Below are 57671 nucleotides of genomic sequence, written 5' to 3' on the forward strand. Positions count from 1 at the left end.
AGTTTGTAATTGCCGGAGCACCTAGTCAGGATTTTGAATTTTATCAACAGTTTATTTCGAACCCAAACATCAAATTTGTTTCAAACAAAACTTATGATTTGTTACGTTCTTCGACAGCTGCTTTGGTAACTTCGGGAACAGCTACTTTAGAAACAGCACTTTTTAAAGTCCCTGAAGTCGTATGTTATAAAGGAAGTTGGGCATCGTACCAGATTGCAAAGCGCATTATTACCTTGAAATACATTTCACTGGTCAATTTAATTATGGATGAAGAAGTTGTAACCGAGTTAATTCAAAACGACTGCAACACCAAAAGAATCAAGGAAGAGCTCCAGAAATTATTAAACCAGGATTACCGTCAGGAGTTATTAAAAAAATACGACGCTCTTGAACAAAAACTTGGAGGAACCGGCGCCAGCAAGAATACTGCTAAGCTCATTATAGCCGATTTACAAAAACAATAAAATTATCGTTTTGAAAAAAATAGTCGTACTGATTTTACTTATTATCCTCATTGTATCATGCAAAACTGGTACGACTTCAGCTACCAAAGAGTCTAAACCTGAAACAAAAAGTATTATAAACAACCTGATTAAGATTGCTACAAACAATATTGGCGCACCCTATAAAGCATCTGGCACTACCAGAGCTGGTTTTGATTGTTCGGGATTGGTTTTCTCTACTTTTGAATCAGAAAATATAAAACTGCCGCGGAGTTCTTATGAGCAATCTAAAATCGGGAAAATAATTCCGTTTGACGATGCCAAAAAGGGCGATTTGATTTTCTTTAAAACCAATAAAAGTAAACAAATTAACCACGTAGGACTTATTACAGAAGTGAATCGCGAAGAAATAAAATTCGTTCACTCATCCACTTCAAAAGGAGTAATAATTTCTTCAACAAAAGAAGCTTATTATAAAAATTCGTATGTTCAGATTAAAAGAATACTTGAATAAATTTAATAAATAATATTTTTCTTACTTTATTTTAATACTTTTATATCATGAAAGTATTAAATTTCCCTCTAACTAAAATTACAATTTGCTTTATAATCGGCATTTTGACAACTTATTACCTACAGCTCAGTTTATTTTTTATAAATTCTGCTGTAATTACCTTATTATTTTTGTTTACAGTTTTCTACTTTTTATCACGAAATCAGAAAAAATTTATCCTGCTTTTTAGTCTGAATACTTATTTGCTTTCCTTTTTCGTTGGTTGCCTAACAGTGCTTTTCCACACAGAATCATTACACAAAACAAATTATACGCATTGTAAAAAAGCTTTTGAAAACCCACAACAAATAACACTATGTTTACGCGAAAAATTAAAAAGCAATGATTACAATGACAGGTACATCGCTCAAATTAGCCAAATTGAAGATCAACATTATTCAGGAAGAATTATAGTAAATATTCAAAAAGACAGTTTCCCCAATTTACTTTCAATCGGAAATATAATCCGTTTAAAAACTACTTTACAAAACAACAATTCTCCCAAAAACCCAAATCAGTTTGATTACAGTAAATATTTAAAAGACAAGCAGATTTATGCACAGGTTTATGTCACAAAATCTGAAATCCGTATTAGCAAAACAATAAAAAAGGATATTTGGTATTATTCTGCAAAATTACATTCAAGAATTGTAAGCAATCTTAACAAGCAACATTTTAACCCTACCGAAATGAATGTAGCTCTGGCTCTCATTTTAGGACAAAGGCAAGAAATAGCAGCAGATATTATTCAGGATTATCAATTTTCGGGTGCTACACATATACTTTCTGTTTCAGGACTGCATGTTGGATTTATAATGCTGATTATTAATTTTATTTTAAAACCTGTTGGTAACACCCGTAAAGGTTCTTTTATAAAACTGACCGCCATATTAGCATCGTTGTTTATTTTCGCTGTAATTTCGGGTCTATCTCCCTCTGTTTTGCGTTCGGTTGTAATGTTTTCATTTCTGGCAGTTGGAAATCATTTGCGCAGGGGTGATAACAGCTATCACACCTTATTGGTCTCACTGCTTTTAATATTACTGTTTGAGCCTTATTTTTTATTTGATGTCGGTTTTCAGCTAAGTTATCTTGCTCTGTTTTTTATTTTTTGGCTGCATCCTCTCCTGAAAGATACATGGAATCCTAAAAATAAAATAATGATGCATATCTGGAATGTTCTCAGTGTTTCGTTTGCAGCACAAATTGGAACCTTGCCACTTTGTTTATACTATTTTCACCAATTTCCAGGATTATTTTTTGTAACAAATATCCTTATCATTCCGGTTTTATTTATCGTGATGATTGTGGGGATAGTTGTAATGGTCCTGACCATTTTTAATATTGTCCCGTTATTTTTTATTCAAATTTTAGAAAAAAGCATTTATATCCTAAATAAAATTATTCACCTTGTTGCTTCCTTTGATTCTTTTGTAATCAGAGACATTAGCTTTAACAGCTACTATCTGTTTTCGTTTTATTTATGTATAATTCTTAGTATCATCTGGATAAAAAGACCTCATTTTTTTAAATTAACAGCAGTTCTATGTGCTGTCATCATACTGCAGTTATCATTTATTTTCACCAAGAAAGAAATACAAAACCATAAAGAAATCATTGTGTACAACGTGAAGAAAAAAACAATTATTTCGGAAAGAAGCGGAAAAGAGGTTACCCTTTTTTGTACTGACAGCTTTTTTAAAAAATCACCACAAAACACTATTTTAAATTCCTATCTGACGGGTAATTTTAGTCATTTAAAAAAGACTCTAAAAGTTAAAAACACTTTATATTTTAACAATAAAAAGATTTATATTATTGACAGTACAGGAGTTTATCCTAAAAAGATACAGCCAGATATCCTACTATTAATTCAGTCTCCTAAAATTAATCTGGATCGTGTTTTAAAAAATTTACATCCTAAAATAATCATTTCAGACGCATCCAATTCTTATTCAATTCAAAAACTTTGGAAAACAACCTGTCAAAAACAAAAAATCCCTTTTCACAGTATTAGTGAAAAAGGATTTTACAAATTAAACTAAGTAATTAATTATAACTTTTATTCAATATTAAATCAGAATCGTGTATCCAGCCATCTACTCCGCCCAAATTATAAGGCAATTTGCCTAATATGTTAAAAGCTCTTTCATCATTTCTTACAAATGCCTTTGCAAGGTAAACTTCTGGGTAATTTTGAACTCCAAAGGCTCTTTTTAATTTAATATTCTGATCTCTTTCTTCGGTTGATTCTTCTGTCTCAGAAAAGTCAAGTTTAAGTAAAACAACATTTTTACGGGACCATTTTTCAAAATCTTCAGTTTTAAAAACTTCATTTTGCAAATCTTCCGGTGCATCTGCTGATGTGAATAAAATAAGTATAGGTTTTTTTACTTCATTGCTTAGAATTATTGCATCGGTAATGTTGGTTTTCCAATCTAATCCCTGCGGTTTCATTGAAATGCTAATCAAAAAAAATAATGGAATAAGTAATTTTCGGCTCATATTAAATTGTTTTTCGGTTGTATTTAAAAAACTAAATTAATATAAATAAACATCAAAAGTCCATTTTTAAAAACAAATGTCATATGCAAAATGTATTAAAATGGGATTAATTATTTATGACTAAAATTTTAAATTAAATTAAATTTTTAGCGCTTTAAAATTCAAAAAATTCAACTGTTCTTAACCTTATTTATACAAAAAACCCTCCTTAGCAATTGCCAAAAAGGGTTGTACAAATAAAGTAAAAGCTTTTATTTAAGTTTATTCACTTGGGTGTAAAATAGCTTCTGATTCCGCAATCCATGCCTTGGCTCCTCCTGGTTTGTACCCAATTTTCCCAAGCGCCTGAAATGTTGTTTTATTTTTTCTGATTGAAGCACTTGCAAAACACACTTCTGGCAAATCTTCCACACCGAATGCATTTTTAAGTTTTACATTTTGCTCTTTATCAGTATCAGACGCATTCATATCAGATAAATCCAGTTTAACCAATATAACATTATCTCTTGACCAGACAGCAAAATCCGGTGTTTTAAAAACTTCATTTTGAAGATTATTTGGAGCACTTGAAGCAGTAAAAAAAATCAACATTGGTTTATTCTCTTCATTACTGGCAGCTATAGCGGAATCCATACTTGTTTTCCAGACTAAATTTTGTGCGTTTGAACTTATTGCTCCCAAAAAGATAATTAGTACAAGTAGTTTTTTAATCATAGTATAAAAGATTTGGTTAGTTAGCAAAACGAAATTAACATTATATTTTAATTCTACAAGATTTTTTACTACTAAAAATATATAATGTGTTTTTTTTATTCTAATATTTTATCAAAATACAATATTTAACAAAATAAACCTTAAAACTTTCCTCTTTACACAAAAAAAAATCCTCTCACTTTTGTCGTGAGAGGATTTTCATTATTTCTTAAAAATGATTTTTACATTTTTTGGGTTTTAATTATTCCGTTGGCTACTGCCAGCCATGCTGTTGGCCCACCGGCTACATAACCGGTATTTCCCAGACCTTTAAAGTTTACTTTTCCATCTTTACTTTCTGCAGTTGCAAAATGAACGGTTGGATACCCACGAATTGCAAAAGCTTGCTGTAATTCAGTATTTTGATTTTTAATTTCCGGAGTCTGAGCAGTTCGCTTAGGATAATCCAATTCAACCAAAATCACATTTTCCTTTGCCCATTTTTGAAATTCAGGCGTTTTTAGCACCTCATTTTGCAAACGAATACACCAACCACACCAGTCACTACCAGTAAAAAACATCATCAAAGGTTTTTTTTCCTTATTGCTTATCGCAATTGCCTCCCTGACATCTGTATGCCAATTCAGCTCCTGAGCTTCTACAGCAAATGAACCTATTATAAAAAATGCTAGTATAAATATTTTTTTCATTTGATTTTAATTTTCTTCAAATTTAAATAAAAAATAATACCGCTGGTTATCTCACACCATGCATTAATTTCTTAATGACAGGCGTCATCAAAATTGAAAATAAAGCAACCAAAATTGATATAATAGTCAGCATCCAAAAGAAATAACTTAAACCATGCTCATTGGCAATTTTATCAATGTTCTCTCCAAACATACCTGCACCTTTCATTCCGATTGCTACAGCCAGATACCAGACCCCAAACATAAAGGCAATCATACGGGCGGGAACTAATTTACTAACGTACGAAAGTCCAACCGGAGAAATACAAAGCTCTCCCATTGTATGAAAAAGATAAACCAGAATCAGCCAGATCATACTTACCGAAGCTGTTTTTGCACCCGGCTCGATACCATTTGCACCAAAAGCAACACAAGCCATTCCTAATGCAAGTAACCCCATTCCGATACCATATTTTAAATTTGCAGAAGGATTGTATTTACTTTCCCACCATTTAGAAAATAATGGAGCCAACGAAATGATAAACAATGAATTTAAAGTAGAAAACCATGTCGCAGGAACTTCAGTAAGAGGTGCCGTAACCTTATCAATTTTTAAAGCTTGCAATGTTGTATCTGATAACGTTAAATACCCTGCGGTATAGTAATCTTTAACCAGCATCCAGATTGCTATTGCCCAAATAATAACAAAACTAATACTCAAAATAATATTAGCTATAGCATATAATTTAAAAGTCTGTTTAAACAATAAAATTAAAACCCAAGTAATAATAACCAAAGGTAAAATCGTAATTAATGAATTCACGACTAAAAATATTACACTCCAGTTTCCAACCAAAACACGATCCGTATAATCGCTGGCAAAAATGGTCAAACTGTTTGGAGACTGCTCAAAAATGGCCCAAAAAAAGATTGTCAGAAAAGCGAAGAAAGTTACTGCTATTAATTTTTCCTTAGTAATTTTAGAATATTGAGTAAATCTGTACACCAACAAAACAATAAAAACAATCAATGCAGAAAGTATCGCAATTGAATTTCCGTTATCCCCAAGGAAAGAAAAAATATTTACTTTTCCTCCTGATATTTTTGCTGCAGGATCATTTACAAGCCATAATAACGCTACAATTGAAGAAAATGCTATTGCCGCCAATTGCAATGGTGAAAAAGGATTCCTTTTGTCTGTATCTAAAGCCTCAGCTTTTGCTTTACTTTCTTTGTTAGGTTTTAAACCAATATCTCCAAATATATTTTGAGACAGCCAAAACTGCAACATTCCGAAGAACATAAAAATTCCTGCCAAACCGAAACCATAACTCCAGCCTACCTTTTCTCCTAAATAACCACAAAGCAGAATTCCGAAAAAAGCACCGGCATTCACACCCATGTAAAACAAAGTGTAAGCTCCGTCTTTCTTTTCAGGACGGTCTTTGTACATTTCTGAAACAATAGAAGTCATATTTGGTTTAAAAAAACCATTCCCAAAAACCAATAATACTAAACCAAGGTAGATAGAAAATTCTGTTTCAACTGCCATAGAAGCATGTCCCAAGGTCATTAAAACTGCGCCGACTACAACAGCCCAGCGAAAACCAATTACTTTATCGGCAAAATAACCTCCAAGCATGGTAGACAGATAAACCAACCCTACATAAGAACCGAAAAGCGCAGAAGCATTTTCACGAGTCCATCCCCAGCCGCCATCTACAAAAGAAGTGGTTAAAAATAATATCAATAGTGAACGCATTCCGTAAAATGAAAAACGCTCCCACATCTCTGTAAAAAATAAAACGAATAAACCGGCAGGATGTCCTAAAACGGTACTCTTAAAAAATTGATCTGTATTGTTCTGACTCATCTATATTAATTGTTTAATTCTTTATCAACTCCGTGCATTAATTTTTTAATTACTGGTGAAAGGGCGAACAAGACAATTCCAAAACCAATACCTGTATAAAAAAGATATTCAAAAAGCACTAAGTAACTTTGTTTTGCTAAATTTAAGTCAGGAGCCGTACCATTAGAAGTATCAACGGATGCTATATTTGCCAAAATTGATGCTATAAATTCAGAACTTGCCGTAGCTAAAAACCAAACTCCCATCATAAAACCTACAATTTTTGAAGGCGATAATTTTGTTACGGCAGAAAGCCCTACAGGAGACAAACACAATTCACCACATGTATGTAAAAAGTAAGTAAGTATTAACCAAATCATGGCTACTTTTCCAAGCCCTGACAAACTAATCCCTAAAACCAACGAACCAAAACCCAATCCTACAAGCAATAAAGCCATAGAAAATTTCACGGCTGTATTTGGATTATATTTTCCAAGTTTCACCCATAACCAGGCAAAAACAGGAGCTAATAATATAATAAATAAAGCATTAAAACTTAGAAACTGTCCTGCAGAAATAGTATGCCCAAAAAAGTCTCTGTCTAAAATCCTGTCAGCAAATAAATTTAATGATGTGTAAGCCTGTTCGAATAATGCCCAGAAAATCACTGTAAAAACAATCAAAATGGTCAAAGCAATCAATTGTTCTCTGGCTTTTTTATCTAATTGCGTAATACTATAATAAATGATATAAACAAACGAAGCTGCTCCAGCAATCATTAATGAATAAGAAACCACTTCATGACGCTGAACCATTTGCCAAAAAACCAAAGCCGACAAAACGCTCACAGCATAAATAATCCATTCGATTTTTAAACCAAAAGATTTTTTTTCTAATAATTCCGGTACTTTTGATTCCCCTTTTCCTTTCAATAATTTTCTTCCTGAAATAAAAGTCAATAAACCAAAAAACATCCCTACACCTGCAGCACCAAATCCGTAACTCCATCCATATTTTTCTCCAAGCCATACGCAAATTAAAGTCGCCAAAAAAGAGCCTAGGTTTATACCCATATAAAACAGAGTGAATCCGGAATCTCTTCTTTTATCTCCAACCTCATACAATTCACCTACCAAAGATGAAATATTGGCCTTAAGAAAACCAACACCCACAATTATTAAAGAAAGTGAAAAATAAAATATCTGTAAAGCGACATCATCCCGTGTAATTTCTCCAGTAACTGACTGTGTAGCAGCATTTCCTTCATAAGCCATTCCTAAATGACCTAATACCAACATTATTCCGCCAAATACGATTGCTTTTCTAAAACCTAAATACCGGTCAGCTATAAAACCTCCAATTACTGGAACTGCATACACTAATGCAGCATAACTTCCTATTAACAGATTTCCGTTTACGTCAGTGAAAAGATGGTAACGCGTTAAATAAAAAATTAATAATGCTTTCATTCCGTAAAATGAAAACCGTTCCCACATTTCCGTGAAAAACAATATAAAAAGTGCTTTTGGATGTCCAAAAAATTCTTCCTTGTTTGCCGAGATATTTGTCATAAAGCGCTTATTATTATAAATTTTCTTTAATAAAGTTAGTCATTTTATTATACAATTGAATTCTGGTTTTCCCCCCATAAATACCATGATTCTTATCCGGATATATCTGAGAATCGAATTGTTTATTTGCCTGAATCAAAGCTTCCATCATTTGCATCGAATTTTGCACATGAACGTTATCATCACCTGAACCGTGAATCAAAAGAAATTTCCCTTTTAATTTGCTTACGTGATTAATCGGGGAATTATTATCATAGCCACTCGAATTTTCCTGTGGAGTCTGCATGTATCTTTCGGTATAAACACTATCATAAAAACGCCAGTTGGTTACCGGAGCAACGGCGATTGCCATTTTAAACACATCGGCTCCCTGAAAAATACAGTTTGAAGCCATAAATCCGCCATAGCTCCATCCGAAAATTCCAATTCTTGAAGCATCAACATAAGGATAAGCACCGATAACTTTAGCTGCATCAATCTGATCTTCTACCTCAAACTTCCCTAATTCTTTTTGTGTTACCTTTTTAAAATCAGCTCCTTTAAAGCCTGTTCCTCTTCCGTCAACACAAGCCACAATGTAACCTTGCTGTGTAAGCGATAAAAACCAATAATCATCAGTATTATTCCAGTCGTTATTTACCTGTTGAGATCCAGGACCAGAATATTGGTACATAAAAACAGGGTATTTTTTAGAAGGATCAAAATCTTTTGGCTTCAAAATCCAGGCATTTAACTCATTTCCTTTAGCCGTTTTTAAAACAAAGAACTCTTTTTTTGGCAGATTATAAGCTTCCAATTTAGTAGCTAGAGCTTTATTATCTTCGATTACCTGAATTTCCTTTCCGGTTTTCGCTTCATTTAAAGTATAAGTAGTAGGCTGTAAATTACTAGAGAAAGTAGTAATAAAATATTGAAAATTTGGACTGAAAGTCGCTGCATTTGTTCCCGTTTTGACAGCCAAAGCTGTTTTATTTTTTCCGTCTAATGAAATACGGTAAACTGCTCTGTTGATAGAACCATTTTCTGTAGACTGGTAGAAAATAGTTTTTGTTTTTTCGTCGAAACCGTAGTATGAAGTTACTTCCCAGTTCCCTTTTGTAACCTGATTTTTAAGTTTTCCGGTTTTATCATACACATAAATATGATTGAATCCGTCTTTTTCGCTGGTCCAGATAAAACCATTATCTTTTAAGAAAGTCAAATTATCCGTAACATCTACATACGCCTTGTCTTTTTCATTTAAGACAACCTTTGCTGTAGCTGTACTTCCATCAACAAATAACAAATCCAGATTGTCCTGGTGACGGTTTAAAACCTGAGCAGATAAGGTATTGTTATCATTTGTCCATTGCAGTCTTGCAATATAAAAATCATTGTAATTTGCTAAATCAACTTTTTTAGTACTATTTCCGGCTACATCAAAGATGTGCAAAGATACCTCAGAGTTTTTTTCTCCCGCTTTAGGATATTTAAAAGTTTCAATTGTTGGATATAAATCTTTATGAAACATAGACATTGAGAACTCCGGAACCTGACTCTCATCAAAACGGATATAAGCTATTTTTTTACTGTCTTTACTCCAGTCAAACGCCCGGACAAAGGCAAATTCTTCTTCATAAACCCAATCCGTAATACCGTTTATAACTGCATTTTTCTTTCCATCTGTAGTAACTGCAACCGATTTTTTTGATGCTATATCATACACATAAAGATTATTTTCTTTAGCATAAGCAATTTTAGTTCCGTCTGGAGAAAAAGTCGGCTCCTGAATCTGAAAGTCGAAAAGTTTCGTTAAAGATTTAGAAGCAATATCATATAAAAAATAATCTGCTGTAAACGAGTGACGAAATATCTGACTGGAATTACAGGCAATTAAAATCTTTTTTTCAGAAGCATCAAATGTGTAGCTGTCTATTCCGTCTGCAAGAGCTGCATGATTTTTAGTATCTATTAGGTTTGATACTTTTTTTAGAGTAGCAAAATCATACAAATCAATCTGCATACTTCTGCTGGACTGATCTACATTTAAAACCGTATATTGATTGGTGTTTTTTAAAGATTGCAATTCATCCATTCCTTTTGTCCGAAAAGCACCGCTATAAATATTTTCAACGGTAATTTTTTGCTGTCCAAAAGCAGTCGCAACCAGTAACAAAAATATCAGAGTAATTCTACCTGTATTCATTAGCATTATTTTGTTTAAAAAAGAGTCCAATTTTAATGAAAAAAATAAACATAATACACATTTTAACTGTTAAATGTTAAAAAAAATACATTTACATCCTTTTCAAATTTTAAATAGATTACAAACAAAACTCTTAAATTGGTATCTTTGCCGCAACATTATTATTTAATATACTGAGAATGAACAACGCTGTTGCCGGATTTTCTAAATTATCCAAAAAAGAAAAAATCAACTGGATTGCCAAAGAATTTTTTTCAAACCCAGAAGAAGCACAAAATATAATAAGAAATTACTGGAATTCAGACGAAAAGCTTCAGCAACTACATGATGAATTTATAGAAAATACCATTACCAATTTTTATATTCCGCTTGGTGTAGCTCCCAATTTTTTAATCAACGGAAACTACAAAACCATTCCAATGGCAATTGAAGAAAGCTCTGTAGTCGCAGCAGCATCAAAATCAGCCAAATACTGGGCAACCCGCGGCGGATTTAAAGCTACAGTTATTGATACCGAAAAAATTGGACAGGTTCATTTTACTTTCAAAGGGGAAGCCGAAAAACTGATAGCCTTTTTCAATGACATAAAACCAAAATTTTTCTCAGAAACGCAAAGCATTACCAAAAACATGCAACAACGTGGCGGAGGAATACTTGATATACAATTAAAAGACAAGCGAAATTTACTCGAAAATTATTTTCAGCTTCATGCAAACTTTGAAACAAAAGACAGTATGGGAGCCAATTTTATCAACTCCTGCCTGGAGCAGTTTGCTTTTACTTTAAAAGAAGAAGCCCAAAAATCTGGTTTCGAAATTCAGGTAATCATGAGCATTTTGTCAAATTATGTGCCCAACTGTATTGTAAGAGCCGAAGTTTCCTGCCCGGTAGAAGATTTAACAGAAAAACATATTTCGAATCCTGAGGATTTTGCACAGCGTTTTGTACAAGCCGTGCAAATTGCCGAAGCAGAGCCTTTCAGAGCTGTAACACACAATAAAGGTATTATGAATGGTGTCGATGCCGTAATTCTGGCAACAGGAAACGATTTCAGGGCAGTCGAAGCCGGTGTACATGCTTACGCTTCACGAAACGGGCAATATTCAAGTTTATCGCATGCCAAAATTGAAAACGGAATTTTTACTTTTTGGTTAGAAATCCCATTGGCATTAGGAACCGTTGGCGGACTAACTTCATTACATCCCTTAGTAAAATTATGTCTCGAAATGCTCGAAAAACCATCTGCAGAAGAACTGATGCAAATAGTAGCCGTCGCTGGTCTGGCACAAAATTTTGCTGCTTTGAGATCGCTAACTACAACCGGAATTCAGGAAGGCCACATGAAAATGCACCTGAACAACATCATGAACCAGTTTGAAGCCAACGAAGAGGAGCGTCATTTAATTAAAACACATTTTAAAAAAACCGCTGTATCCCATAGTGCTGTAGTGGAGTTTATTGAAAATTTAAGAAAATAATTAGAAGCTATTCCCGCTATTCGTTGCAATCTTTTGCGCCGAACCCCGGCACAAAAGGATTTACACTACTATCGGGGCTAAAAACACAGCATGAAAACAACCTTTTACAGTAACGGAAAACTTCTAATTACAGGAGAATATTTAGTTCTCGACGGAGCTAAAGCCTTGGCATTACCTACCAAATTTGGGCAAAACCTAATTGTCGAAAATGGTTCAAATCAGGAAATCGAATGGAAAAGCTACAACATCGATGAAAAAATCTGGTTTGAAGATACTATTTCTTTTAATGAAATAATTAATAATGTAAAGGCCGAAACAGAAACAGTAAAAACAACCCTGCTTAATATTCTGCATGAAGCCTATCTCTTAAATCCAGCTTTCATTGAAAATGCTGATGGTTACAAAGTCACCACAGAACTTACCTTTCCTAAAAACTGGGGATTAGGCACTTCTTCGACTTTATTAAACAACATAGCCCAGTGGACACAAATTGATGCTTTTACTTTGCTTAAAAACAGTTTTGGAGGCAGTGGTTACGATATTGCCTGTGCGCAGAATGATTCACCTGTTATCTATCGTTTAGAAAATAATCTCCCAATCGTTGAGCCAATAAGCTTTCATCCAGATTTTACCGAAAGCATTTATTTTGTTTATCTAAATAAAAAGCAAAGTAGCAAAACCGCAGTAAATGCCTACTATAAAAACAAGAACATTCATTTAGCCAAAAATATAATTGCCAACAACAAAATTACCGATGCAGTTATCAAGGCAAAAACATTAAAAGAGTTTGCTCATGCTTTAGAAAATCACGAAATACACTTGAGTGACATACTGGAATTGCAGACTATTAAAGAAAAGGCTTTTCCTGATTTTGATGGAGCAATCAAAAGTCTTGGTGCCTGGGGCGGAGATTTCGTAATGATTGTTTCTAAAGAAAATCCGACAGCGTATTTTAGCTCGAGAGGATACGAAACTATTCTTTCTTACGATGAAATGATTTTATAAAAGTAAAGATTCTCCTTAATTTGCCTTTTTATCTTTTGTATGTTTCGTCTGAAGTCTGCGAACCTTTTGATTTTCCTGCTCATTAGATTCGATAAGCGTGTTGTGCAAACGTTCTGCCATCTTTTCTATGCTGTTTGTAATAGAATCGTAAACCAATTCCATTCTGCGGTGTTTTTCTTCCTTTACTGCTTTCAAAACATCTTCCACAAAAACCTTATCGTATTTTTCAGCGACAGAATCACGTGTGTTGGTCAGTCTGATAACATAATCATTACTGAGTATGGTAACTTTAAAATGCTGCTCTTCGTTGCTTAAGTAGTATTTCCCTCCTAATTCATCAACATTTATATCAGTACTGCTAACTTTTAAAAGTTCTGTAATTATTCCATAAATATGATTTTCAATTTTGGAATACACTTTAGCTTTTTTTCTAAAAAACTTAAACATATAAATTAAAATACCTGATTATTAAAGCATTTATCCCGCATCTTCTTTTTTAGTTTTATTGGGAATTTACAACCCCAAATTTATTTTGTTAAAACAAAAATTCTGACAAATTAAATGCAATATTTTGAATATCCCAAATTTTTTAAATCATATTTCTATTATTCCTATATGATATTAGAAAAACCGTTCGTTGCTATCGAAATAAAATCTTACAAACTCATTTTTAAACAAAGAAAACCCCAAAACCTTTAATGGTTTTGGGGTTTATATTTTTAGTTTATTACTTAAAACTAGTAATTAAAATCTAATCTATTATCTTCAATTTTAGCATTGTTTTTCAAAGCTGGTAAAATTCTGCTCGCATCAGATGCGCTTTGAGCTTTTACTTTTGACACATATTCAGCATGATTTTGCAATGCTGGTGCTTTTACAGTACTAATGTTTTTTACAACATAAACTCCGGTATTCCCTTCAATAGGTGCAGATACTTTATTCGCAGCCAATGCAAATGCATTACCTACAACTTTAGGCTCCTGCCCAACTCCACCAGGTAAAACCGGGTTATCTAAAGTAACATTGGTTGCCTGCTGTACTTTTACACCTGCAGTTTTAGCAATAGCATCGATATTAGAGCCAGTCATTTTAGCTTTTAACAGCTCTGCTTTTTTCTTGTTTTTAAGAATTGGCTCTACATAAGGTCTTGCTAAAGTAACAGAGACTAAACCTGATTGGTTTTCGCTTTTGTACTGAGCAATTACGTGTCCAATATTAGCGATTTCAAAACGTTTTACATCTCCTTCTTTGGTTTCTTTATCAAATGCCCATCTTACAATAGTACGTTGGTTTCCTAACGGGCCAAAAGACTCATCCATAGCTTTAGCCGATACGGGAGCTTCAACTTTTAATCCTAATTGTTTAGCAGTAGCATTGAAATCTTTATCAGCAGCATCCATTTCAAATTTAGTTGCCAATGTAAACACTTTATCAGATGTAGCTTCAGAAGGCTGAATTTTCTGTGCAATTGTAGCTAAACGAATTCCGTCTTGTTTGTCTGTAATTTTAATAATGTGAAATCCAAAAGGAGTTTCAACTAAACCAACTTTTCCAATTCCGTTATTGAATACAAAATCATTGAATGGTTTTACCATCTGGTTTGGACCGAAATATCCTAAATCACCACCCTGCTGTGCAGAAGAATCATCAGAACTTGTAAAAGCCAGCATCATAAAACTGTCCGGATTAGCCTGAACTTGTTTTAAAATATCCTCAGCTTTAGCTTTCGCTTCTTCTTTAGTTCTTTTTTCTTTTTGGTTTGGAGTCTGAGATCCTTCATATCCGATTAAGATGTGGCTTGCTTTTGCATTAACACCTGCTTTAAACCCTAATGATTTAGAAATTGCATAGTATTTTCCAAAAACATATGGCCCATAAATTTGACCCGGAGCTAAACTGAATATTTTATCAGCATCAACAGCAGGCAGAGAATTTTTAGGGATATAAGTTGAATCGTAAGGAATGTCAGAGTTTGAATTTACAAATTCAGCAATGTTTGTCGCATTTCTGAAACCTGGTAATGTATCATTTTTACCAGTTTTAGCATTGTACTCTACTCTTCCGTTTAATAAAGAAGTGATTTTAGCTTTAATTTCAGCTTCATCTTGTTTTGAAGGCTTGTCTTCTACTAAAACATACTGGATTTCTCGAGTCGCATCTGCTTTAAATTTTTTCTCATTCTTCTTCATGTAGTCAACGATTTCTGAATCAGAAATTTTTACTTCACTGTCTTTGATAGAAGAATATAAAGCTGCAACATATGCAAAGTTCACTTTGTTGGCTTCCATTTCATATTTTAGCTTTCCTTCACTTGCAGTAGTATACAAACCTGATTTTACAAGTGTGCTGTAAATTTGAAACTTAGCATTTAAAGTTGCGTCTTTTTCTTTTTCAGTAATAAACTGAGCTGCTTCAGGATTTGCTTTGAAGTATTCTTTGAACTTATTAACATCAAACATCCCTGCTGCATTTAAGAACATCGGGTTTTTACCAATATTAGGATCTGCTTTTAAAACTTCCAAAAGGTGTTTTTCTCCAACTCTAAGTCCAAGTTTATCAAACTGAGCTGATAATAATGCAATTGAAACCTCCTGATCCCATACTCTGTTTGCAGCTTCAGTGGAAGTAATTCCTTGCCCACTTTTTTCAACATTACTAACTTTAACCCTAAAGTCTTCAAATGAAATATCTTTTCCATCGATGCTTCCTACATCTTTTGAACTTTGACTAAAAGTACCGCTATTGAAAAGATCTTGTATTATAAATGCTAATAAAGCAAGTGCAATAACTCCTATCAATAATGCGGAACGCTGTCTAATTTTTGCTAAAACTGCCATTTTTATTATAGTTAATTTTATATTCAGTTTGCGAAAATACAATTATCTAGTTAATAACAATACAACTAGTGTTTTATTTTGCACATTTTTTTAAAATTAATAAAAAATTATTCTTTCAAAGTCATTTTTACCAATTCGATTTTCTTGTTGGAACATTCTTCTATTACAAATTGATAATTCCCAATGCTGATTTTTTCTCCTCTTTGCGGAATATCTTTTGTAAAATCCATAATAAAACCACCCAGGGTACCATAAGAATCATTTTCGGGAATTCCCAGATTATAATTCTCATTCAGATATTCAACCTCCAATCTTGCCGAAAACAGGTATTCTCTTTCTTTTAATCGTTTTTCAATTAGTTCTTCGTCCAGGTCATGCTCGTCCTCGATTTCCCCGAAAAGCTCCTCTACAATATCTTCAATTGTAATAATCCCGGAAGTTCCTCCGTATTCATCCAGAACAACAGCAACATTTTTTCTTTTTTTTATAAGCTGGCTCAGAGCGTCTTTTATCAAAATGGTTTCAGGCACAAATTCTACAGCCATTAAAACTGATTTTATTGTATTTGGTTTTTTAAACAAATCAAAGGAATGCACATAGCCCACAATATCGTCAAGAGAATTTTGACTCACTATAATTTTAGAATAGCCTGTTTCAATAAACAAAGCTTTAAGATCAGCAACACTATCAAACAAATCTATATCAACAATCTCTGTTCTTGGCGTCATGACATCCCTTGCTTTCACTCCCGAGAACTCTAACGCATTCTGGAAAATCTGAATTTCAGAATCAACTTCTTCTTTATCTTCAACAGAATTCATTTGCTCTGCAATGTAATTTCCTAATTCTATTTTACTAAAATACAATTGCGCCCGGTCTCCTTCTGTTTTAAAAAATTTCTTTAGGATAAAATCGGAAATCCAGATAAAAAAGATCGAAATATAATAAAATAACCTATAAAAAATATAAGCCGGAATTGCGAAAAACCTGATTAGGGAGTTGGCATAAATCTGAAAAAAAACTTTTGGAAAAAACTCCGCAGTTATTAAAACAATAAAGGTGGAAATTAAAGTCTGAAGTAATAAGTTGTTATAAACAGAAAATTGAAATCCGGAATCTGTAATATATTTAAAAATCAGATTTCCAGTAAAAAAACCATACACAACTAATGCTATAGTATTGCCTACAAGCATTGCTGCAATAAATCTTGATGGTTTTTCGGTAAGTCTGGATAATATACGGGAAATAAAATTATCCTGTTTCTTTTCTATCTCAAGGTAAATTTTATTAGAGGAAACAAAGGCTATTTCCATTCCTGAAAAAAAGGCTGACAGTATTAAACACGTTATTATAATACCTATTTCCATTTTTTACTGTTTCTTGTTGCGGTCTTCAAATTTTTTAGCAAATTTTCTTCTGAAGAAAAACATAAAAACCCCCATGCCAGCAATCAAAAAACTAAGCCAGGGAGTGTCATTCCCGGCATTTATTTTTGTTATTGCATCGTATATAAAAAGAACTGCAACAATAAGATAAGCGTACTGTGTATATTTTAAATAACCCATAATTTTATTTTATTCTTCACCGGCTTCAATTTCGCCGCTTACTCTTTGTGAATTTATCACTTTAAAATCTTTACTAAAATCTATTCCCTGACCATTTGAGACCCCTTTGGCATCCGTAAGCTTAAACTTTCTTTCGGTATAAAACCATTCATTTTTCTGATCAAAGTACAATTGTTCTGTTTCAAGCATCTGCCCCTCTTCTGAAGTGATTTTTACTTTTCCCTGAAGATCAATAATTCCGGTTTCCTTATACGAAACAGCATAATTTGCGACTATAAAAGTACGTTTTTGCTTTTTGTCGTACAAAGTTACATCAATCCCTTTTGGAAATTCCGTAAAAGGAAAATCAACACCAGAATAATCCAGCATCTTACGGCTTTTTAAAACACCCGTTATTCGCCCGGAATCTGTATATTTTATATTGACTGTATCTGCATCGGTTCCCGGTACAAATTCTGAAAAATTAATTTTCTGTACTTCTTTAAAATTACTTTCGCACCCAAAAAACAGTGTCACAGTAAAAACTGTGACAACGGTTATAAGATTATATTTTTTTGGTAAATTCATTTGCCAAATGTAGTAAATTGCAAAAGCTTAAAAAAGCATTAATTTAAACATTAATTGTATTTATTTTTTACAAACCATTTGTCATTGAAAGAAAAACTAAGACTTAAGTTTAAATAATTTTCCTGAACTAAATTAGCAGAAACAGTTCCTTTTTTACCATATTCAATTCCGAAATTCACATTAGAAAATGACCCTGTAATTGGAAAACCTGCTCCCAAAGATATTCCGACATCTTTTATAGACTCATTATTCACCACCAGTCCAATTTTTTCGTATTTAAAACCAGCTCTGTAAGTAATTCTGCTAAAATAACTTGAGAAAGAGGTATAATTTGGAAGATAATATCCTCCTACAGCATATTTTGCGTATTTTTCATAATGAACATTCTCGCTTGTGTTATAATAATTTTCAAATTTACCATTACCCTGAAAAGCAAGACTCGTACCCACCAACCATTTTCTGGCCTGTCCAATACCTGCACCAATAGTTACTTTGTTAGGCATTTTCAAAACAATACTTGCAGGATCAGTAACCAATGGAGTATCATCACCATCCACTTCAATTGTTCTTTCACTATCCGATGTCAGGTTGCTTCCAAATGTATAAGCCAGACTCGTAAACAATTCCAGTTTTTTATTAATTTTAGTTTGATACATAGTACCTACATTAAAATTAAAACCAGACAATATTGAAGTGTTTGTTTCTCTTGTTCCGCTAGAAACTCCAGTTATAGCTTCTATACTTGTAGTTTCTATTTTTCCGAAATTATACTGCATATCAAAACCAACATTCCACTTTGGCATTATTTTATATGCTAATGCTAAAAAAGCTTTATTTAAACCTCCTTCTCCCTCATACTGAGTGCTCGGAAGTTCAGTACCCGAATTATCATTTCTGATTTTATAACCGACAGAAGAGACCGGAATCAAACCAAATCCCCCACCAAACTTACCCATTGGTATACCAACAAGCAAATAATCAAAAGTAGATCTTGTAGAATTAGCTTTTTCATTTTGGCTCTTTACAGTAGAAGTTCCATAAGTCCCTCCTACAGTAAAGGTTGTTTGTATCAGAGCAGCATAACTTGCGGGATTTTCTACATTTATATGTATACTATCCTGTTCTACCGAAACACCAGCCATTGACCTGTTTTCTAAAGTACCTCTAAATCTAACATCACCTATTCCGTAAAAAGAATAAGGAGAAGCTGTACCCTGCTGAGCAAATGAAACAAACGAAACAAGCAGACAGGTGCTTAGTATAATTTTTTTAATCATTGTCGATTTTATATTGAAATATTTGATTCAAACTTTCCAGTAGGAAATTTGAATTGGCAAATATGGTATTTTTTAATCGTTTAGCCAAAAAATCTGTATCACCTCCCGTTAAAATTATTATAAAATTTGAAAAATTTCTACGATATTCATCGATAAAACCGTCAATCTCATAGACGAAACCGTTAACAATTCCTGAATGTATAGACTGTGCAGTACTATTGCCAATGTAAGATTCGGGAACCTCTAACTCTAAAAGAGGCAGCTTAGCAGTAAAATTATGTAACGTTTCGTACCGCAATTGCAAACCTGGAGAGATAGCTCCACCCAAATAATGATCTGATTCGTCGATAAAATCGTATGTTACACAAGTTCCGGCATCAATTACCAGCCTGTTTTGTTTGGGAAACTGCAAAACCGCCCCGGCAGCCAAAACCATCCTGTCAATCCCTAAAGTTTTTGGGGTAGCATACTTATTAACAAAAGGAAAAGCATTTTCGTGAGTTAAAAAATGAATATTAAGCTGTTTTTCAAAAGTCAAAAAAGACTGCTTTTCGACATTTCCGACTGAAGCAACAACCAAATCAGAACAATTTTGAAATTTTTCTAAAATATTTTTAATTTTTTTTTCAAGCTGATTTTTCTCAAAAACAAATTTCCCCAAAACACTATCCCCCTCAAAAACAGCAGCTTTAATCCGGGTATTTCCAACATCAATAGTTAAAACCATATTTATTTTTTTACCAATGCGAAGATACGAATTGATTTTTTTAAAAAAATGTTTTGCACAAACCAAAAATGATTATATATTTGCACCCGCAAACACGTTCACACAACACTATGAAAATAGAGAATGTAACGACAAGCAAGGTACCTTAGCTCAGATGGTAGAGCAATGGACTGAAAATCCATGTGTCCCTGGTTCGATCCCTGGAGGTACCACAAAACCCGAATAGCAATATTCGGGTTTTTTGTTTTTATTTTTTTTAGAAAATCTTTATTTTAAAATTCTAAAAGCACACGATTTCGAATCAATCACTACGCACGATTCGAAATAATAGAAAATTCAGGTACTTATAACAACAGAAAACTGAAATCACATTTTAGGGATATTTGGAAATATATTACCGGAAGAATTCTTTAATTCAAAAACAATTTACCATTAAGTAAAAAAGGTCTTTAAATCAAAAAAGCCGTCCACAAAAGTGGAAAGCTTTTCATTGGTCTAACTACTAAACCAGCTACGAGTTACAAAGTCGTAGCAAAACAACACAACTAATCTTAGATACCGTATTTGGGCAAAAAAGCCTTTCCGTTAAGAAAGGCTTCTCCCAATATTGCGGTCTGGACGGGACTCGAACCCGCGACCCCATGCGTGACAGGCATGTATTCTAACCAACTGAACTACCAAACCTCTGCGTTATTGCGGTTGCAAAGATAGTACAGAATTTCGTTTCTGCAAGTGTTTTTATAAAAAAAGTGAAATATTTTTTTAGCTTTTTAGCCAAAGTTTTGTTTTTCAACCAAATATGTAGTCAATATTTTTTCAAAATTATCGCCAACATTGACCGGAACGTACTTAATCTGGTTCTTGGCACAGGTTAAAGCCAGATTTTTAAAGTAGGCTTCTGCCCTTTTTTCATATTCCAGCTTTACATTATCAGCAAAAATCGATACTTCTTCACCCGATTCTAAGTCGATAAACTTTCTTGGCGTGTTATCGAAGTCAAATTTCAGCTCGGTTTCATGATCGACTACGTGAAATAAAACTACTTTATGCTTGTTGTGTTTTAAGTGCTGCAGCGCGTTAAAAAGCTTTTCATCATCTTCAGACTGAAACATATCGGTAAACAGAATAATCATCGAACGACGGTGCATTTTCTCTGCGATCTGATGCAAATACGTAATCGTGTCCGTGCTTTTTTTTACCTTTGGCTGTTCTAATAACTGCTCCAGTTTATTCAAAAGCATTCTGTGATGACGATCGCTTCCTTTTTCAGGGGCGTAATATTCGTAACTATTGGAGAAAACACTTAAACCAACGGCATCACGCTGTTTCTTTAAAATATTCATTAAAACTGCCGAAGCCAAAACCGCAAAACCAATCTTCTTTTCATAAAAAGGCTGATTCGATTTCAGTTCAGGATAATGCATCGATGATGAGTTATCGACAATCAAATGACAGCGTAAATTGGTTTCTTCCTCATAACGTTTCGTATACAAACGATCGGTTTTGGCAAATAATTTCCAGTCGATATGTTTGGTGCTTTCGCCTGCGTTATACACTTTATGCTCGGCAAATTCTGCCGAAAACCCATGAAAAGGACTCTTGTGCATTCCGGATATAAAACCTTCCACAACCTGATTCGCCAGCATTTCGAGATGCTGAAAACTGGAGACTTTCTCTATTTCCGATTCAATTTTCATTCGGTTTCTTTTTTAATATTTTGTGCTTTAAAAAGCAAATCTGTCGCCATAAACAATTTACGTTTCAGGATTGGACTAAAATTAGGATTTTCCTTCAGGAATCGCTGTACTTCATCAAAAGCATATTTCGATGAATACCTTCCAACTGTATTATCCAGCCAATCTTTTGGAAAAAAGATATCACCCGTACGCTGGATTTCTTCCGTCAAATCTAATGAAAATCTAATATATTTTTGAGCACTTTCCTGACGAAGCGGATGATTTACATTGGCCAAACCAACCGAAACCCAGGATTCTTTCTCGCGGTTTGCATCGTCTTTTAAAGATTCCATAAACGCATTTCGAACCGATTCAACTTTTGATAATGAAGGCAATAAAAACTCAAAACGCTTTTGTTTATCCGGATTTGTAAAAGATGTTCTGGTTTTCTCCAAAATCTCATCGGCTTTTGCATGCTTGAAAATCGCCAGGTTCATCGCCATATTGGTGTAATCGTCTTCGTTTAATTTCAAATTCGGAATCGAGATTTCTCTGTTCCATACTTTATACAAACTGGCTTTTGCCGAATTTGAATAGGCAATCGAACTAAACAATCCGAATAATGTCTTTTTAATATTGGCTGATAAATTAGCCTGCAAGCGCTCTTTCAAAACACCTTCAAGCTGTTTTTGAACTTTTTTTTGTTGTTTTTCCGTCAATAATCTCCAGTAAATTGTATTAAGACTATTCGAGACAATTCTTAAAACCAGTTCATTTTCTTCTGTTTGAATTCCTTTTAAAAAAGAATCAAAAGCTTTGTCTGGCGAAACATTTCCAATCAATGTATTTTCATAAAGATTGCTGTAACACGAAGCTCTTGCAACCTCATCTTTCAACGTAGCAATATAATTTAAATTATTCCCGTCAAGCGGAAAAACCCCGTATCCAAAACCATTATAATTGTAAACCACGGCAAGCGGTTTTTCAAGTCCGACAGCCTCTTTTACAAGGGTATTTTTATCATTAATATTAACAGATAAAATCTTTACCTCTTTTGTATAAACTAAACCAATCTGAAAAACCTGAGGCCAGATATTCTCCGATTTATCTTCGGCTTGTTGTTGAATTTCAAAGCTTTTGATTCGGTTTTTAGAATCGTATTCGACTTTATCCGTAAAAATTGCTCTTCCAGATTTGTTCACCCAAACTTCGCTCCATTTTTTCATATCAAGCGGTGTTTCGGCATCGAGAAGTTCTACCAGATTATTCCAGTCAGCATTGTCGTTGGCGTATTTTTGAATGTATTTTTGGATTCCTTTTTGAAAAGCTTCTTTTCCCATCGAAGCTTCTAACTGACGCATCATAATGGGCGCTTTGTTGTAAATAATGGCTCCATAAAGCGAACCCGCATTCTTTAAATTCGCCAAATGCTGTTTGATAGGATGTGTACCTAAAGATCGATCTTCCGCGTAAGCGCCAGGATAATGCGCTGTAAAAAACTGCAGATTATGATTGACTTTCGGAAAAATCGGGTTCATGATTTTGTCTGCCATAAAGTTGGCCAAAACCTCTTTCATCCAGACATCGTCAAACCATTTCATTGTAACCAAATCACCAAACCACATGTGTGAGGTTTCATGTGCGATGAGTTTTGCCCGGTTTAATTTCTCGCTGTCAGTTGCGCTGTTATCCAGAAACAAAGTCGATTCACGGTACTGAATTGCACCTACATGTTCCATTCCACCATATTGAAAAACCGGGATTGACGCAAAATCCAATTTCTGAAAAGGAAATTTATAATTGGTATATTTTTCTAAAAAATCTAAAGATTGCTGATGTAGATTGAAAATAGTATCGGTGCTGCTTTCTAGTTTGCCTTTGTCATTTTCGCGGTATAAAAAAGTCATTTCTAAACCAGGTTTCTTCGTGATACTATTGAATTTTCCCGCTACAAACGAAAACAAATACGTACTCATTTTGTCCGATTCCCCGAAAGTGTACGAAGTAAAATCACCCTTTTCAACTTTCTCTTTTACATCGGCTCCAGCCAAAACCTTCCACTCTTTTGGAACAGAAAGGCTCAGTTTGTAAGTCGCTTTGATGTCCGGCTGATCGAAACACGGAAATAAAGTACTGGCGCGGTCCGGAACTAATAAAGTGTACAGAAAATCATCGTTTCTATTTAAAGATAAATTTCCGGCGATGAATGAAATTACAATCGTATTTTTTCCTGAAATCAAACTTTCAACAGGAACAGCAATATGTCCTTTTTCATGAACAATAGCGATACTTTTTCCGTTTGCTGAAACTGATTTTATATTTGAAGTTTTCTCTTTAAAATCTAAATATAAGGGCTGACTCAAATCAGACAAATTTAAATTTAAAGTCAATTGAGAATTGATGTTTTCACTTTTCTGATTTGGGATTTCGAATAAAAGCTCATAATTCACATCAGAAATTTGATGTTTTCGAAAAATGGCCAGCTGCTCGGAAACGCCATTTTCTAAAAGAATACTTTCTTTTTGTTTTGATTGGGAAAAACCAATTGTAATGATGGTAAAAAAACTAAGAAAGCAGTAGAAGATTTTCATTTTTAAAGGAATATATAAGATTCGTAAAAATAAAAAAAAGGATTGGTTTTAGAAGGTCTCTATGTAAAAGTTTGTCATTAGCGATGGGTTGAAACAATCTATGCGCTAAATTTTTCACGCAGATTTTAAAAAGATTTAAGCAGATGAACGCAGATTACTATAACTGATATCTAAATTAAATCTGCTTTAATCTGCAAAATCTGCGTGAAACAAAAATTATTTTAATCCGAACAAATTTAATTCATAGCAATAAAAAAGGCCTGACTTTCGTCAGACCGTTTTTATATCAATCGTAATCTAAGATTACAACAAAGCGTCTAAGCTGTCTGCGTAAGTTTGTTTCGGAGCCACTCCTACTTGTTTACCTACTACTTCACCGTTATGAAAAACCAAAACAGTTGGTATGTTACGCACACCGTATTTTGCAGCGAATTCCTGATTTGCATCAACATCAACTTTTCCAACAACAACTTTACCTTCGTATTCGTTGCTTAATTCGTCAATGATTGGACCAACCATTCTACAAGGGCCACACCATGCTGCCCAAAAATCTACCATTACCGGTTTATCTGATTTCAAAACTACTTCATCAAAAGTAGCATCTGTGATTGCTAATGCCATAATAATTTATTTTAAGATTATCCCTTCTGTTTTTTGTTCAGGGAAACAATTTTTTAATAAGTTTTAAACTTGAGTACAAATTTAGAAATTTTAAATCAATCAAACGTTATATGAAAATTAGTTTTGATTATAAATGTATTGTCAATAATTATATTAATAATAAAGATATTGTTAATCGAAATTAAAACCTGTTAAACACTGAAAATCAAAACATTAAAACAGAGTTGATTTTTTGTTATCTTTAAGAAGATAAAATACAATCCTATGAAAGCAATTTTACACCGAATTAAAAGTTTTCTGCAATCAGCCGGTTTTAAAAAATACGCCAGACGTTTTAGTTATTTTATTTTAGGATGTATTGGATTCCTTCTTATTGCCTGTGGTGCCTTATCGGTTTATTTTAATCAGAATAAGACTGAAATCGTTGCCAAAATCAACACTAAAATCAATGAAAACATCAACGGAAAATTTCATGTTGGTGATTTTCAGTACAAATTTTTAATAGGTTTTCCTAATTTTACACTTGCCCTGAAAGATGTCGAACTAAAAGACAATCAATGGCAAATCCACAAACATACTTTATTAAAAACCAACGAAATAGAAGTACGTCTTAACGTCTGGAGTCTGCTTCAAAAGGAAATCAACATTCGCAAAATACTGATCAACGACGCACAGATTTATGTGTACAAAGCCGAAAACGGTTATTCGAACGCTAATATTTTTAAGCCTAAAAAGAAAAAAACGCCCGAAAGCGAATCGGAAACCGAAACCATCATCAATCAGGTGGAGCTCAACAAAGTCCATTTTACTTTAGACAATCGTGTGGGGCAAAAATTATTTGACTTTGATGTAACCCTTTTAAAATCAAAAGTGCGTTATGACGGCGACAACTGGCAGACCGATGTTTTTCTGGATACGCAGATCAACAGTCTGGCATTTAATACGGTTCATGGCAGTTTTGCTAAAGAAAAAAGGCTAAAAGGAACTTTAGCTGTTTCTTATGTTTCTGAAAAGGAAAAAATAGATGTTAAAACCGAAAATCTAAAAATCGGTGAAGATTCTTTTGACATTGTCGCTTTTTTTAATGTAGGGAAAGGAAATTCACTTTTCGGAATCAATATCGGTACTACGATTTTATGGCAGAACGCTTCCAACCTGTTATCCGGAAACATCAGTTCGAAGCTGAACCGTTTTGATTTAAAGAAGCCAATTGATGTAAATTGCGACATCAAAGGTGATCTTAATGTCGAGGGTGATCCGAAAATTGTAGTTCAGGCAATCATAAAAGATAACGAACTCCACATTCCTGACGGATCAATTACCGATTGTAGTTTTAAAGGCATCTTTACCAATAATTTCAAGCCAAAAGCAGGTTTTGACGATGCCAATTCGGCTGTTATCCTGACCAAATTTTCAGGAAATTACCTCAATGTACCGCTCAAAATTCCGCAGTTAAGCATCAATAATCTCGAAAAACCGCTTGCAACCGGAATCCTGAGTTCAGATTTTGATGTAAACCGTCTCAACGAAATGAGCAACGATAAGTGGATTCAGTTTTCAGAAGGTCACGCTACGGCCCATCTGAAATTTCAGTTTGACATTGTAGATCTCTACATCAACAAACCGCGTTTTACAGGTAATGCGAGTCTTATCAACACCTCCTTTCATTATATTCCTAAAAACATTCAGGCCGAAAAAGTAAATATACAGCTCGACTTTACCCAAGAGGCTTTGCTCATTAAAAAAATTGCCTACAAACACAAGAAAAACACCATTTTTATAGAAGGCAAAATTGATAATTTCCTAAACCTCTATTACGATGCACCCGAAAAAATGGTCGTCAACTGGAAAATCTATTGCCCTAATATCGATGTCAAACAATTTCTGGGTATTATGGCTTCTTCCAAAAAACAGAAAGTCGCCAAAACCACTAAAAAGCCAACCGTTTCCAACCAATTGCGAAGCGTAATCGAAAAATGCTCGGTTGTAATCGACATCAAAGCCGACAAAATAAATTATAACAAACTGACCGCCATCAATACCACGGCCACGCTCCAGATGCTGAACTCGAAACTTGTAATCAAAAACGGCTCACTGCAGACTTCCGGCGGAAGCGTCGCTTTTAATACCGAAATTTCGCCAAGCGGAAAAAATTTCGCTTTCCGTTCCAGCGCGCAGGTAACACGGGTTGATATTGCGAGTTTTTTAAAATCGTTCAACAACTTCGGGGTTCAGTCCTTCAGTCCCGATAACATCCGCGGAAAACTCACCAGTTCAGCCCGTGTAACCGGTTTTATCAACAGTAATGGCGAGCTCATTACCAATTCGACCCACGGAGATCTCACTTTCAATGTCAGTCAGGGCACTTTGATCAACTTCGAACCGATCATGAAAGTTGGCAAATTTGCCTTTCCGTTTCGCAATGTCGAAAACATCACTTTTAGCGATTTATCGGGTAATTTTAAATTGCGTGGAGAACAGATCGATATCCACAAACTCACCATCAGTTCCAGTGTTCTAAACATGGATGCCAAAGGTATTTATTCCTTCGGCCGGGGTACCAACATCGCAATGACCATTCCCCTCCGAAACTCCAAAAACGATGCTCAGCTCGCCACCCAGGCCGAACGCGACGCCGTTCGCGAAAAAGGAATCGTACTGCATTTAGTCGCCGTTGATGTCGATGGGAAGATGAAAATTAAGCGTGGGAAGAAGGATAAATAAAATGGATATGGATTTTGGATAGCTAAAATAGAACAAAATAAGCAACGGGATTATAAAAATAATCTAAGGGTTGAAAAATTAGGCTATAAAGTTTTTCGATTTTGGGAACATGAAATAAAAAAAAGAAACTCAAAAATTCATTCATTTAATTCTCTCTTATCTAATTGATCTTTAAACAAATAAAAAAGCAGCTATTTTTTGTTCTAATTTATAACAATAAACATTTTTAATTATGAAACTTTTTTATTTATTTTTGTAACCATTGTATAATGTTAAATAACTTGGTTATGGGCGACTATATTTCATTGTCTGAAGCATCAGAATTGTTAGGAAAGAGTAAAGAGACTTTAAGACGTTGGGACAATGAAGGAAAATTGAGTGCTGTACGTGAACCTATGAGCAATTACAGGATGTACAAAAGATCTGAAATTAATAATTTATTTTCAAGTTTTATAGATGACGATATACAAGAAACCATTTCTAATCATGTAATTCCAGAAAATAATTATACCGTTCTTGAACTTTTCGCTGGAGCTGGCGGATTAGCCATTGGAATGGAGAAAGCTGGATTAAAATGTGTTGCTTTAAACGAAATAGATAAGTGGGCATGCGAAACTTTAAGGGCTAATAGACCAAATTGGAATGTTCTTGAAGGAGACATAAAACAGTTCAATTTTTCAGAATACCATAATAAAGCAGATGTTGTTACGGGGGGCTTCCCTTGTCAAGCATTTAGTTATGCTGGAAAAAAACTTGGCTTAGCGGATGCTAGAGGGACATTATTTTATGAATTTGCAAGAGTAGTAAAAGAAGTAAACCCTCCAATTTGTATTGGAGAAAATGTTCGAGGATTATTAAACCATGACAATGGTAAAACCCTTCAAGGTATGATCTCAATTTTAGATGAAATCGGATATAATGTTGTTCCTATTCAAGTCTTAAAAGCAATCAATTTTAATGTACCTCAGAAAAGAGAAAGGCTAATTTTAGTTGGTATTAGAAAAGATATTAATGTAAAATACGAATATCCAAAGCCTTACAAAAAAATTTACAATTTAAAAGATGCTTTAAAGAAAGGTGATTTGTTTGATTGTGATGTTCCAAATTCAGGAGGGTCAAAGTATCCTAAAAGCAAAGTTGAAGTTTTAAAATTAGTTCCGCAAAAAGGATACTGGAGAGATTTACCAATTGAAATTCAAAAAGAATTTATGGGCGGTAGCTTTTATCTTGGTGGTGGAAAAACAGGAATTGCAAGAAGAATTGGTTGGGATGAACCTTGTCTAACATTGACTTGTAGCCCTGCTCAAAAACAAACAGAAAGATGTCACCCTGAAGAAACAAGGCCATTTACAGTTCGCGAATACGCAAGGATCCAGACTTTTCCAGATGATTGGGAATTTTCAGGTTCTGTTGCTCAACAATATAAACAAATAGGAAATGCAGTTCCTGTTAACTTAGGAAAGGAAGTTGGATATTCTATTATTAAGTTTTTAAACCAATATTATGATTCTCTAAATTCGAAAAGTTGAGAAATTTCTATTTCTTTAGCTAATTCTTCGACACCTTTATTTATTAAATCTTGAGTATCAATGTTCTCTATTAATATTTGAAGATTTTTTACTAATCCATCATAGAAATCTGGAAAACCTGTAACTCTGTGCCAAAATTCTTTACCTATTATTACTGGATGGGTTTTGTCAATTACTTTGTAATGCATACTCAAGTCGGATTGTTCACCATAAAGAACACCGACAATAAAATCAGTATTATTAATGTTTTTAAATGCTTTATTTGTACGCGCAAGATTAATAGTATTAGTAAATTTATTAATTAAAGGTTTTACATCTTCAGAATTAATAGTATTGGGTCCAGATTTTAACTGACACCATTTTTTACGATTATCAATTTTATCAATAAATTCAATATCCATTCCTTTAATTAAAGAGCCTTCAGCAATTTTTAAGTCTACAAACATATTTTGTATTCTTGTTCCAAAAGAGGTGTTTATTGAAGTTCCTAGAACTCTTGGGTAATATAATGCTTTTGCAACCCCAAGCGGAGTATAATCATTTTCTAAAACTTTAGATAAATACTTTACAACGATTGGATTTATATTATAGTTTTTAAGTTTAGAATGTGTATTAATTGAAGCAGTGATATGGTTTTCAAAGATATATATATTGAAATACTCTACAACTTCCTGAATTTTTTCTTCTTCTGTTATTTGCTCCATTTATTCAAAATTTTATATTGCTAAAATAAGGTTTTTAATCTATTGGAAATCATAATTCTTTAAACTTAAATCAAAAACCTATTCTATAACAATAATTTCAACTTTGATCAAAAACCAAGCAAAATTTTTCATAATCTTTCCTTAACTCACTTGTCATTTCATCTAAAAAAAGATAGATTTGAGAAACAATCATTAAATATAAACCGTTATGAAAATTCAAATCAACACCGACAAAAACATTGAAGGACACGCAAGATTAGAAAACTATTTTTCTGAAGAATTAGAAAAAGGTTTAGCACGTTTTGAAGATAAAATTACCCGCATAGAAGTGCATTTTGGAGATGAAAATGGAGAGAAATTCAGCTTAAACGATAAAAAATGCGTTCTTGAAGTCCGCATTGCCAATTTACAGCCGCTTACTGTTACAGAACACGCTGATACACTTGAAAAAGCTTTTAGCGGTGCTTTGGCAAAAGCCAAAAAATCACTGACTACCACTTTCGAAAAAATGAAAGCGCATTAATTTTTTTTGAAGGTTCAAAGCAACAAAGGGACAAAGGCTCTAAGGTTTTCTTAGCATCTTTGTCCCTTCCTCTTACGATTTCGGCAATGGCGCTCCTACTGCAATATCGCAGCGATGTCCCGGCTGACCGTGTACCGGGTTTGTTCCTTCTTTGGCCGCTACGGGTTTTGCATTTGCGGTTTCGGTACTTAACAAAGCAGGAACCGCATTGTTTGCCGGAGGTGTTACCGAAAAAGATTTTTCGACTGTTCCGCTTTGTGGAGCAGCAGCGGTAGTGGTGGTGGTAGCTGGTTTTGTAACTGGAGAATTTAAAGGCGCTCCAACCGGAATATCACATCTATGACCCGGCTGACCATGCGACGGATTCATGCCTTTACCTACTTTTACCGGAGCGGCAGTTACCGTTTTTGTCGTAACCATATTCGGCTGATTTGCATTGACCTGAACCGTTTGCGGTGCCTGAGCTGCTACCTGCCCTTGTTGTGTTGGTGCCGAATTTAAAGGTGCACCAACGGCTATATCACAACGGTGTCCCGGCTGTCCATGAGCGGGATTCAGTCCTTTTGTTTCTCCTAAAACTGTATTCGGGTTTGTGGCCGAAGCCTGTACCACCGGAGCGGCTGTTTTAGAAGTGTCTTTTGCAAGTCCTAATCTTACCAATTCGGAGGTTGCGGTGTTCTCCTGAGGTTCTAATTCTTTTTTACAGGAAATTAAAACTAAGGAGGCAATAATGATCGAACTTATGTAGATTTTTGAATTCATGATTGAGGTATTTAAAAGCTTTCAAATATAAATTTTTTCCACCATATAAGTGATATAAGATAATTTAAGTTTTGAGTTACTTTGTTAATAGTATTAGAAAGGGATATAAGAGAATTCGAAAAACTTTACGTCTTTACGAAAATAACAATAAGCTTATATTTTTTTTGCTCGCAGATTTTGCAGATTTTGCAGATTTTTTCATAGCTTTCAAAATTTTATCTGCTAAATCTGCGAGAAACTTTCTTTTGTTAAAAATGATATATGATAATTTAAGTATTTTTCTTAGGTATACTTTGTCTTTATTAATCTCGCAAAGTCGCTAAGACGCAAAGTTTTTATTTTAATTTTCTTTGCGGTTCTGCATCTTTACGAGAAACAACAATAAGCTTATATCCATTTTTCGCTCGCAGATTTTGCAGATTTTGCAGATTTTTTCATAGCTGTCAAAATTTTATCTGCTGAATCTGCTAAATCTGCGGGAAACTTTCTTTAGTTAAAAATCATTCTATTATCTTTAAACTTCAAATATCTTATACATGAAAAAGACAATCCTTGTACTTTTATTCGCAACTGTTTTTGCAAATGCCCAAAATGCCGAAAAAGACAAAATCAACCAAACACTTGATGCCTGGCACAAAGCCGCCGCCGATGTAAAATTTGATGCTTATTTTAATGCCATGGCTGAAGATGCAATTTACATCGGAACAGATGCTACCGAAAATTGGGTCAAACCTGATTTTAAAAGTTGGGCAAAACCTTATTTCGATAAAGGCACAACCTGGAATTTTACCGCTTTAGAACGTCATATCTTTTTTGACAAGTCCGGAAAAATAGCCTGGTTTGACGAATTGCTGAATACTCAGATGAAAATTTGCCGCGGTTCAGGCGTTTTGGTAAAAGTGGGAAAAGAATGGAAAATTCAGCACTACGTTTTATCCATGACCATTCCGAATGACGAGGTGGATGCAATTGTGAAAATAAAAGCACCCATTGAAGATATTCTGATTGCCAAACTTCAAAAAAAATAAGCAATATCTTTCATTCTTCTTGTAATTCGGGCTTTCACAGTGTGTTGCTTCTCAAAATATCAATTTCATTATAAAATATTTGGCAATAATAGCGTAACTTTAGAAGTCTAAAATAGAATACTCTCAAAAAAAGCTGCTTAATTTTATAAAATTTGCTAAAATAAAAACACAGCCTCTATTTTGCCACCCCTTAAAATTAAAATATTTATTTTTTTTTAACTTTGCCCCCAAAAAAAATAGGGCTCAATAAAGTATTTGAAAAATGAAAATAGAAAAACGCTGGATCATTTCCTTTATTATTATAAGTATTGTTTGTATCATAGGTGCATTTTGGCCAACAGTTACAGAAAATAATTATGTATTATCTACATTTGGCACCACTGATCACATTGTAACGGCAGACGTTGCCTGGATGCTTACTTCATCCTGTCTGGTTTTAATCATGACACCGGGATTGTCTTTCTTCTATGGCGGAATGGTAGGCAAGAAAAATGTTATTTCGACTATGTTGCAGAGTTTTATCTGCCTTGGGGTTGTGACACTTTTATGGGTTGTAGTAGCTTTTAGCCTTGCGTTTGGGGAACCGGTTGGTTTTGGCTCAGGAGATCATTTTTACAGTTTCTTTGGTGATCCTACCACTTTTGCTTTTATGGATTATGTAGGCGTTTTGCCTCATAAACAATTGGCCAGTACGATTCCGTTTATGCTTTTTGCTTTGTTTCAGATGAAATTTGCTATTATCTGTCCTGCTATCATTACAGGATCATTTGCTGAGCGCGTTCGTTTTATCTCTTATTTAATTTTCATTAGTTTATTTACGATTTTTATATATGCTCCTTTGTGTCACGCGGTTTGGTATCCGACGGGTGTTCTGGGAAGCTACTTTGGTGTAAAAGATTTTGCCGGAGGAACTGTAGTACACATGAGTTCCGGATTTGCCGCTTTGGCCGGAGTTATCGTTTTAGGAAAAAGAAAAAACAGTCAGCATATTCCAACCAATATTCCGTTTGTATTATTAGGAACCGGAATGTTATGGTTTGGCTGGTTCGGATTCAATGCCGGATCTGCACTTGCTGCCAACGGAACTGCCGCTATGGCTTTTGCCACCACCACAACTTCATCGGCTGCAGCCATGTTAACGTGGATTTTCTTTGATCGTGTAAACGGAAGAAAAGTTTCTGCTCTTGGGGCATGTATCGGGGCTGTTGTAGGTTTAGTAGCTATTACTCCTGCCGCAGGCTTTGTATCGGTTCCCGAAAGTATGTTTTTCGGCTTCATAACAGCATTGGTTTCAAACACAGCCGTAAACTGCAGTTTTTCAAAAAGATTCGATGATACGCTGGATGTTTTTGCCTGTCATGGTGTAGGCGGAATCATGGGAATGATCCTTACCGCTATTTTTGCCCACGGTGAAAATGCAAGTTTACTGCACGGCGGCTGGAGCGTTTTTGGTCATCACATGATGGCATTAATTCTCGTATCCATTTTTACCTTCTTCGGAGCTTACTTCTTATTCAAAGTGACGAATTTCATTATTCCGCTACGAGTTTCAGAAGAATCAGAACACATCGGACTGGATTTGTCCCAGCATGATGAAACGCTGGATCCAAAATCAGGCCCAATTACTGAACCACATTACTAACCAAAAATAAGCCGCAGCTTTCTCAGCGTAAAACCTGAAAATACTGCGGCTAAAATTTAAACTTCAATTACACCTCGCCCATTCGTTTATATTGCTTAATTTTGCGGAAAATTTTTGTAAAAAGTGGGAAGTAAAAATAAACTAAAAAGATTCAGGGAAAACGAAACATTTCAAAACGTTTTTCAACCAACCAGAGAAGAAGTTACAGGCGATTTAATGCCTTTGAAAGGAAAATGGAATACTGATTTCTTTAAAAATGACAATCCGTTGATTTTAGAATTAGGATGCGGAAAAGGAGAATATTCTGTGGGACTGGCAGAAAAATACCCGGACAAAAATTTTATAGGAATTGACATTAAAGGTGCCCGTTTCTGGAGAGGTGCCAAAACAGCTGTTGAAAACGGTCTTCATAACGTTGCGTTTGTACGGACTCAGATTGAATTGATCAATCATATTTTTGCTGAAGGCGAAGTAGACGAAATCTGGATTACTTTTCCGGATCCGCAAATCAAATACAAAAGAACCAAACACAGAATGACGAACTCTGAGTTTTTGAAATTGTATAAAAAAATTCTCAAAAAAGATGGTGTTGTAAACCTAAAAACCGACAGCGAATTTATGCACGGTTATACTTTGGGATTATTACATGGTGAAGGGCACGAAGTTTTATATGCAAACCATAATGTGTATAAAAATGAAGGAAGTCCGGAAGTGGTTACTTCTATCCAGACTTTTTACGAAAAACAATATTTAGAAATTAATAAGGCAATTACGTATATTCGTTTTAAAATTAAAGACTAATTTAGTTTTAAAAACGAATTTCTAATCTTATCTCCTTAAACCGAATGACCTTAATCACTCCTTTATTTTCGGGTTTTCTTGCTGCAGCTATTGGGACAATTCCTCCGGGATTACTTAATATGACGGCAGCTAAAATTAATTCGAAAGAAGGAAGAAAAAATGCGCTTTCATTTGTAGCAGGCGCTGTTCTGGTTATTTTTTTTCAGGTTGCAGTTGCTGTTTTTTTTGCACATGTAATTGACAAAAGACCAGATGTTGTAATTGTTCTTCGCGAAATAGGATGTGTTACTTTTTCTATTCTGACAATTTATTTTTGGTTTATTGCTAAAGAACCAAAAGGCAGAAAAAAAGCAAAAATAAAAAGGAGTAGTAAAAAAAGCCGTTTTTTTCTGGGAATGCTCCTCTCCGGGCTGAATTTATTCCCCATACCTTATTACGTTTTGGTAAGCATTACCCTGGCCTCCTATCATATTTTCGCATTCGAAAACAATATTATTTTCACTTTTGTTTCGGGTTCGGTTTTAGGATCGTTTGCGATACTCTATTGCTATATTGCTTTCTTTGGAAAAATAGAACAAAAAACCGATTACTTGATGCGGAATATGAATAAAATCATTGGAAGCATTACAGGACTGGTAGCCCTTGTGACGCTTTTTAATATTCTGAATTATTATTTCGGGTAAAAATAAACCACAGATTAAAAGAGGAAACGGACTGCTTTTGCAATAGGGCAAAAAAGGTGGTTCAATCGTGAAAGCAATTCTAATTTATCTTTTAATCTGTGGCAACAACCAAATTATGGCTGAAGAAAATTTTTTCGAAAGAGTGTATGCAATCGCCAGACAGATTCCGTACGGAAGAGTAACTTCTTATGGCGCAATTGCAAAAGCATTGGGTACAGCGCGTTCTGCACGAATGGTAGGCTGGGCAATGAATGCCTGTCACAATATGGATGATGTGCCTGCACACAGAGTTGTAAACCGAAAAGGCCTTTTGACAGGAAAACACCATTTTGACGGAACCAATTTAATGCAACAGCTTCTGGAAAACGAAGGTATCCAAGTGATCAACAATCAGATTGTTGATTTTGATAAGCATTTCTGGCAACCTGAAATCACACTCTGATTTACTCCATCACCACGCTTTTAGTTTCTTCGGGCTGTGGTTTATCTTTTTGATACACATCAGGATAGAAATAAATTTCACCGGTTTCTTCATTTACCCAGCTTGTAAAATAACCTATGTATATCGGAATTTTATTTTTTAGGATACAGGTCGTTTCTTTTTCACCGTTCATTGCGTTATCAATCATTTCATCGTTCCAGTCCGGATCGTCTTTCAAGATTACATGAGCCAGTTTTTTGGCCTCTTTTATATTGATACAACCGTGACTAAATGTACGCTGTTCAAACTGAAACAAACTTTTGGCTGGTGTGTCATGCATGTAAATATCAAACGGATTTGGGAACAAAAATTTCACGAGTCCTAAAGAGTTTTTAGGTCCCGGTTTTTGTCTTACCTTTCCTCCGTTCCATTCCATATTATTATCTTCCAGATAGTTTTTATCTCTGGCCATATTGAGTTTTAATTCGTTATCAATTATACTCTGAGGCACGTTCCAGTATGGACTAAATACCACTTTATCCATGTTGCTGCTAAAAATTTCGGTTTCTGACCATGTAGTTCCTACGAAAACATCGGATACGAACTCATTGACTCCATTTCTTACATATAATAATCTGTAAGCCGGAATGTTGACCATAATATAATCTCTTGCGTCTATTAAATTTTCAGGAATCAGACGACAGCGTTCCATATTTAATTGTATCGTTTTGATTCTTTCCGATACAGGTTCGTTCATTTGTTTGATATGTTCAAATGAAAGTTTGTAATTTAAAGTAAGACCATATCTTTTTTTATAATTTAAAACTCCGGCCATTAGCTCTTCATCGTACAAATCGCTTTTAGAATCTCTTTTCAAATCACCGTCTACAAACAAACGCTCACGAATTTGTTTGACTACAGCTCCACTGTCAAAAGGTTTTAGTTCTTTATAGGTTGCACTGTCGATATCAATTTTTTTCCACAATTTTTTTCTTTCAATTTTTTGGTATTTTTCCAGAGCCGCTTCAAGACGGTCATACTGTCTGGATAAAAGATAGACTTCACGTGATGATTTCGATTTCACTCCACTTGAATCTGAATTATTCTGAACTTTTGGATTTTCTTTGGAATACAAATTATTATTTGACTTTATATCTTTATTCTTAAAGCCAAATGAAGTGAATACAAAACCTGTTGCTATAATTAGGATGAATTTATTTAATTGTCTCATGATGTTATTTTTTTAAATGTTTAAAATTGCTTTATTTAAAAAAACAGCGAAACTTAAGTTAGAATTACCTTCAAAATGAGTTTTTCACTATATTTTTAAATATTGAAAATCAAAAATTTAGGGTATTTCAAATTTACAATGCCCCACAAGGAATTGCTTTATAGAATATTATGAACATCTATTAAAATTCACACCAGAGAATTATCTGACATTACAAAAGACTGAATTCCAGTATACCTAAAACTAAATAAGACAAATTACAAAGCTGGTTTTGTCTTTATCTGTCTGGTAGCTTAAGTAGCCACCATGCGCCTCAATAATGTTTTTAGAGAGTGTTAAACCAATACCGGCGCCATCTTTTCGGGTGGTAAAAAACGGAAGAAATACTTTGTCCTGAATGGCTGCATCGATTCCTTTTCCGTTATCAGAAATCGAGATAAAAAAGCGATTATTGTCTGTATAGCTGGATATAAACAATTTCTTTTCGTTTTTTTCTTTTAATGCATAAACACTATTCGTAATCAAATTGATGATGACCTGCTCCATTTGATTTCTGTCAATTAAAATCGAGCGTGAACTGTGAGTATCGTTTATTAATTCTATATTTTCCTCTTTTAAAACCGGACTCATGATTCGGATACAGTCTTCGAAAAGCGCATTTATTGGAGTCATTTGTTTGGTTGGCGTTGGCAGCATAGCCAGTTTACGGTAATTCTCTACAAAATCCTGCAAATGATCACTTCTGTTAATGATTGTTGAAATACTGCCTTTTATATCTTCAAAATCATCTTCTTCCAGTTTTTCCTGATCGACTATTTGAAGTAAATTCTGCGAAAGCGCCCGAATTGGTGTTAAAGAATTCATCAACTCGTGCGAAATAATTTTCATCAGATTGATCCAGGCTTCTTTCTCCTTTTTCTCAATAACACGCTGAATGCTATCCAGTAAAATGATAAAATATTCTTTATTATAGGTTTGTGTTCTGGAAGTCTGAAGTATAAAAGTCTGCAAATCCTGCTCTTCGATTTTAATCGAAATGGCCGATTTTAATTCGCTGAAATCTGTTTTTTCGATTTCGTAACAAAGTGATGGAATGTAATTTTTAAGATATTTCCAATGGCTTACTTTCGGAACTTTAAAAAGTTTGGAAAAAGAATCATTCATTAAAAAGATATTCCAGTCGTCATTTTCTTTTTCAAGGATTAAAGCGGGGCTGTCAATATTATTTAAAAGTGACCGATAAATCAGTTCTTTTGAAGTTTGTTCCTGCTGGCGTTCTTTTAAAGTTTCATACAATAAATACAGACTTTGAAAATTATCTTTTTTGTTCTCTTCGGGGAAATTGGTTGTAAAATCACTTTGTAATATGGAAAATATAGTCCTGTCGTAAAACTGCAATTGTTTTTTTACATAAAAATACATTTCGGCCAGCATTATAAAACCAAAAGAACCAACTAAAATGGCGTTGTAATAAAACATTTTATAAATCAGAAAAGCGCAGAAAAAAAAGAGGATCATTACGAATAACACCCTTACAAATAATGCATTATAGAACTTCCAGTTTTTCATTTAGTATTTTTTTGAATTTTCCCCAGATTATTTTTTGTCACTCCTGATAGCTATCGGGAAGAAATGATTATAAAGATTTTAACTTGTCTCAAAATTTTAGTCTCTCGCAGATTTGGCAGATTTAGCAGATAAAAAATCTTGACTCTTGATTCTTGATTCTTAATTTTTCAAATCGTATTTCTCAATTCTTCTGTACAAGGCCGCTCTGGACAAACCTAATTCTTCGGCTGTTTTGCTAATGTTGCCGTGGTGTTTCAAAAGTGTTTTTTCTATGGCGTTTTTTTCCAGTTCAGACAGCTGATTTTCATCGTCTTCGTGAATTTCTTCAAAATCAAGAATATCCAGATCAGTTATAGAAATGGTGTTATTATCTGCTAAAATCAAAGCGCGTTCAATCTTATTTTCCATTTCACGAACATTTCCTTTCCAGGGATAGCGTTCTAAATAAGGCGCCACATTTTCTTCAAAACGCCAGTTGTCCTGATTGTACTTCTCTGCAAGCTGATCCAGAACAAAATTGGCCATCGGAACAATATCATCTTTTCGCTCACGCAAAGGCGGCAAATTGATTTCCATCGTATTGATTCGATATAGCAAATCTTCCCTGAAAGTTTTGTTTTTTACTTCAGCCTTAATATCGTTGTTTGTAGCCGAAATGATTCGGACATTCAAAGGTCTGGCTTTGCTTTCTCCTAAACGCGTCACCGTTTTTGTCTGTAAAACATGTAATAATTTAGATTGCAGATGAAGCGGAATATTACCGATTTCGTCCAGAAAAATAGTACCGTTTTGCGCTGCTTCAAATCTTCCGGGCGTATCCGTTTTGGCATCCGTAAAAGCCCCTTTTGCATATCCGAAAAGTTCGCTTTCGAATAAATTATCACTCAGAGAACCCAAATCAACGTGAATAAAAGGCTCTTTTCTTCGTGTAGAATTCTGATGTATGAATTCTGCAAAAACAAATTTTCCGGTTCCGTTTTCGCCCAAAATCAAAACATTGACATCTGTTCTGGCTACTTTTTCGGCAATAGAATAAGCTTGTTTTATTTTTTGGGAAGTTCCTGTAAAATATCTTTTTTCGGCTTTTTCAGCAACAGGTTTTTTGTTGTTTTTTCGGCTTTCGGCGACAGCCTTATCAATTATTTCCAGTAGTTTTTCGTTATTCCATGGTTTTAAAACATAATCAAAAGCCCCCATTTTGATGCCTTCAACAGCGGTGTCGATTTTCCCGAAAGCGGTCATTAAAATTACAATTGTATTGGGAGAAAGCGTTTTTATTTCTTTCAGCCAGTGAATTCCTTCGCGTCCGTCTTCAAAACCAATTCGGTAATTCATATCCAGCAAAACGACATTGATTTCATTTTCATTCAAAACCGAAATGATTTTTTTCGGGCTGTTCGTCGTGAAAATGGTTTCAAAATGTTTTTTAAGAATCATTTTGGCCGAAAAAAGAATTTCTTCCTGGTCGTCAACAATCAATATTTGGGCTTGCTTTTTTCTCATGCTTTATTTTTTTGTCCGGTTCTGAACGGTCAACTGTTCATTATCGGACACTTAATTTTTGGATTGTTTTCAGCGTCTCTTTAAAATCAATGGTTTACAAAAAATAAATTTTATGGCACAGTATTTACCTTTTGATTATCAGTAAATTATTAAAAAAATGGACAAGGTAATTCCTCGTAAAAATAGAAAATTTAGATATTTCACAATAGCAATCGGCGTTTTTTTAGCTTTGGCTGCTCTGGTATTTTTTTCTTTTAATTCAAAAAGAACTTTAAATGTAAAAGCCGAAGAAATTTCGATTCAAAAAGTTGAAAAAGCCTTTTTCGAAGATTTTGTGGTTTTTCAGGCCAAAGCTGAACCATTGAATGTAATGCTTGTAAATGTTACAGAAGGTGGCTCTGTAAAAGAGATTTTTGTAGAAAACGGCGCCATGGTAACCAAAGGACAATCGCTGGCCCGTTTGTACAACCCCAACACAGAACTGAATTACCTGACTCAGGAAACCGCTATTATCGAACAAATCAATAATCTGAACACCGGAAAACTGAGTATCAGAAATCAGGAATTGAATTTGAATAAAGATTTGGTTTTAATCGAACATGATTATAATGATGCTAAAAGGCTGTACGATATGAACTCTAAATTGTATGATAAAGATGTGATTTCGAAAAATGACTGGAATACTTTTAAAGAGAATTTACGCTTTCAGGAAGAACGCAAAAAAACGATTCAGCAAAGTATTCAAAAAGAAAAGCAGTCCAATCAGGTTCAGATTTCACAAATTAACCATTCGATTCAGACCATGGAAAAAAGTCTGGAGATCCTTCGAAACAACAAAAAGAATTTCCTGATTACGGCTCCTGAATCCGGAAGGCTGACTTCTTTTGAACCGGTTTTAGGAAAAACATTTCAGGCGGGAGAAAGTATCGGGAAAATTGATTCTAAAAAAGGATACAAACTGGCTGCCGATGTAGATGAATTTTATTTGGAAAAAATTCGAGAAGGCTTAAAAGGTCAGGTAGAGTTTAAAGGAAAAGTTCTTGAAATAATGGTTACCAAAGTAATTCCGGAAGTACAAAACGGTCATTTTACCGTAGAACTGGCTTTTACTTCTAAAGAAACTATCGCATTGCAGGACGGATTAAGTTTTGGCGTAAAACTGATTTTATCTGAAAAAAGTAAAACTTTGGTAGTACCAAAAGGAAGTTTTAATCAGGAAACGGCAGGAAAATGGATCTTTGTAGTAAAAGGAAATAAAGCCGAAAGAAGAAACATAAAATTAGGAAGAGAGAATCCTTCGTATTATGAAGTTCTTGAAGGATTAAAAGAAGGCGAATCTGTAATTACATCATCTTATTCAGATTATAAGGATATTGAGGAGCTTTCTATTCAGTCGCAGTAGACAGTTTTCAGTCGCAGTGTCAGTTTACAGCAGTCAATTCACAATTTACAATTCACAATTATAAAAGTTCAATCATCAATCAAAAAACGAGTCAATCACATTTTAACACCTTTACAAAATGATAAAAATTCAAAATTTAACCAAAGTTTTCAGAACAGAAGAAGTAGAAACATCGGCCTTGAGCGGTATTTCTTTAGAAATTAAAAAAGGTGATTTTTTAACTATCATGGGACCTTCAGGTTGTGGAAAATCTACTTTACTAAATATCATCGGACTTCTGGACAGCGCTACTGACGGAAGCTATACCTTATTAGATCAGGAAATGATTGGCCTGAAAGAAAAAGGAAGAGCTCAGGTTCGAAAAGAAAACATCGGATTCATTTTTCAGAATTTCAATCTGATAGACGAACTTTCGGTGTATGATAATATCGAACTCCCTTTGCTTTACAACAATGTAAAAACATCCGAAAGAAAACAAAAAATTGAAGCTATTGCTGAAAAACTAAACATTTCACATCGTCTGAAACATTTTCCACAGCAGCTTTCAGGAGGTCAGCAGCAAAGGGTTGCGGTTGCAAGAGCTTTGGTAAACGACCCGAAAATTATTCTTGCCGATGAGCCAACCGGAAACCTGGACAGTAAAAACGGTAATGAGGTAATGGAACTTTTAACCGATCTGCATGCTAAAGGTTCTACAATTTTGATGGTAACCCACTCTGATTATGATGCTTCATTTTCGCAACGAACCATTCACATGAAAGACGGTGTAATATTTTCTGAAAAGTTAAATCAACGCAATGTTGATGTATTTATGGACGCTAAATAACTAAAAGATGCTAAAATTTATTGTAGCTGTAATCATAATTCTGGTTGAATTTGTTTGCAAAATATTCGCAATTGTCTAAAAATCGGTTTGTCAAAACTGAAATAATTATAAAACACACACACCATGATTTATAACTGGTTTAAAATATTTATTTATCATTTAAAACAAAATAAGCTATTCTCTTTTCTGAATGTTCTCGGACTAAGCATTGGAATTGCCAGTATTATCTTTGCCATTTTGTATTGGAATAATGAACATGCTTACGACCAATGGAATCCTGAAAAAGAAAACGCTTATCAGGTACTCAATAAAATTGGTATGACCGGAGATACCTGGTCATCGTGCTCGATACCTTTTGGAAAAACCTGCAAGGCCACTATTCCTGAGATTGAAGCGATAAGCTTTTTTAATTCCTGGTACAATGATGCGCTGGTAAAATATCAGGATCAGAAGATATTTGATAAAAAAATAACCCTGGCTGACAATGGCTTTTTTGATATTTTCCCTTTTCCAATTATAAAAGGAGCCAAAACCAATATCCTTAAAGAAAAAAACAGCGTTGCAATCTCTGAAGAAACTGCGCAGTTAATTTTTAAAAAAGAAGATCCAATAGGAAAAACAATCAATTACTACAACAAAGATTATATTGTAAAATCAGTTTATAAAATTATTCGTCCGTCGTCTGTTGAGCCTCATTTTGTTTTTGGAGGAATCGAAAGGGAAGGCGATGATCAAAACTGGGGGAATTTTAGTTACGGTTTAATGATCAAAACCAAAAAGGGAGCCGATATAAATACAGTGCTAAAAAAAATGCAGCATGTAAATTATGTTAACAGAACTTTAAAAGATGCAAAAGAAAACGGCCAGACCCCTGAACAATATGTAAAAGAAAACGGAGAAATTACCGTTATTCTGGATCAGTTGGCAAAAGCCCGACTGCACGGTACAAAAAGCTCCAGCAATAATAATTTTCCGGAAGGAAGAGGCAATCTGCAATTGCTTTTTATTATGGCAGGTTTATCTGTTTTGATCCTCACTTTATCTTTGGTAAACTATGTCAATCTCGCCACAGCTTCAGCAATAAAACGTGCCAAAGAAGTAGGTGTCCGCAAAATCGTAGGCGCTACTAAAAACCAGATTATGGTACAGTTCATATTTGAGACCGCCATAATTGTACTATTAGCCATCGTGTTTGCTTTGGCAATAGTAGAGCTTTCATTACCCTATTACAATACTTTTTTGAAGAAAACCCTGACTATGAATGGCAGTGAATTTTACCTTCAGCTTATTTTTATATTTGGATTAGTAATCATTCTTGCCGGGATTTTTCCTGCCATTTACATCTCAAATTTTGAAACTTTAAAGGTTTTGAAAGGCAATTTCTCCAGAAGTAAAAGCGGCATCTGGATCCGAAATTCGATGTTGATTTTTCAATTTGGTATTGCAGCCTTTTTTATCATCGGTGCTTTAATTGTAAACTCTCAGGTACATTATATGATGAACAAAGAGCTTGGTTTTTCAGGTGATCAGGTCATCAAAATTCCGTTAAATTATCACGAATCAGCAAAAAAGACAGAAAAATATCTGATCGCCAAACAAGAACTGCGAAAAATATCAGGAGTTGAAGATGTTTCAACTTTTGCCGGTTCTTTTGGAAACAGCACCAATTCAAGTTCAGGGTTAACCCATAATGGTATTTTTGTTCAGCCCCGAAATGTAGAAATGGATTTTGGTTTTCTGGAAATGATGAAAATTAAAATTGTTCAGGGACGGGATTTGTCTCCAAAATTTGCGTCAGACACTATCGACAACTGGCTAATAAACGAAACGCTTGCCAAAACACTGAATCTCAAAAACCCTGTAAATACAATTATAACATCGGGTTGGGGTAATGAAAAAGGGAATTTAAAATTTAAGGTGGTTGGTATTGTAAAAGATTTTAATATCACCGGATTACAGGATAAAGTGCCACCAATGGTTTTTGTTAATCTGAAAACCTTAAAGTGGAACAATTTTGATAATATTTATATAAAAGTGTCTCCAAATAATTTAAGTGAAACACTGGCTAAATTAGAAGCCTATTGGAAGAAAAACATCAACCAGGATTACCCTTTTGATTATGAATTTGTAGACAAGGGGTTTGCCAAAACCTATCAGGAACAGGTAAAACAAAAAGATTTATTTTTTATTCTGAATTTAGTAGTAATCATTATCGCCGTTTTTGGATTGTTTGCTCTGGCTTCATTTTCAATGGAAAGGAGACTGAAAGAAATTGCCATCAGAAAAACATTAGGCGCAGAAACCAATATTTTGTTAAAAGAATTATCCAGACAATATATAGTGTTCTGCTTGATGGGATTTGTAATTGGGATTGTACCTGCTTACATTTTATTGCAAAAATGGCTTGAAAATTTTGCTTTCAGAATTAATGTGTCAATGATTCCGTTTATAATTGCCTTAATTTCATTATTGGCATTAACTTTGATAATAGTTTTGGCCAAAGCATATCAGGTTACTAAAATCGATATCCTAAAATATTTAAAATACGAATAACTTGTAGACCATTTTTTTTAAAACCCGCCAGAACCTTAATTTGGCGGGTTTCTTTTTTATTTGCTTTTTAGAAATTTCCGGCTGACAAAATAGTTTAAGATTATTTTGAACAATCCTAATATCAACAAATACAATTCAAAACAGCAAAAATCTGAACTTTATGCCTTATCTTTGCAAACTGAAATTAGTTTAAATAAAATAAGACTTAAAAATTAATTTCATTCATTAGAAAATACTTATATCAAAAATGAAATTAGATAGAAAAGAAATTCTTAAAGCACTGGAAACGATCACCATAGCCGGAGAAGGAAAAAATATGGTAGAAAGCGGCGCTGTTGCCAACGTAATTACGTTTGGAGACGAAGTTGTTGTGGATCTGGTACTGCATACACCTGCTATGCACATCAAAAAAAGAGCAGAAGACGATGTAAAAAAGACAATTCACGAATTAATATCGGCTGATGCAAAAATTAAAGTTAATGTTAAAGTTGAAGTTCCTGAAAAAGTCGAAATTAAAGGTCGTGCTATTCCGGGAATTAAAAATATAATTGCCGTTGCTTCCGGAAAAGGAGGTGTCGGAAAATCTACAGTTACAGCAAATCTGGCCGTAACACTGGCAAAAATGGGATTTAAAGTCGGCGTTTTGGATGCTGACATTTACGGACCTTCAATGCCAATTATGTTTGATGTAGAAAACGAAAAACCTATTTCAATTACTGTTGACGGAAAATCAAAAATGAAACCTGTAGAAAGTTATGAAATCAAAATGCTTTCAATCGGATTTTTTACAGCACCAAGCCAGGCAGTGATCTGGAGAGGCCCAATGGCAGCAAAAGCACTAAATCAAATGATTTTTGATGCAGATTGGGGAGAATTAGATTTTATGCTGCTTGATTTACCTCCGGGAACAGGAGATATCCACCTTTCAATCATGCAATCATTGCCAATTACAGGAGCAGTTGTAGTAAGTACACCTCAGGCTGTAGCTTTGGCAGATGCAAAAAAAGGAGTATCCATGTTCATGCAGGACAACATCAATGTACCGGTTTTGGGTATAATTGAAAACATGGCGTATTTTACACCTGAAGAATTACCTGAAAATAAATACTATATCTTTGGACAAGCAGGAGCAAAAAATCTTGCAGAAGACCTGAATGTTCCGTTCTTAGGAGAAGTTCCAATAGTACAATCTATTCGTGAAGCAGGAGATTACGGTCGTCCGGCAGCTTTGCAGACAGCATCTCCAATTGAAGCTGTCTTTGAAGAAATCACCCGAAACGTGGTTCAGGAAACAGTAAGCAGAAACGAAAGCTTACCAGCAACAGAAGCCATTAAAATTACAACAATGGCAGGATGTTCTGCAGTAAAAAAGAATTAATTAGATAATTGAGATAATGAGGCAATTAGAAAATTAGAAAACGAATAATAAGGTAATTGAAGAATTATCTAATTAACACATTTTCTAATTGATCCATTCTAATTGACACATTCTCTAATTGACACATTAAATATTATGACAACAGAAGAATTAACAAGCAACGTATTATTGGCTCTTGATGAAATCAGACCTTTTTTAAATTCTGATGGAGGAGACATTACGCTAATTTCGATAGAAGACGACAAACATGTTAAAGTTCGTCTTGAGGGAGCGTGCATTAGCTGCAGTGTAAATCAAATGACACTAAAAGCCGGTGTAGAAACCACTATAAAAAAGTATGCTCCACAAATAGAAACTGTGGTAAATATTATGTAATGACAATTTATTACTGTTTTTTCAGTTGTAAAAAAAACTTAGCATAAACAACAGTCATTTGAGTTGTTTTGCTATAATTTTTCACACGAAACAGTCAAAACATTATTTTTTTTACGATTTCAATAAAAAATAGTGTAAAGATTTAAGATTTTAGGTTAAGAAATTGTTGCATTTTAACTTAAATTTGTGACGTAACCCCTAAATCTTAAATCATGAAAAAATTTTACGTTCTGTTTTTAGTATTATTTTCATTGAATGTAAATGCGCAGCAAATTTCAGAAACCTTAATTGTAGACAAAGCCTGGGTTAATGACTCTGGAGAATGGTCTGATTACAGTTATGCAGGTAAAATTGTTTTTTCTATTAATAATAATCAGGAAAACGGAAGTCTCAGAATAGGAAATTATGATTTTTTGTATGATTTTTGCGAAGGAAGAGCAAAATTCTCAAACAAAGCAACTTACAGTTCGGCTGAGTTTTCTCATCCGAGAAAAATATCTGCACAGACTGATAAACAAGGAGTTCTGAATACAACTTATGAAGGTACTTTGATTTTTCAGGGCGATAATGATTATTATTCTGTAATTGCAATAGTAACATTACTGGAAAAAGGTGGGAATTATCTGGGTGCAAAAATGCACATCAAAGACAACAATGGAAAAGAATACGCATTTAGTTTAAAATCAAGTTAATTTAAAATAAATCCAGGAATTTGTTCACGTTATCAAATTCCAAAATCAGTAAAATTCCAATAATAAAAATGGATGTATTAATAAAGATTAAAGACCGTGAGGGGGTTATACACGAATTACAGGCTCCGACGGATATGGCAATGAATATCATGGAATTGTGCAAAGCATATGAACTTCCTGTTGAAGGGACCTGCGGAGGAATGGCCATGTGTGCTTCCTGTCAGTGTTATGTTTTAAATGATGTTGCACTGCCCGAAATGGGTGACGATGAGGAAGCCATGCTTTCTGAAGCGTTTTACGTTAAATCTAATAGCCGTTTAGGTTGTCAGATTCCAATTACTACTGAATTAGAAGGACTGGAATTAGAGCTGGCTCCCGAATATTAAATCATAACAAAAACCTCCAGTTTTGGCTGGAGGTTTTCTATTTCTTTTCTTTTGGAATTAATTATCTCCTTAATAATTCCAGAATCTTATCTACATTTACTTCACTGTAATCGTTGATGTAAAAATCACATGGAGGAAGTTGTTCTTTGGTATGTGTACTCAAAACACCAACAACTTTCATTCCTGCATTTAATCCCGCTGTAACACCCGAAAAAGAATCTTCGAAAACCACACAGTCAGACGGAGAAACACCAACACGTTCTGCCGATTTTAAATATACTTCCGGATTTGGTTTATGAAATGTAACGTCTTCGCTTGACATCATCGAATCCATTTTTTCGCCGAGTTTCAGAAAATTGGCAATTAAATCCAGATTGGCACGAGGCGCCGATGTAGCAACTGCTGTTTTGAATCCGCGAGATTTTAATTCGTTTAAAAAATCCATATAATGCGGAATCGTTTCGACTTTATCTTTATAAATCTCACGAAACATTCCTTCTTTTTCGTCTTCAAGTCTGATCAATTCTTCTCCCGTAATTGGACGTTTGAAGAAATGCGTCATGATATAACTGTTGTGCTTTCCGTACATATGCTCTTCAAATTCTTCATTGGTGTACGGAATTTTATATTTATCGAAAAACTTTTCAAAAGCGACTACATGATGGGGATTGGTGTGGCAAATCACGCCGTCCATATCAAAAATTACACATTGCTGGCTCATAATTTTGTTTGTTGTTTTTAACGGATGCAAGATAAGGCAATAAAGCGGTTATTACGCAGGGATTCGCAAAGGTTTTTTGCGGAGATACGCTAAATTTTACTCTCGCAGATTTGGCAGATTAAGCGGATTTTTTCTTTTTATTATTTTAAAAATTGAATCTGCTCAATCTGCCAAATCTGCGGGAGATTAACTTTTTAACCAATCCAAATTTTATTTTTAACCAAAGTCATAGTTTGTCTCAAATGCTGATTGCACGCAATTAGAATAATCAAAACCACTAAACCATAACCAACAATGGTATAAATTTCCATATCGGCCAATAAAGTCGATTGTTTGGCAATTGTCCCGAAAACCTTTTTCATGGCCAGAACATTAGCATTATCTGCTGAATATCCTTTTGCAATAAAACTTTGAGTTGTACTTGCAATAGTTTGTTGTGCTTCGGGATTTTCGCCAGTAACAAATCGACTTAATTTAAGAAAGTGTTTTTTATTCAAGAAAACCATTGCATTCTGCATTACGCAGAAGCCAATTGTACTTCCCCAAAAACGTCCAGAAACACCGACAATTCCCGAAGAAACCGCCATATTTGCTGGAACCGATGATGTGGTAAATAAGATGAGCGGAACAAATAAAAACCCCACACCGATTCCTTGCAAAATATAGGGAATGATAATATCGCTCAATGCAATATCTGGCACAAAAAGAAACGTGAACCAGAAATGGAAAATAGCAATAAGCGTAAAACCAATCATGAAAATAATTTTTGTCGAGACAGATTTCATCAGAAAAAATGCGGCTAAAACAAGTCCGATTACGTTTCCTAATCCGTTTATATACTGAACGCCCGCAACACGAGAAGGATCCCAATTCCAGATGGAAAACATTGCCGAATGACAAAGACTCAGTGTTGCTCTGCTGATATAGAAAAGAAAAAACAATAAAAATCCTATTCGCAGATTGGCGTATTTTATAACTTCAAAATTGAAACTCGGCCTTTTTACCAAACGTTCTTTAAAAATGAATAATCCGCCTGTAATAAGCGAAATCATCAGCATTAAAACCATTTCTGAAGAGTGTAACCAGTATTTTTTCTCAGCATAAACAAAAAAGTAGGCACCGCAAAGAATTGAAATTAAAACCAAAAAATAACTCATCCAATCAATTTGATACAACGGAATCTTCTTTGTAATTCGGTGCCCTCTGAAAGTAACTAAGATTAAAAAGACGTTTAAAACCTGAAGTCCGCCCGAAACATACAACATGTATTTCCAGTCATAATGATCGAGAAACCAAACGGCAATATTCATAATAAATGGCGTAGACAACAATAGCGCGCCGTAGTAAAATGAAAACCCAATAATAATGGCGTTTTTTGTATTGAACTGCTCAATAAGCAATTGTCTGATCGTAATTACCGGAAGCGCCATCAGGATTCCTTCGGCAACTCTCATTAATAAAAAAACCGAAAAATTGGTAATGTAAGCCGATGAAACAATCGTAATTCCAATTAAAGAATAAACTGCCATCAGGTAATTTTTTGCAGGGAAAAAACTCGAAAATCGGCCTTCTATTAAAATGGTTGCCAGCAGTGTTCCATACGTTACGCACATCGCAAACTGCAAATCTTCGGGCTCGATATCCAGAAAACTCGCCGCATACGTTACGTTTGAGGAATAAACTCCTAATAAAATCATGGAATGCAACAAACAAACGAACAAAATAATAATGATCGCCCATTTGGGAACCCATGATTTAAATATACTTTTATCTTCCATTTTATTTGTGTGCAGCAACAACCGTAATGTTCATTCCTGCTCTTAAAAAATCGGTTTGTTTATCTTGTTCTTTTAACTGAATTCTAACTGGAATTCTCTGTTCTATTTTCACGAAGTTTCCTGTCGCATTGTCTGGAGGAAGCAGCGAAAATCTCGCACCACTCGCAGGCGATAACGAAGCAATTGTTCCGACAAAAACTTTGTCATTTATAGCATCTGCTTTGATTTCTACTTCTTGCCCGACAGTTAAATATTGCAATTGCGTTTCTTTAAAGTTCGCTGTAATCCATTTTTCTTTACTTACGATAGAAAGCAGAGACTGCCCTTCTTTTACCATTTGCCCTGGCTGTAAGGTTCTTTTTCCAACCCACCCATCGTAAGGGGCTGTGATTACAGTGTATGAAAGAAATAATGCCGCATTATCTGCAACAGCTTGTTTTGAAGCAATATTCGTTTGTGTTGTTGGAACATTCGCTTCAGCAACAGAAGTGCTTAAAGAAGCCGAATGAATTCTGTTTTTCATTTCCTGAAAATGTGCTTGTGCCGACTCGTAATCTGCCTTAACTTTCTCTAATTGTTGAGAAGTTGCCGCTTCTTCACTTACTAAAGCTTTATATCTTTCGTATTCTAATTTAGTTTTCCAAAGATTTGCCTTTGCGGCTTCCAATTGCGATTCATTAATCGCTGTTGCACTTGCTGTGTTAATAGCATTTTTCTGAGCCACAACATTATTTTGCTGTGCGTTTTGAACATCAGCCAAAGCCACATTCAATTTCGACTGATATTCTCTGTTATCGATCACTACCAAAGTATCGCCTTTATGCACAAATTGATTTTCGTCAAAACGAACTTCCTGCACATAACCCGTAATTCTCGACATAATTGGCGTAACGTATTGTTCTACCTGAGCGTCATTGGTTTCTTCGTGATTTCGGTTAAACACATAAAACCAAATTCCCAAAATAACCCCGCTTACAACCAGCGTACACGCAACAATTGTTATTAGTATATGAAACGTTTTATTTCTCTTAGTTTCATTTTTTATCTTAACCATATCTTTTTCTCTATTTCTTTTATCTATTTTCCCCGGGATTAAAATCCCGCGCTACAATATGAATCGTTCCTTCTGAACTGAAAATCTATATTCTTTCTATTTCTTCCCCGGATTGAAATCCTGCGCTACAATATGAACCGTTCCTTCGGAACTCAAAATCAATCTATATTCTTTACTCTATTCTCTTGCTTCTTTCTTCTAAGTCTTATCTCTTGCTTCTTTCTTCTAAAGACTTCTATCTTTTTACATCTTACATTTAACTCTGAGGCATGATCCCAGCCGTGTGCATCATTTCGTAATGTTTCAAAACAGCATCCAAACGGGTAGAGATTTTGTTGTATTTTGCCTGAAGCAACGCATTATCAGCATCAACCATTTCGGTAATTAAAACCAATTGGTTTAAGTATTTCAGCTTTACAATTCGGTAATTTTCTTCAGCTAAATCCAAAGCTTTGTCAACGACCACAAACTTTTCAAGGATTTCCCGATATTGTGTATGTTCTTTATAAAGCTGATCCTGAATTTCATCTTTTATAATTTCAGACTGTATTTGCTGCATATTGATTTTCGTGTTTGCCCGAGCTACTTTCGTTTTGTTTTTATACAAAGCCGAAAGATCAAAACGCGCCTCGATTCCCACCTGACCTAAAGTGTACAAATACGGATTTGGCGGGAAGAATTTGTAGTTTGGATAATAAAAGCCGTAATTCCCGAAGAAGTGAACGCTTGGCAAATAATTTCCTTTTGCCAATTTTAATTCGGTTTTGCTAATATCCAATTCTTGACTTGCAATTCGCATTTCTTCATTTTGAAAAGCTTTATTCAGATAAAAATCATACGGATCTACACCGTTCATTTCATCCAAACTTGCAGTGGTGTCGATTGCAATTTCTTCATTTTCCGGAATCTGAATTAAAGTCTTCAAATCGTGAAGTGCGATTTTTATGTTTTTGGAATTTGTAAGCGCATTCAGCTCACGATCTGAGAGTTGCAATTCGGCACGAATAACCTCATTTTTGGTTACCGTTCCGTGTTTTTGAAGCGATTGCACCTCTTTTAATCGGCTTTTTTCTTCTTTGATGTTTTCTTCAAATATTTTTTGAAGTTGCATCATTTTATAAATCGACAGGTAGTTAGCAACAACCTCCAGTTCAATATCATTTTCTGTTTTTTCCGATTTAATTTTGGCAATTTCGTTTTCCTGATTCGCAATTTTTATTGCGTTGTTAATTTTGTTTCCAGCGTAAATTGGCATTTTAAAAGTCGAATTTACCTCGTAGATTTCAGGGATTGCTTTTGTAACTTCTTTTCCGTTTAAGAAACCATCTCCTTTAAATTCTGTAATGTTGGTAATTCTGGAATACATGCCGTTTAATTCTACATCCGGCAATCTAAGATCTTTTCTTTCTTTGATGTTTTGCTCAGCGAGCGTAATCTCCAGTTGAGATTTAAGGATTTTTTTGTTGTTTTCCTTCGCCAGTTTCATCGCTTCTTGTAAAGAAACTGTGCGAATCTCTTGCGCTTGTAAACTACTGAATGTCAAAACAATTATCAACAACCAAAAGCTTCTGGGGAAACAATCTTCTTTTAAATTTGTAAGGAACATGAATACATAAATATTTTATGCTGCAAAGTTCCTTCATTTTTTTCTTGGCTGATGATTCTAAAAAGTCAATAACATATTCATTTCGGACAAATGTTAAAATTCCATTTTCCGAAAACGTTATATTAAAACACTGACAAACAATTTATTACAAAATATATTTGAATTGTAATATTTCACGCAGATTTAATAGATTTTAGCAGATGCGCGCAGATTTTTCTTTTTACTCTCGCAGATTTGGCAGATCATGCAGATTATAAAGCATTTAAAAATCTCTCAAATCTGCGTGAAACAAAAATATCTATTTACCACGCTCCAAAATCTCTTCACCATTTAAGTAATCGGAAGGTCTTTGGCCTAAAATCTTAAAAAATGTATTGCTGAAGGTCGGAACACTATTATAACCAACTTCTAGGGCTACCTCTTTTACCGAAAGTTTTCTTTCTAATAAAAGTTCGATCGCTTTGAGGATTCTTCGAATGGTATAATATTGAATAAAAGACATTTTGAGATCTTTTTGAAATAAGCGATACAAAGAACGTTCGCTAAACCCAAATTCATGTGCTACATCTGTAAAGAGAATCGTTTCTCCCAAATTATTTTCGATATGTCGCAGAATTTTTCCTAATCGTTTATCTTTAGGCTGAGGAAGTTCTAAAGGCAAATTCGTATGACATATTTGCGGAAGAATCGCCTTTATGGCTTTTGCAATGACAAAACTCGGAGTTCCCTTTTTCAAATCACCGTTCCACTGATTGGTAAACATCATCATTTGAAGCAGCAGATTATTCACAGGATATATACCTTCGACTTTATAGAAATCATCTTCATCCTTTTCAACCGGAAAATATAAATTTCGCATCATCACATGTTCCGACTTTGGTTCGATACTATGCTCAACTCCCGCGGGAATCCAGATAAAATGTCTTGCAGGCAAAAAATATGATTTAGTTTCAGTGGTCACAAAAACCACATCACCTTCTGCATATAACATTTGCGCTTTTTTGTGTTTATGCGTCGGAACAAGCAATTCGCCCATTATATCATGATGACAGTAAATACTTTTTTTATCGGCATCTACTTTATGGAGATAATATTTGTCTACTTTGAATGTTCCTAGTTCCATAATATAAAGATAGGAAAGAAATAAATTCCATGCTGATTGCTATCGGAAGCAAATCCCAAAATATAATCCCTAAATTAGTTCGATTTTTTTAGAAAAAATAACATTGAAGGATTTGAGTATCGAACCGCATACATCATTAAAAAAAAGCATTAATTCAAAATTGAATAACATAAAAGCTTATTAAACAAAAAAGCTTCTGAAGATTTTCAGAAGCTTTTTTAGTGCGGATAATAGGACTCGAACCTACACGCCTTGCGGCACCAGATCCTAAGTCTGGCATGTCTACCAATTTCACCATATCCGCGTAATTAATCCACTAAACTCTTATTTAAAGAGGAGTTCGTTGAACTGGTGTTTGTGGGTGCAAAGATAAGCATACTTTCGAATAATCAAAGCATTTTTTGAAAAAAAATATTAATTCTCTTTTTTGTACTTTTGGTTTTCTATAAAAATAATTTAAATGGAAAATATAAAGTCCTACGTTCAACAACATAAAGATCGGTTTATCAATGAATTGATCGAATTATTAAAGATTCCGTCGGTAAGTGCCGACACCGCATACTCTCAAGATGTTATCGACACGGCCGAGGCTGTAAAAGAAAGTTTATCAAAAGCCGGATGTGATTTTGTCGAAACCTGCGACACTCCAGGCTACCCGATTATCTACGGAGAAAAAATAATCGACCCAAATCTTCCAACGGTTTTAGTTTACGGACACTACGATGTTCAGCCGCCGGATCCGTTAGAATTATGGACTTCTCCTCCATTTGAACCCGTTATCAAAACTACAGACATTCATCCTGACGGCGCCATTTTTGCCCGCGGCGCTTGTGATGATAAAGGTCAGATGTACATGCACGTAAAAGCATTGGAATTAATGGTACAAAATAACACACTTCCTTGCAACGTAAAATTCATGATCGAAGGCGAAGAAGAAGTAGGTTCTGCAAGTTTAGCGTGGTTCGTAGAACGCAATCAGGAAAAACTGAAAAACGACGTAATTCTGATTTCAGACACCGGAATGATTTCGAACCAACAACCTTCTATCACAACAGGTTTAAGAGGCTTAAGTTATGTTGAAGTTGAAGTTACAGGTCCGAACCGCGATTTGCATTCAGGTTTATACGGTGGAGCAGTAGCGAATCCGATTAATATTTTAGCAAAAATGATTGCTTCGCTTCATGACGAAAACAATCATATCACGATTCCAGGATTCTACGATAAAGTTCAGGAATTATCTGCAGAAGAAAGAGCTGAAATGGCAAAAGCGCCTTTTAGTTTAGAAAAATATAAAAATGCTTTGAACATTGCTGATGTTTACGGCGAAAAAGGATATGTAACCAACGAACGCAACTCAATCCGTCCGACATTAGACGTAAACGGAATCTGGGGCGGATACACCGGAGAAGGTGCCAAAACAGTTATTGCGAGCAAAGCTTTCGCTAAAATCTCCATGCGTTTGGTGCCGAATCAGGATTGGCATGAAATCACAGAACTTTTTACAAAACATTTCACCAGTATTGCTCCGGCGGGAGTTACCGTCAAAGTGACGCCGCATCACGGAGGTCAGGGTTATGTAACGCCAATTGACAGTATAGGTTATCAGGCTGCAAATAAAGCCTACACAGAAACTTTTGGAGTTCCTGCAATCCCGGTTCGTTCCGGAGGAAGTATTCCGATTGTGTCTTTGTTTGAAAAGGAATTAAAAAGCAAAACTATTTTGATGGGATTCGGTCTCGACAGTGATGCAATTCACTCGCCAAACGAGCATTTCGGAATCTTTAATTACCTGAAAGGAATTGAAACTATTCCGTTGTTTTATAAATATTTTGTGGAGCTTTCGAAGTAATTCTTTTTATAAAAATTCAAAATCCGTTCAGCAATGAGCGGATTTTTTTTGAGCTTTCAAGTTGATATTCCTATTGAAATTTGCCATTGAAATTTTCTATTGCTATTGATTCGGGCGTTACCTACGGCCGGGCTATCCGCTATATCTTTTTATTTTTAAAGGAAAAATAAAAAGGATGCCGCTGCCATCCCTAACGCAATCTCAAAGCATTGAAAATTATAGTTTTATTTAAATTTTGAATCTTTTTTCTTGCATGTTTTAAATTTTATTCTACATTTGTAGAAACGAATCTATAAACATAGAACAAAAGCTATGAAAAACCTTTTTTCAATATTCTTGTGTACCACATTTCTTCTTGCCTGTAAACCTCATTTAATTAATCAAAAGATTGAAAAGAAAAAACAAGGAGCATGGATTGAAGAATATTATGAAGACAGTACCTATTATAAATCATACGAATATTATAAAGACGACCAGCCGGTAAAAAAGTGGAAATCCTATATCAACGGAAAAATCTATAAAACCGAAAAATACAAAAACGGAATCTGCACCGTAAAATATTATCATCCAAACGGAAAACTGCAATCAAAAGGAAAAACCAGCGTCGAAATTGATTCGGTCGAAACACACTGGTTTTATTTTGGAAAATGGAAATTCTATTCGGATAAAGGAAAATTAACCGACATCAGAAAGTATAATAAAGGGAATTTAGTTTCAGAACAAAACTTAGAATAAACTTAGAAACTCAGAATCTTAGCAACTTATAACCTCAAAAAAAATGCAATTATCAAATTCAGAAGAACAATTAATGGAGCATCTCTGGAAGCTTGAAAAAGCTTTCATGAAAGATCTGCTCGAAGCGTATCCGGAACCAAAGCCTGCCACAACCACCGTGGCAACACTTTTAAAACGTATGATTGACAAAAAGTTTGTGGCTTACAACGAATTTGGTAATTCAAGGCAATATTATCCGTTGATCAAAAAAACAGACTATTTCTCCAAACATGTAAAAGGACTGATTAGTAATTTCTTTAATAATTCGGCTTCACAATTTGCTTCTTTCTTTACCACCGAAACCAATTTGTCAGCTTCGGAACTGGAAGAACTTAAAAAAATAATCGATTCAGAAATTCAAAAGAAGAAAAAATGATGGAATATCTTTTAAAATCAGAACTACTGCTTTTACTTTTTTATGCAGGATATAAAGTGTGGCTGGCAAACGAAAAAATGTTTCGTTTTAACAGGGTTTACCTACTTTTGAGTTTGGTTTTTAGTTTTTTGATCCCTTCCCAAATCATTTCATTTCAATCTGCTGCTTCCAATAAAATAGGATCTTTCAGCTTAGATGAATTAGTGATTCAGAAAAGCAATGAAAATTTAAAAACAGTAGTTGATGATCTAAATCTGAGTAATGTAATTTTTGGAATCTACTTTCTTGTGGTTTCCGTTTTAATTATTCGTTTCATATTGAATCTGTATACATTCTACAGAAAAATTAAAATAAACGAAACTCAATTTATAAACGGAGAAAAAGTCATTCTAATCGAAGGAAGTACACTGACACATTCGTTTTGGAATACAATTTTCATTAATAAAGCAGCATTCAAAAACAACAAAATCCCAGTAGAATTAATAGCGCATGAAAAAGCGCACTTGCAGCAAAAACATACTTTGGATATTCTGTTTATAGAAATTTTGCAAATTGTATTTTGGTTTAATCCAATCTTTATTTTGTATAAAAAAGCAATTAAACTTAATCATGAATTTCTGGCAGACGAAGCAGTTAATATTCGATACAATTCAATTTCAAAGTATCAGAATTTATTACTTGAAATAGCTTCAGATAAAACCAGTATTAATTTGGCGAGTACTATCAATTATTTAATAACCAAAAAACGTTTTGTTATGATGACCAAAAAAGAATGCAAAATCAAATCGGCCCTAAAAGCATTTACTATAATTGCATTTTCAGG

Annotated in this window: 51 protein-coding genes and 3 tRNA genes (2 of these 54 cut by a window edge); 26 read left to right on the forward strand and 28 right to left on the reverse strand. The window is 34.4% G+C overall.

Going from position 1 to position 57671, the window contains the following annotated elements; genetic code table 11:
* The 3 genes in view from lpxB to AAEO57_RS03250 are tightly spaced (at most 47 nt apart) and all read left to right on the forward strand, a layout consistent with a single transcriptional unit that may run on beyond the window.
* Positions 1-464: the 3' portion of a lipid-A-disaccharide synthase gene (gene lpxB, locus AAEO57_RS03240; RefSeq protein WP_341689420.1), read on the forward strand. It extends 655 nt beyond the left edge of the window; only the last 464 of its 1119 coding nucleotides appear in the window; its start codon lies off the left edge, out of view; its stop codon occupies positions 462-464.
* A 10-nt stretch (positions 465-474) separates the two neighbouring features.
* On the forward strand, positions 475-957 hold the full coding sequence (locus tag AAEO57_RS03245) for a C40 family peptidase (RefSeq protein WP_341689422.1): 483 nt from the start codon (positions 475-477) through the stop codon (positions 955-957).
* A gap of 47 nt (positions 958-1004) precedes the next feature.
* Positions 1005-3041: a ComEC/Rec2 family competence protein gene (locus AAEO57_RS03250; RefSeq protein ID WP_341689425.1), complete on the forward strand. Its 2037-nt coding sequence runs from the start codon at positions 1005-1007 to the stop codon at positions 3039-3041.
* Between the two features lie 4 nt (positions 3042-3045).
* On the opposite strand, the gene AAEO57_RS03255 is transcribed toward AAEO57_RS03250, so the two are convergent.
* The 6 genes from AAEO57_RS03255 to AAEO57_RS03280 all read right to left on the reverse strand — a co-directional run bounded on the left by AAEO57_RS03255 (position 3046) and on the right by AAEO57_RS03280 (position 10491).
* Entirely contained in the window at positions 3046-3501 is a 456-nt protein-coding gene (locus tag AAEO57_RS03255) for a thioredoxin family protein (RefSeq protein ID WP_341689427.1), read from the reverse strand.
* 261 nt (positions 3502-3762) lie between these two features.
* Positions 3763-4215, reverse strand: a complete 453-nt coding sequence (locus AAEO57_RS03260; protein ID WP_341689429.1) for a thioredoxin family protein — start codon at positions 4213-4215, stop codon at positions 3763-3765.
* A 221-nt stretch (positions 4216-4436) separates the two neighbouring features.
* Positions 4437-4904, reverse strand: a complete 468-nt coding sequence (locus AAEO57_RS03265; RefSeq protein WP_341689432.1) for a thioredoxin family protein — start codon at positions 4902-4904, stop codon at positions 4437-4439.
* 46 nt (positions 4905-4950) lie between these two features.
* The gene (locus tag AAEO57_RS03270) at positions 4951-6756 is read right to left on the reverse strand and encodes a peptide MFS transporter (protein ID WP_341689434.1); all 1806 of its coding nucleotides are present in this window, start codon (positions 6754-6756) and stop codon (positions 4951-4953) included.
* Between the two features lie 5 nt (positions 6757-6761).
* Entirely contained in the window at positions 6762-8306 is a 1545-nt protein-coding gene (locus tag AAEO57_RS03275; RefSeq protein ID WP_341689436.1) for a peptide MFS transporter, read from the reverse strand.
* A 13-nt stretch (positions 8307-8319) separates the two neighbouring features.
* On the reverse strand, positions 8320-10491 hold the full coding sequence (locus AAEO57_RS03280; protein ID WP_341689438.1) for a S9 family peptidase: 2172 nt from the start codon (positions 10489-10491) through the stop codon (positions 8320-8322).
* A 179-nt stretch (positions 10492-10670) separates the two neighbouring features.
* Here AAEO57_RS03280 and AAEO57_RS03285 point away from each other — a divergent pair, with 179 nt between their 5' ends.
* The gene (locus tag AAEO57_RS03285; RefSeq protein WP_341689440.1) at positions 10671-11969 is read left to right on the forward strand and encodes a hydroxymethylglutaryl-CoA reductase, degradative; all 1299 of its coding nucleotides are present in this window, start codon (positions 10671-10673) and stop codon (positions 11967-11969) included.
* 90 nt (positions 11970-12059) lie between these two features.
* Positions 12060-12974 carry a GYDIA family GHMP kinase gene (locus AAEO57_RS03290; RefSeq protein WP_341689442.1) on the forward strand — a complete coding sequence of 305 codons (915 nt, stop codon included), beginning with the start codon at positions 12060-12062 and terminating at the stop codon, positions 12972-12974.
* A gap of 15 nt (positions 12975-12989) precedes the next feature.
* Here the strand turns inward: AAEO57_RS03290 and AAEO57_RS03295 are convergent, their stop codons facing one another.
* From AAEO57_RS03295 to AAEO57_RS03325, 7 genes are all read right to left on the reverse strand, one after another.
* A complete protein-coding gene (locus AAEO57_RS03295) occupies positions 12990-13421 on the reverse strand; it encodes a hypothetical protein (RefSeq protein WP_163408999.1) in 432 nt (143 codons plus the stop codon).
* Between the two features lie 290 nt (positions 13422-13711).
* Positions 13712-15811, reverse strand: a complete 2100-nt coding sequence (locus tag AAEO57_RS03300) for a peptidylprolyl isomerase (RefSeq protein WP_341689448.1) — start codon at positions 15809-15811, stop codon at positions 13712-13714.
* 107 nt (positions 15812-15918) lie between these two features.
* Positions 15919-17178, reverse strand: a complete 1260-nt coding sequence (locus AAEO57_RS03305; RefSeq protein ID WP_341689450.1) for a hemolysin family protein — start codon at positions 17176-17178, stop codon at positions 15919-15921.
* A 3-nt stretch (positions 17179-17181) separates the two neighbouring features.
* Positions 17182-17376: a hypothetical protein gene (locus AAEO57_RS03310; protein WP_341689452.1), complete on the reverse strand. Its 195-nt coding sequence runs from the start codon at positions 17374-17376 to the stop codon at positions 17182-17184.
* Between the two features lie 9 nt (positions 17377-17385).
* Entirely contained in the window at positions 17386-17943 is a 558-nt protein-coding gene (gene lptC, locus AAEO57_RS03315) for an LPS export ABC transporter periplasmic protein LptC (protein ID WP_341689454.1), read from the reverse strand.
* A 50-nt stretch (positions 17944-17993) separates the two neighbouring features.
* Positions 17994-19220 carry a BamG family beta-barrel-assembly machinery protein gene (gene bamG, locus AAEO57_RS03320; RefSeq protein WP_341689456.1) on the reverse strand — a complete coding sequence of 409 codons (1227 nt, stop codon included), beginning with the start codon at positions 19218-19220 and terminating at the stop codon, positions 17994-17996.
* Complete coding sequence (locus AAEO57_RS03325; RefSeq protein WP_341689458.1) at positions 19213-19947, reverse strand: type III pantothenate kinase; 735 nt, start codon at positions 19945-19947, stop codon at positions 19213-19215. The genes bamG and AAEO57_RS03325 overlap by 8 nt, the downstream gene beginning before the upstream one ends.
* Positions 19948-20086: 139 nt before the next feature.
* Between AAEO57_RS03325 and AAEO57_RS03330 the strand changes: the two genes are divergently transcribed.
* Positions 20087-20159: transfer RNA gene (locus tag AAEO57_RS03330), tRNA-Phe, on the forward strand.
* A gap of 398 nt (positions 20160-20557) precedes the next feature.
* Here the strand turns inward: AAEO57_RS03330 and AAEO57_RS03335 are convergent.
* From AAEO57_RS03335 to trxA, 4 genes are all read right to left on the reverse strand, one after another.
* A tRNA-Asp gene (locus tag AAEO57_RS03335) sits at positions 20558-20631 on the reverse strand.
* Positions 20632-20717: 86 nt separating this feature from the next.
* Positions 20718-21644, reverse strand: a complete 927-nt coding sequence (locus AAEO57_RS03340; RefSeq protein WP_341689460.1) for a DUF58 domain-containing protein — start codon at positions 21642-21644, stop codon at positions 20718-20720.
* Entirely contained in the window at positions 21641-24214 is a 2574-nt protein-coding gene (locus AAEO57_RS03345) for a M1 family metallopeptidase (protein WP_341689462.1), read from the reverse strand. The genes AAEO57_RS03340 and AAEO57_RS03345 overlap by 4 nt, the downstream gene beginning before the upstream one ends.
* A 303-nt stretch (positions 24215-24517) precedes the next feature.
* The gene (trxA, locus tag AAEO57_RS03350) at positions 24518-24835 is read right to left on the reverse strand and encodes a thioredoxin (RefSeq protein ID WP_110305890.1); all 318 of its coding nucleotides are present in this window, start codon (positions 24833-24835) and stop codon (positions 24518-24520) included.
* 264 nt (positions 24836-25099) lie between these two features.
* On the opposite strand from trxA, the gene AAEO57_RS03355 reads away from it, so the two are divergent.
* The 3 genes from AAEO57_RS03355 to dcm all read left to right on the forward strand — a co-directional run bounded on the left by AAEO57_RS03355 (position 25100) and on the right by dcm (position 29088).
* The gene (locus AAEO57_RS03355) at positions 25100-27559 is read left to right on the forward strand and encodes an AsmA family protein (protein ID WP_341689466.1); all 2460 of its coding nucleotides are present in this window, start codon (positions 25100-25102) and stop codon (positions 27557-27559) included.
* A 27-nt stretch (positions 27560-27586) separates the two neighbouring features.
* Positions 27587-27727 carry a DUF559 domain-containing protein gene (locus AAEO57_RS03360; RefSeq protein WP_341689827.1) on the forward strand — a complete coding sequence of 47 codons (141 nt, stop codon included), beginning with the start codon at positions 27587-27589 and terminating at the stop codon, positions 27725-27727.
* 113 nt (positions 27728-27840) lie between these two features.
* A complete protein-coding gene (dcm, locus tag AAEO57_RS03365) occupies positions 27841-29088 on the forward strand; it encodes a DNA (cytosine-5-)-methyltransferase (protein ID WP_341689829.1) in 1248 nt (415 codons plus the stop codon).
* On the opposite strand, the gene AAEO57_RS03370 is transcribed toward dcm, so the two are convergent.
* Positions 29061-29792, reverse strand: a complete 732-nt coding sequence (locus AAEO57_RS03370; RefSeq protein ID WP_341689468.1) for a PmeII family type II restriction endonuclease — start codon at positions 29790-29792, stop codon at positions 29061-29063. The two genes, dcm and AAEO57_RS03370, sit on opposite strands and share 28 nt — an antisense overlap.
* Before the next feature lie 208 nt (positions 29793-30000).
* On the opposite strand from AAEO57_RS03370, the gene AAEO57_RS03375 reads away from it, so the two are divergent.
* The gene (locus AAEO57_RS03375) at positions 30001-30315 is read left to right on the forward strand and encodes an HPF/RaiA family ribosome-associated protein (protein ID WP_269234400.1); all 315 of its coding nucleotides are present in this window, start codon (positions 30001-30003) and stop codon (positions 30313-30315) included.
* Between the two features lie 72 nt (positions 30316-30387).
* On the opposite strand, the gene AAEO57_RS03380 is transcribed toward AAEO57_RS03375, so the two are convergent.
* Positions 30388-31077, reverse strand: a complete 690-nt coding sequence (locus AAEO57_RS03380) for a hypothetical protein (RefSeq protein WP_341689472.1) — start codon at positions 31075-31077, stop codon at positions 30388-30390.
* 536 nt (positions 31078-31613) lie between these two features.
* On the opposite strand from AAEO57_RS03380, the gene AAEO57_RS03385 reads away from it, so the two are divergent.
* From AAEO57_RS03385 to AAEO57_RS03405, 5 genes are all read left to right on the forward strand, one after another.
* Positions 31614-32105: a nuclear transport factor 2 family protein gene (locus AAEO57_RS03385; RefSeq protein ID WP_341689474.1), complete on the forward strand. Its 492-nt coding sequence runs from the start codon at positions 31614-31616 to the stop codon at positions 32103-32105.
* A gap of 262 nt (positions 32106-32367) precedes the next feature.
* Positions 32368-33747, forward strand: a complete 1380-nt coding sequence (locus AAEO57_RS03390) for an ammonium transporter (RefSeq protein ID WP_341689476.1) — start codon at positions 32368-32370, stop codon at positions 33745-33747.
* 123 nt (positions 33748-33870) lie between these two features.
* A complete protein-coding gene (trmB, locus tag AAEO57_RS03395) occupies positions 33871-34548 on the forward strand; it encodes a tRNA (guanosine(46)-N7)-methyltransferase TrmB (protein ID WP_341689478.1) in 678 nt (225 codons plus the stop codon).
* A 44-nt stretch (positions 34549-34592) separates the two neighbouring features.
* Positions 34593-35231, forward strand: coding sequence for a LysE family transporter (locus tag AAEO57_RS03400; RefSeq protein WP_341689480.1), 639 nt, complete (start codon positions 34593-34595; stop codon positions 35229-35231).
* Between the two features lie 115 nt (positions 35232-35346).
* Complete coding sequence (locus tag AAEO57_RS03405) at positions 35347-35673, forward strand: MGMT family protein (RefSeq protein WP_341689482.1); 327 nt, start codon at positions 35347-35349, stop codon at positions 35671-35673.
* A gap of 1 nt (position 35674) precedes the next feature.
* Here the strand turns inward: AAEO57_RS03405 and AAEO57_RS03410 are convergent, their stop codons facing one another.
* The 3 genes from AAEO57_RS03410 to AAEO57_RS03420 all read right to left on the reverse strand — a co-directional run bounded on the left by AAEO57_RS03410 (position 35675) and on the right by AAEO57_RS03420 (position 39955).
* Complete coding sequence (locus AAEO57_RS03410) at positions 35675-36883, reverse strand: L,D-transpeptidase family protein (protein ID WP_341689484.1); 1209 nt, start codon at positions 36881-36883, stop codon at positions 35675-35677.
* A 243-nt stretch (positions 36884-37126) separates the two neighbouring features.
* Positions 37127-38452, reverse strand: coding sequence for a sensor histidine kinase (locus AAEO57_RS03415; RefSeq protein ID WP_341689486.1), 1326 nt, complete (start codon positions 38450-38452; stop codon positions 37127-37129).
* 159 nt (positions 38453-38611) lie between these two features.
* On the reverse strand, positions 38612-39955 hold the full coding sequence (locus tag AAEO57_RS03420; RefSeq protein WP_341689488.1) for a sigma-54-dependent transcriptional regulator: 1344 nt from the start codon (positions 39953-39955) through the stop codon (positions 38612-38614).
* 157 nt (positions 39956-40112) lie between these two features.
* Between AAEO57_RS03420 and AAEO57_RS03425 the strand changes: the two genes are divergently transcribed.
* The 7 genes from AAEO57_RS03425 (at position 40113) to AAEO57_RS03455 (ending at position 47567) form a co-directional block, all read left to right on the forward strand.
* The gene (locus AAEO57_RS03425) at positions 40113-41357 is read left to right on the forward strand and encodes an efflux RND transporter periplasmic adaptor subunit (RefSeq protein WP_341689490.1); all 1245 of its coding nucleotides are present in this window, start codon (positions 40113-40115) and stop codon (positions 41355-41357) included.
* A gap of 118 nt (positions 41358-41475) precedes the next feature.
* Entirely contained in the window at positions 41476-42183 is a 708-nt protein-coding gene (locus AAEO57_RS03430) for an ABC transporter ATP-binding protein (protein WP_341689492.1), read from the forward strand.
* 123 nt (positions 42184-42306) lie between these two features.
* Complete coding sequence (locus AAEO57_RS03435; RefSeq protein ID WP_341689494.1) at positions 42307-44736, forward strand: ABC transporter permease; 2430 nt, start codon at positions 42307-42309, stop codon at positions 44734-44736.
* 247 nt (positions 44737-44983) lie between these two features.
* Positions 44984-46114: an Mrp/NBP35 family ATP-binding protein gene (locus tag AAEO57_RS03440; RefSeq protein WP_341689496.1), complete on the forward strand. Its 1131-nt coding sequence runs from the start codon at positions 44984-44986 to the stop codon at positions 46112-46114.
* A 135-nt stretch (positions 46115-46249) separates the two neighbouring features.
* The gene (locus AAEO57_RS03445; RefSeq protein WP_017494691.1) at positions 46250-46489 is read left to right on the forward strand and encodes a NifU family protein; all 240 of its coding nucleotides are present in this window, start codon (positions 46250-46252) and stop codon (positions 46487-46489) included.
* Between the two features lie 212 nt (positions 46490-46701).
* On the forward strand, positions 46702-47181 hold the full coding sequence (locus tag AAEO57_RS03450) for a hypothetical protein (protein ID WP_341689500.1): 480 nt from the start codon (positions 46702-46704) through the stop codon (positions 47179-47181).
* A gap of 68 nt (positions 47182-47249) precedes the next feature.
* Positions 47250-47567, forward strand: coding sequence for a 2Fe-2S iron-sulfur cluster-binding family protein (locus AAEO57_RS03455; protein ID WP_007805184.1), 318 nt, complete (start codon positions 47250-47252; stop codon positions 47565-47567).
* 61 nt (positions 47568-47628) lie between these two features.
* Here the strand turns inward: AAEO57_RS03455 and AAEO57_RS03460 are convergent, their stop codons facing one another.
* The 6 genes from AAEO57_RS03460 to AAEO57_RS03485 all read right to left on the reverse strand — a co-directional run bounded on the left by AAEO57_RS03460 (position 47629) and on the right by AAEO57_RS03485 (position 54153).
* Positions 47629-48288: an HAD family hydrolase gene (locus AAEO57_RS03460; RefSeq protein ID WP_341689508.1), complete on the reverse strand. Its 660-nt coding sequence runs from the start codon at positions 48286-48288 to the stop codon at positions 47629-47631.
* Between the two features lie 194 nt (positions 48289-48482).
* On the reverse strand, positions 48483-50066 hold the full coding sequence (locus tag AAEO57_RS03465) for an MFS transporter (protein ID WP_341689510.1): 1584 nt from the start codon (positions 50064-50066) through the stop codon (positions 48483-48485).
* Between the two features lies 1 nt (position 50067).
* A complete protein-coding gene (locus tag AAEO57_RS03470; RefSeq protein ID WP_341689512.1) occupies positions 50068-51120 on the reverse strand; it encodes an HlyD family secretion protein in 1053 nt (350 codons plus the stop codon).
* Positions 51121-51376: 256 nt separating this feature from the next.
* Positions 51377-52726 (reverse strand): TolC family protein, encoded by a 1350-nt coding sequence (locus AAEO57_RS03475; protein WP_341689514.1) that lies wholly within the window; start codon positions 52724-52726, stop codon positions 51377-51379.
* 298 nt (positions 52727-53024) lie between these two features.
* A complete protein-coding gene (locus AAEO57_RS03480) occupies positions 53025-53849 on the reverse strand; it encodes an AraC family transcriptional regulator (protein ID WP_341689516.1) in 825 nt (274 codons plus the stop codon).
* A gap of 222 nt (positions 53850-54071) precedes the next feature.
* Positions 54072-54153 (reverse strand) — tRNA-Leu (locus tag AAEO57_RS03485).
* Positions 54154-54309: 156 nt separating this feature from the next.
* Between AAEO57_RS03485 and AAEO57_RS03490 the strand changes: the two genes are divergently transcribed.
* The 4 genes from AAEO57_RS03490 to AAEO57_RS03505 all read left to right on the forward strand — a co-directional run.
* Entirely contained in the window at positions 54310-55698 is a 1389-nt protein-coding gene (locus AAEO57_RS03490; protein ID WP_341689518.1) for a dipeptidase, read from the forward strand.
* A 312-nt stretch (positions 55699-56010) separates the two neighbouring features.
* Positions 56011-56433, forward strand: coding sequence for a toxin-antitoxin system YwqK family antitoxin (locus tag AAEO57_RS03495; protein ID WP_341689520.1), 423 nt, complete (start codon positions 56011-56013; stop codon positions 56431-56433).
* 43 nt (positions 56434-56476) lie between these two features.
* Positions 56477-56848 carry a BlaI/MecI/CopY family transcriptional regulator gene (locus AAEO57_RS03500; protein ID WP_341689522.1) on the forward strand — a complete coding sequence of 124 codons (372 nt, stop codon included), beginning with the start codon at positions 56477-56479 and terminating at the stop codon, positions 56846-56848.
* On the forward strand, positions 56845-57671 hold the 5' portion of the coding sequence (locus tag AAEO57_RS03505; protein WP_341689524.1) for a M56 family metallopeptidase. The gene runs 394 nt beyond the window's last position; the window shows 827 of its 1221 coding nt (coding positions 1-827); its start codon is at positions 56845-56847; its stop codon lies off the right edge, out of view. Before AAEO57_RS03500 ends, AAEO57_RS03505 begins: the two co-directional genes overlap by 4 nt.

Source organism: Flavobacterium calami, from assembly GCF_038290035.1.
GTDB classification, from domain to species: domain Bacteria; phylum Bacteroidota; class Bacteroidia; order Flavobacteriales; family Flavobacteriaceae; genus Flavobacterium; species Flavobacterium calami.

Excerpts from the sequence above, each read along its gene's own strand:
- AAEO57_RS03250 (WP_341689425.1), top strand. The coding sequence starts at position 1,005 with ATGAAAGTATTAAATTTCCCTCTAACTAAAATTACAATTTGCTTTATA.
- AAEO57_RS03255 (WP_341689427.1), bottom strand. The coding sequence starts at position 3,501 with ATGAGCCGAAAATTACTTATTCCATTATTTTTTTTGATTAGCATTTCA.
- AAEO57_RS03260 (WP_341689429.1), bottom strand. The coding sequence starts at position 4,215 with ATGATTAAAAAACTACTTGTACTAATTATCTTTTTGGGAGCAATAAGT.
- AAEO57_RS03265 (WP_341689432.1), bottom strand. The coding sequence starts at position 4,904 with ATGAAAAAAATATTTATACTAGCATTTTTTATAATAGGTTCATTTGCT.
- AAEO57_RS03270 (WP_341689434.1), bottom strand. The coding sequence starts at position 6,756 with ATGAGTCAGAACAATACAGATCAATTTTTTAAGAGTACCGTTTTAGGA.
- AAEO57_RS03275 (WP_341689436.1), bottom strand. The coding sequence starts at position 8,306 with ATGACAAATATCTCGGCAAACAAGGAAGAATTTTTTGGACATCCAAAA.
- AAEO57_RS03280 (WP_341689438.1), bottom strand. The coding sequence starts at position 10,491 with ATGAATACAGGTAGAATTACTCTGATATTTTTGTTACTGGTTGCGACT.
- AAEO57_RS03285 (WP_341689440.1), top strand. The coding sequence starts at position 10,671 with ATGAACAACGCTGTTGCCGGATTTTCTAAATTATCCAAAAAAGAAAAA.
- AAEO57_RS03290 (WP_341689442.1), top strand. The coding sequence starts at position 12,060 with ATGAAAACAACCTTTTACAGTAACGGAAAACTTCTAATTACAGGAGAA.
- AAEO57_RS03295 (WP_163408999.1), bottom strand. The coding sequence starts at position 13,421 with ATGTTTAAGTTTTTTAGAAAAAAAGCTAAAGTGTATTCCAAAATTGAA.
- AAEO57_RS03300 (WP_341689448.1), bottom strand. The coding sequence starts at position 15,811 with ATGGCAGTTTTAGCAAAAATTAGACAGCGTTCCGCATTATTGATAGGA.
- AAEO57_RS03305 (WP_341689450.1), bottom strand. The coding sequence starts at position 17,178 with ATGGAAATAGGTATTATAATAACGTGTTTAATACTGTCAGCCTTTTTT.
- AAEO57_RS03310 (WP_341689452.1), bottom strand. The coding sequence starts at position 17,376 with ATGGGTTATTTAAAATATACACAGTACGCTTATCTTATTGTTGCAGTT.
- lptC (WP_341689454.1), bottom strand. The coding sequence starts at position 17,943 with ATGAATTTACCAAAAAAATATAATCTTATAACCGTTGTCACAGTTTTT.
- bamG (WP_341689456.1), bottom strand. The coding sequence starts at position 19,220 with ATGATTAAAAAAATTATACTAAGCACCTGTCTGCTTGTTTCGTTTGTT.
- AAEO57_RS03325 (WP_341689458.1), bottom strand. The coding sequence starts at position 19,947 with ATGGTTTTAACTATTGATGTTGGAAATACCCGGATTAAAGCTGCTGTT.
- AAEO57_RS03340 (WP_341689460.1), bottom strand. The coding sequence starts at position 21,644 with ATGAAAATTGAATCGGAAATAGAGAAAGTCTCCAGTTTTCAGCATCTC.
- AAEO57_RS03345 (WP_341689462.1), bottom strand. The coding sequence starts at position 24,214 with ATGAAAATCTTCTACTGCTTTCTTAGTTTTTTTACCATCATTACAATT.
- trxA (WP_110305890.1), bottom strand. The coding sequence starts at position 24,835 with ATGGCATTAGCAATCACAGATGCTACTTTTGATGAAGTAGTTTTGAAA.
- AAEO57_RS03355 (WP_341689466.1), top strand. The coding sequence starts at position 25,100 with ATGAAAGCAATTTTACACCGAATTAAAAGTTTTCTGCAATCAGCCGGT.
- AAEO57_RS03370 (WP_341689468.1), bottom strand. The coding sequence starts at position 29,792 with ATGGAGCAAATAACAGAAGAAGAAAAAATTCAGGAAGTTGTAGAGTAT.
- AAEO57_RS03375 (WP_269234400.1), top strand. The coding sequence starts at position 30,001 with ATGAAAATTCAAATCAACACCGACAAAAACATTGAAGGACACGCAAGA.
- AAEO57_RS03380 (WP_341689472.1), bottom strand. The coding sequence starts at position 31,077 with ATGAATTCAAAAATCTACATAAGTTCGATCATTATTGCCTCCTTAGTT.
- AAEO57_RS03385 (WP_341689474.1), top strand. The coding sequence starts at position 31,614 with ATGAAAAAGACAATCCTTGTACTTTTATTCGCAACTGTTTTTGCAAAT.
- AAEO57_RS03390 (WP_341689476.1), top strand. The coding sequence starts at position 32,368 with ATGAAAATAGAAAAACGCTGGATCATTTCCTTTATTATTATAAGTATT.
- AAEO57_RS03400 (WP_341689480.1), top strand. The coding sequence starts at position 34,593 with ATGACCTTAATCACTCCTTTATTTTCGGGTTTTCTTGCTGCAGCTATT.
- AAEO57_RS03405 (WP_341689482.1), top strand. The coding sequence starts at position 35,347 with ATGGCTGAAGAAAATTTTTTCGAAAGAGTGTATGCAATCGCCAGACAG.
- AAEO57_RS03410 (WP_341689484.1), bottom strand. The coding sequence starts at position 36,883 with ATGAGACAATTAAATAAATTCATCCTAATTATAGCAACAGGTTTTGTA.
- AAEO57_RS03415 (WP_341689486.1), bottom strand. The coding sequence starts at position 38,452 with ATGAAAAACTGGAAGTTCTATAATGCATTATTTGTAAGGGTGTTATTC.
- AAEO57_RS03420 (WP_341689488.1), bottom strand. The coding sequence starts at position 39,955 with ATGAGAAAAAAGCAAGCCCAAATATTGATTGTTGACGACCAGGAAGAA.
- AAEO57_RS03425 (WP_341689490.1), top strand. The coding sequence starts at position 40,113 with ATGGACAAGGTAATTCCTCGTAAAAATAGAAAATTTAGATATTTCACA.
- AAEO57_RS03430 (WP_341689492.1), top strand. The coding sequence starts at position 41,476 with ATGATAAAAATTCAAAATTTAACCAAAGTTTTCAGAACAGAAGAAGTA.
- AAEO57_RS03435 (WP_341689494.1), top strand. The coding sequence starts at position 42,307 with ATGATTTATAACTGGTTTAAAATATTTATTTATCATTTAAAACAAAAT.
- AAEO57_RS03440 (WP_341689496.1), top strand. The coding sequence starts at position 44,984 with ATGAAATTAGATAGAAAAGAAATTCTTAAAGCACTGGAAACGATCACC.
- AAEO57_RS03445 (WP_017494691.1), top strand. The coding sequence starts at position 46,250 with ATGACAACAGAAGAATTAACAAGCAACGTATTATTGGCTCTTGATGAA.
- AAEO57_RS03450 (WP_341689500.1), top strand. The coding sequence starts at position 46,702 with ATGAAAAAATTTTACGTTCTGTTTTTAGTATTATTTTCATTGAATGTA.
- AAEO57_RS03455 (WP_007805184.1), top strand. The coding sequence starts at position 47,250 with ATGGATGTATTAATAAAGATTAAAGACCGTGAGGGGGTTATACACGAA.
- AAEO57_RS03460 (WP_341689508.1), bottom strand. The coding sequence starts at position 48,288 with ATGAGCCAGCAATGTGTAATTTTTGATATGGACGGCGTGATTTGCCAC.
- AAEO57_RS03465 (WP_341689510.1), bottom strand. The coding sequence starts at position 50,066 with ATGGAAGATAAAAGTATATTTAAATCATGGGTTCCCAAATGGGCGATC.
- AAEO57_RS03470 (WP_341689512.1), bottom strand. The coding sequence starts at position 51,120 with ATGGTTAAGATAAAAAATGAAACTAAGAGAAATAAAACGTTTCATATA.
- AAEO57_RS03475 (WP_341689514.1), bottom strand. The coding sequence starts at position 52,726 with ATGTTCCTTACAAATTTAAAAGAAGATTGTTTCCCCAGAAGCTTTTGG.
- AAEO57_RS03480 (WP_341689516.1), bottom strand. The coding sequence starts at position 53,849 with ATGGAACTAGGAACATTCAAAGTAGACAAATATTATCTCCATAAAGTA.
- AAEO57_RS03490 (WP_341689518.1), top strand. The coding sequence starts at position 54,310 with ATGGAAAATATAAAGTCCTACGTTCAACAACATAAAGATCGGTTTATC.
- AAEO57_RS03495 (WP_341689520.1), top strand. The coding sequence starts at position 56,011 with ATGAAAAACCTTTTTTCAATATTCTTGTGTACCACATTTCTTCTTGCC.
- AAEO57_RS03500 (WP_341689522.1), top strand. The coding sequence starts at position 56,477 with ATGCAATTATCAAATTCAGAAGAACAATTAATGGAGCATCTCTGGAAG.